The sequence below is a fragment of the Burkholderia sp. SIMBA_062 genome, assembly GCF_046534765.1.
Classification (GTDB): Bacteria; Pseudomonadota; Gammaproteobacteria; order Burkholderiales; family Burkholderiaceae; genus Burkholderia; species Burkholderia ambifaria.
Window position 1 is genome coordinate 1 of sequence record NZ_JAWRYD010000024.1, and the last position, 56631, is coordinate 56631.

Annotated in this window: 52 protein-coding genes and 1 pseudogene (1 of these 53 only partly in view); 31 read left to right on the forward strand and 22 right to left on the reverse strand. The window is 67.2% G+C overall.

The window, feature by feature from the left end; translation table 11 throughout:
• Nucleotides 1–81: 81 nt before the first annotated feature.
• Nucleotides 82–447 (reverse strand): annotated as a pseudogene (locus SB786_RS24050) (transposase); the annotation flags it as partial.
• 518 nt (nt 448–965) lie between these two features.
• Here SB786_RS24050 and SB786_RS24055 point away from each other — a divergent pair.
• Entirely contained in the window at nt 966–2444 is a 1479-nt protein-coding gene (locus SB786_RS24055; RefSeq protein WP_410729663.1) for a diguanylate cyclase, read from the forward strand.
• Nucleotides 2445–2807: 363 nt separating this feature from the next.
• Here SB786_RS24055 and SB786_RS24060 read toward each other — a convergent pair whose 3' ends face one another.
• The 4 genes from SB786_RS24060 to SB786_RS24075 form a co-directional block, all read right to left on the reverse strand.
• Nucleotides 2808–3125 carry a hypothetical protein gene (locus tag SB786_RS24060; protein WP_006757518.1) on the reverse strand — a complete coding sequence of 106 codons (318 nt, stop codon included), beginning with the start codon at nt 3123–3125 and terminating at the stop codon, nt 2808–2810.
• 340 nt (nt 3126–3465) lie between these two features.
• Nucleotides 3466–3954: a hypothetical protein gene (locus tag SB786_RS24065; protein ID WP_410729664.1), complete on the reverse strand. Its 489-nt coding sequence runs from the start codon at nt 3952–3954 to the stop codon at nt 3466–3468.
• Between the two features lie 278 nt (nt 3955–4232).
• Nucleotides 4233–4781, reverse strand: a complete 549-nt coding sequence (locus SB786_RS24070; protein ID WP_410729665.1) for a GNAT family N-acetyltransferase — start codon at nt 4779–4781, stop codon at nt 4233–4235.
• On the reverse strand, nt 4778–5437 hold the full coding sequence (locus tag SB786_RS24075; RefSeq protein WP_410729666.1) for a helix-turn-helix domain-containing protein: 660 nt from the start codon (nt 5435–5437) through the stop codon (nt 4778–4780). Before SB786_RS24075 ends, SB786_RS24070 begins: the two co-directional genes overlap by 4 nt.
• Before the next feature lie 159 nt (nt 5438–5596).
• Here SB786_RS24075 and SB786_RS24080 point away from each other — a divergent pair, with 159 nt between their 5' ends.
• Nucleotides 5597–5833 (forward strand): ParD-like family protein, encoded by a 237-nt coding sequence (locus SB786_RS24080; RefSeq protein WP_410729667.1) that lies wholly within the window; start codon nt 5597–5599, stop codon nt 5831–5833.
• The gene (gene map, locus SB786_RS24085) at nt 5833–6648 is read left to right on the forward strand and encodes a type I methionyl aminopeptidase (protein ID WP_410729668.1); all 816 of its coding nucleotides are present in this window, start codon (nt 5833–5835) and stop codon (nt 6646–6648) included. The genes SB786_RS24080 and map overlap by 1 nt, the downstream gene beginning before the upstream one ends.
• Before the next feature lie 148 nt (nt 6649–6796).
• On the opposite strand, the gene SB786_RS24090 is transcribed toward map, so the two are convergent.
• Together SB786_RS24090 and SB786_RS24095 are read right to left on the reverse strand one after the other, a co-directional pair.
• On the reverse strand, nt 6797–7300 hold the full coding sequence (locus SB786_RS24090) for a GAF domain-containing protein (protein ID WP_410729669.1): 504 nt from the start codon (nt 7298–7300) through the stop codon (nt 6797–6799).
• Between the two features lie 146 nt (nt 7301–7446).
• Entirely contained in the window at nt 7447–8364 is a 918-nt protein-coding gene (locus SB786_RS24095) for a LysR family transcriptional regulator (protein WP_410729670.1), read from the reverse strand.
• Nucleotides 8365–8474: 110 nt separating this feature from the next.
• Here SB786_RS24095 and SB786_RS24100 point away from each other — a divergent pair, with 110 nt between their 5' ends.
• Nucleotides 8475–9341, forward strand: coding sequence for a pirin family protein (locus SB786_RS24100; protein ID WP_410729671.1), 867 nt, complete (start codon nt 8475–8477; stop codon nt 9339–9341).
• A 127-nt stretch (nt 9342–9468) separates the two neighbouring features.
• Nucleotides 9469–9960, forward strand: a complete 492-nt coding sequence (locus SB786_RS24105; protein WP_410729672.1) for a GNAT family N-acetyltransferase — start codon at nt 9469–9471, stop codon at nt 9958–9960.
• A 19-nt stretch (nt 9961–9979) separates the two neighbouring features.
• Here SB786_RS24105 and SB786_RS24110 read toward each other — a convergent pair whose 3' ends face one another.
• From SB786_RS24110 to SB786_RS24120, 3 genes are read right to left on the reverse strand one after another with little or no spacing between them, the layout of a single operon-like run.
• On the reverse strand, nt 9980–10852 hold the full coding sequence (locus tag SB786_RS24110) for a cytochrome c oxidase assembly protein (RefSeq protein WP_410729673.1): 873 nt from the start codon (nt 10850–10852) through the stop codon (nt 9980–9982).
• Between the two features lie 10 nt (nt 10853–10862).
• Nucleotides 10863–11303 (reverse strand): copper chaperone PCu(A)C, encoded by a 441-nt coding sequence (locus SB786_RS24115; RefSeq protein WP_410729674.1) that lies wholly within the window; start codon nt 11301–11303, stop codon nt 10863–10865.
• Nucleotides 11300–11953, reverse strand: a complete 654-nt coding sequence (locus SB786_RS24120; protein ID WP_410729675.1) for an SCO family protein — start codon at nt 11951–11953, stop codon at nt 11300–11302. The genes SB786_RS24115 and SB786_RS24120 overlap by 4 nt, the downstream gene beginning before the upstream one ends.
• Before the next feature lie 283 nt (nt 11954–12236).
• Between SB786_RS24120 and otsB the strand changes: the two genes are divergently transcribed.
• Nucleotides 12237–12989 (forward strand): trehalose-phosphatase, encoded by a 753-nt coding sequence (gene otsB / locus SB786_RS24125; protein ID WP_410729676.1) that lies wholly within the window; start codon nt 12237–12239, stop codon nt 12987–12989.
• Nucleotides 12986–14365 (forward strand): alpha,alpha-trehalose-phosphate synthase (UDP-forming), encoded by a 1380-nt coding sequence (gene otsA / locus SB786_RS24130; protein ID WP_006751851.1) that lies wholly within the window; start codon nt 12986–12988, stop codon nt 14363–14365. The genes otsB and otsA overlap by 4 nt, the downstream gene beginning before the upstream one ends.
• 93 nt (nt 14366–14458) lie before the next feature.
• Here the strand turns inward: otsA and SB786_RS24135 are convergent, their stop codons facing one another.
• On the reverse strand, nt 14459–16288 hold the full coding sequence (locus SB786_RS24135) for an ABC transporter ATP-binding protein (protein WP_410729677.1): 1830 nt from the start codon (nt 16286–16288) through the stop codon (nt 14459–14461).
• A 559-nt stretch (nt 16289–16847) separates the two neighbouring features.
• On the opposite strand from SB786_RS24135, the gene SB786_RS24140 reads away from it, so the two are divergent.
• The 3 genes from SB786_RS24140 (at nt 16848) to SB786_RS24150 (ending at nt 19457) form a co-directional block, all read left to right on the forward strand.
• A complete protein-coding gene (locus tag SB786_RS24140; protein ID WP_006751849.1) occupies nt 16848–17912 on the forward strand; it encodes a glycosyltransferase family 4 protein in 1065 nt (354 codons plus the stop codon).
• Between the two features lie 236 nt (nt 17913–18148).
• Nucleotides 18149–18949 (forward strand): hypothetical protein, encoded by an 801-nt coding sequence (locus SB786_RS24145; RefSeq protein ID WP_410729678.1) that lies wholly within the window; start codon nt 18149–18151, stop codon nt 18947–18949.
• 37 nt (nt 18950–18986) lie between these two features.
• Complete coding sequence (locus SB786_RS24150; protein ID WP_410729679.1) at nt 18987–19457, forward strand: DUF2214 family protein; 471 nt, start codon at nt 18987–18989, stop codon at nt 19455–19457.
• A 264-nt stretch (nt 19458–19721) separates the two neighbouring features.
• Here the strand turns inward: SB786_RS24150 and gudD are convergent, their stop codons facing one another.
• Nucleotides 19722–21074 carry a glucarate dehydratase gene (gudD, locus tag SB786_RS24155; protein WP_410729680.1) on the reverse strand — a complete coding sequence of 451 codons (1353 nt, stop codon included), beginning with the start codon at nt 21072–21074 and terminating at the stop codon, nt 19722–19724.
• Nucleotides 21075–21435: 361 nt separating this feature from the next.
• Between gudD and SB786_RS24160 the strand changes: the two genes are divergently transcribed.
• Nucleotides 21436–22197, forward strand: coding sequence for a FadR/GntR family transcriptional regulator (locus SB786_RS24160; protein ID WP_006751845.1), 762 nt, complete (start codon nt 21436–21438; stop codon nt 22195–22197).
• A 206-nt stretch (nt 22198–22403) separates the two neighbouring features.
• Here SB786_RS24160 and SB786_RS24165 read toward each other — a convergent pair whose 3' ends face one another.
• From SB786_RS24165 to pdxY, 3 genes are all read right to left on the reverse strand, one after another.
• Nucleotides 22404–23552 (reverse strand): branched-chain amino acid ABC transporter substrate-binding protein, encoded by a 1149-nt coding sequence (locus SB786_RS24165; RefSeq protein WP_410729681.1) that lies wholly within the window; start codon nt 23550–23552, stop codon nt 22404–22406.
• A gap of 348 nt (nt 23553–23900) precedes the next feature.
• A complete protein-coding gene (locus tag SB786_RS24170; RefSeq protein WP_410729682.1) occupies nt 23901–26045 on the reverse strand; it encodes a phosphocholine-specific phospholipase C in 2145 nt (714 codons plus the stop codon).
• A 304-nt stretch (nt 26046–26349) separates the two neighbouring features.
• Nucleotides 26350–27210 carry a pyridoxal kinase PdxY gene (pdxY, locus tag SB786_RS24175; RefSeq protein ID WP_006755531.1) on the reverse strand — a complete coding sequence of 287 codons (861 nt, stop codon included), beginning with the start codon at nt 27208–27210 and terminating at the stop codon, nt 26350–26352.
• A gap of 174 nt (nt 27211–27384) precedes the next feature.
• On the opposite strand from pdxY, the gene SB786_RS24180 reads away from it, so the two are divergent.
• Nucleotides 27385–28443 (forward strand): alpha/beta fold hydrolase, encoded by a 1059-nt coding sequence (locus SB786_RS24180; protein WP_410729683.1) that lies wholly within the window; start codon nt 27385–27387, stop codon nt 28441–28443.
• A gap of 33 nt (nt 28444–28476) precedes the next feature.
• Here SB786_RS24180 and SB786_RS24185 read toward each other — a convergent pair whose 3' ends face one another.
• The gene (locus SB786_RS24185) at nt 28477–29475 is read right to left on the reverse strand and encodes an LLM class flavin-dependent oxidoreductase (protein WP_410729685.1); all 999 of its coding nucleotides are present in this window, start codon (nt 29473–29475) and stop codon (nt 28477–28479) included.
• A gap of 652 nt (nt 29476–30127) precedes the next feature.
• Between SB786_RS24185 and hpnI the strand changes: the two genes are divergently transcribed.
• From hpnI to SB786_RS24210, 5 genes are all read left to right on the forward strand, one after another.
• A complete protein-coding gene (gene hpnI / locus SB786_RS24190; protein WP_410729686.1) occupies nt 30128–31303 on the forward strand; it encodes a bacteriohopanetetrol glucosamine biosynthesis glycosyltransferase HpnI in 1176 nt (391 codons plus the stop codon).
• A gap of 165 nt (nt 31304–31468) precedes the next feature.
• On the forward strand, nt 31469–32911 hold the full coding sequence (gene hpnJ / locus SB786_RS24195; protein WP_410729687.1) for a hopanoid biosynthesis associated radical SAM protein HpnJ: 1443 nt from the start codon (nt 31469–31471) through the stop codon (nt 32909–32911).
• Between the two features lie 3 nt (nt 32912–32914).
• Nucleotides 32915–33799 (forward strand): hopanoid biosynthesis-associated protein HpnK, encoded by an 885-nt coding sequence (gene hpnK, locus SB786_RS24200; RefSeq protein WP_410729688.1) that lies wholly within the window; start codon nt 32915–32917, stop codon nt 33797–33799.
• A complete protein-coding gene (locus SB786_RS24205) occupies nt 33796–34839 on the forward strand; it encodes a lysylphosphatidylglycerol synthase domain-containing protein (RefSeq protein WP_410729689.1) in 1044 nt (347 codons plus the stop codon). Before hpnK ends, SB786_RS24205 begins: the two co-directional genes overlap by 4 nt.
• Nucleotides 34840–34927: 88 nt before the next feature.
• Nucleotides 34928–35485, forward strand: a complete 558-nt coding sequence (locus SB786_RS24210; RefSeq protein WP_410729690.1) for a hypothetical protein — start codon at nt 34928–34930, stop codon at nt 35483–35485.
• A 3-nt stretch (nt 35486–35488) separates the two neighbouring features.
• On the opposite strand, the gene SB786_RS24215 is transcribed toward SB786_RS24210, so the two are convergent.
• Complete coding sequence (locus SB786_RS24215) at nt 35489–35785, reverse strand: BrnA antitoxin family protein (RefSeq protein WP_410729691.1); 297 nt, start codon at nt 35783–35785, stop codon at nt 35489–35491.
• On the reverse strand, nt 35769–36065 hold the full coding sequence (locus SB786_RS24220; protein WP_410729693.1) for a BrnT family toxin: 297 nt from the start codon (nt 36063–36065) through the stop codon (nt 35769–35771). The genes SB786_RS24215 and SB786_RS24220 overlap by 17 nt, the downstream gene beginning before the upstream one ends.
• 397 nt (nt 36066–36462) lie before the next feature.
• Here SB786_RS24220 and SB786_RS24225 point away from each other — a divergent pair, with 397 nt between their 5' ends.
• The 11 genes from SB786_RS24225 to SB786_RS24275 all read left to right on the forward strand — a co-directional run bounded on the left by SB786_RS24225 (nt 36463) and on the right by SB786_RS24275 (nt 49127).
• Nucleotides 36463–37152, forward strand: a complete 690-nt coding sequence (locus SB786_RS24225) for an ABC transporter permease (protein ID WP_006755250.1) — start codon at nt 36463–36465, stop codon at nt 37150–37152.
• Nucleotides 37149–37862 (forward strand): ABC transporter permease, encoded by a 714-nt coding sequence (locus SB786_RS24230; protein ID WP_410729694.1) that lies wholly within the window; start codon nt 37149–37151, stop codon nt 37860–37862. The genes SB786_RS24225 and SB786_RS24230 overlap by 4 nt, the downstream gene beginning before the upstream one ends.
• Before the next feature lie 21 nt (nt 37863–37883).
• Nucleotides 37884–38684 carry an ABC transporter ATP-binding protein gene (locus tag SB786_RS24235; RefSeq protein ID WP_011656393.1) on the forward strand — a complete coding sequence of 267 codons (801 nt, stop codon included), beginning with the start codon at nt 37884–37886 and terminating at the stop codon, nt 38682–38684.
• A gap of 22 nt (nt 38685–38706) precedes the next feature.
• Complete coding sequence (locus SB786_RS24240) at nt 38707–39747, forward strand: GlxA family transcriptional regulator (RefSeq protein WP_410729695.1); 1041 nt, start codon at nt 38707–38709, stop codon at nt 39745–39747.
• Between the two features lie 951 nt (nt 39748–40698).
• A complete protein-coding gene (locus tag SB786_RS24245) occupies nt 40699–41931 on the forward strand; it encodes an aspartate aminotransferase family protein (protein WP_410729696.1) in 1233 nt (410 codons plus the stop codon).
• 30 nt (nt 41932–41961) lie between these two features.
• Entirely contained in the window at nt 41962–43023 is a 1062-nt protein-coding gene (gene aruF / locus SB786_RS24250; protein WP_006758300.1) for an arginine/ornithine succinyltransferase subunit alpha, read from the forward strand.
• The gene (astA, locus tag SB786_RS24255) at nt 43020–44066 is read left to right on the forward strand and encodes an arginine N-succinyltransferase (protein WP_410729697.1); all 1047 of its coding nucleotides are present in this window, start codon (nt 43020–43022) and stop codon (nt 44064–44066) included. The genes aruF and astA overlap by 4 nt, the downstream gene beginning before the upstream one ends.
• 7 nt (nt 44067–44073) lie before the next feature.
• Nucleotides 44074–45537, forward strand: a complete 1464-nt coding sequence (gene astD, locus SB786_RS24260; RefSeq protein ID WP_410729698.1) for a succinylglutamate-semialdehyde dehydrogenase — start codon at nt 44074–44076, stop codon at nt 45535–45537.
• Between the two features lie 14 nt (nt 45538–45551).
• Entirely contained in the window at nt 45552–46892 is a 1341-nt protein-coding gene (astB, locus tag SB786_RS24265; protein WP_410729699.1) for an N-succinylarginine dihydrolase, read from the forward strand.
• A gap of 7 nt (nt 46893–46899) precedes the next feature.
• Nucleotides 46900–47976: a succinylglutamate desuccinylase gene (astE, locus tag SB786_RS24270; protein ID WP_410729738.1), complete on the forward strand. Its 1077-nt coding sequence runs from the start codon at nt 46900–46902 to the stop codon at nt 47974–47976.
• Between the two features lie 356 nt (nt 47977–48332).
• Nucleotides 48333–49127 carry an ABC transporter substrate-binding protein gene (locus SB786_RS24275; RefSeq protein WP_175656017.1) on the forward strand — a complete coding sequence of 265 codons (795 nt, stop codon included), beginning with the start codon at nt 48333–48335 and terminating at the stop codon, nt 49125–49127.
• Between the two features lie 115 nt (nt 49128–49242).
• Here the strand turns inward: SB786_RS24275 and SB786_RS24280 are convergent, their stop codons facing one another.
• A complete protein-coding gene (locus tag SB786_RS24280; protein WP_410729700.1) occupies nt 49243–50766 on the reverse strand; it encodes an HDOD domain-containing protein in 1524 nt (507 codons plus the stop codon).
• A 27-nt stretch (nt 50767–50793) separates the two neighbouring features.
• Nucleotides 50794–52533 carry a cyclic di-GMP phosphodiesterase CdpA gene (cdpA, locus tag SB786_RS24285; RefSeq protein WP_198404846.1) on the reverse strand — a complete coding sequence of 580 codons (1740 nt, stop codon included), beginning with the start codon at nt 52531–52533 and terminating at the stop codon, nt 50794–50796.
• Between the two features lie 281 nt (nt 52534–52814).
• On the opposite strand from cdpA, the gene SB786_RS24290 reads away from it, so the two are divergent.
• The gene (locus SB786_RS24290) at nt 52815–53366 is read left to right on the forward strand and encodes a peroxiredoxin (RefSeq protein WP_006758308.1); all 552 of its coding nucleotides are present in this window, start codon (nt 52815–52817) and stop codon (nt 53364–53366) included.
• 108 nt (nt 53367–53474) lie between these two features.
• Here the strand turns inward: SB786_RS24290 and SB786_RS24295 are convergent, their stop codons facing one another.
• Nucleotides 53475–54104: an SDR family oxidoreductase gene (locus tag SB786_RS24295; protein ID WP_410729701.1), complete on the reverse strand. Its 630-nt coding sequence runs from the start codon at nt 54102–54104 to the stop codon at nt 53475–53477.
• A gap of 261 nt (nt 54105–54365) precedes the next feature.
• Between SB786_RS24295 and SB786_RS24300 the strand changes: the two genes are divergently transcribed.
• Complete coding sequence (locus SB786_RS24300) at nt 54366–55877, forward strand: NYN domain-containing protein (RefSeq protein WP_410729702.1); 1512 nt, start codon at nt 54366–54368, stop codon at nt 55875–55877.
• A gap of 94 nt (nt 55878–55971) precedes the next feature.
• Here SB786_RS24300 and SB786_RS24305 read toward each other — a convergent pair whose 3' ends face one another.
• Nucleotides 55972–56355, reverse strand: a complete 384-nt coding sequence (locus SB786_RS24305; protein ID WP_410729703.1) for a VOC family protein — start codon at nt 56353–56355, stop codon at nt 55972–55974.
• Nucleotides 56356–56617: 262 nt separating this feature from the next.
• On the opposite strand from SB786_RS24305, the gene SB786_RS24310 reads away from it, so the two are divergent.
• Nucleotides 56618–56631, forward strand: the 5' end (the start) of a protein-coding gene (locus SB786_RS24310) for a (2Fe-2S)-binding protein (RefSeq protein ID WP_410729704.1). Its footprint extends 427 nt past the window's final position; the window shows 14 of its 441 coding nt (coding positions 1–14); it begins with the start codon at nt 56618–56620; its stop codon lies beyond the right edge, outside the window.

A 56631-nucleotide genomic window follows, 5' to 3' on the forward strand; every position in this document is an offset into this window, starting at 1 on the left:
GGATCAACGCTCAGCAGACCAAGGACGCCGCGGCATAACTCGGGACCGTTGGAAGGCGAAAAACCGAGGGAACCTCAGAAGTGAAGTGGCCATCTTTCGGGGGCGCCCTCGCCGGCGAGGGGACAGTGCATCGATACCGCCCTCATGATACAGGCGCTCCCAGGTCGACACATGCCCGGCGCTTCGAATGTCGAACAACGCAGCCACTTGACCATACGACAGCCCGTCACGCCGCATGCGCCGCAACACCGACAACTTGAACTGCGCGTCGTAGTGGCCGACCTTACGGCGCAGTCCGGCTATGCCATGTTCCCGGTAGCTCGCGATCCAGCGCCGGATGACCGTACGCCCGATCCCATGACGGGTCGCCAGCGTGCGTGTGCTCCCATCTCCCTCCAGATACTCCTGAACTACCTGCAGTCGAAACCGCTCGTCGTACTTCGCCATGAAAAACACCCCAAAGGTTGGATCGGTGTCCAACTTTTGGGGTGCAGTTCAAATCAGGGCTTTTTCTTTTTCCGGTGCCGTTTTCATCCTTGTAGGAAAGTCGCCTGGAGTAGTGGAGCGCTGCTTGGTCACACGGCTGAATGTCCGCGTTTTCTGGAATAGCGTTCATTGCTCGTTGTGCCGACGACGATCGTGCCGGTCCGAGTCTCGCCGGCCTCGGAGGCAGGGGGCAATCTCACGTCCTTCCGGAACCTGTTGGTGTGTGATCGTGGTTGGCAAGTCGATCATTCAGCCTACGCCCGGTTTGTCCGGCAGAATGGTCGATCGCAGCGGACGAACCGATCCGTCAAATTGCGTCAATCGAGGACACTGACAATTCGTCATCGGTCGGACACAAAGTTGCTTTTTGCTGTTCGAGTTCCGTTCGGCTGCGCGCCGAGTTTTCAAATAGACCTGCCCGATTTAGTATGCGGAAACCACGCCCGCACGGGCGCGGCTCATTTTGCGCCGAGGAGACCATGCATCGTCGTACGGCGGCCCCCTACGTCATCGTGACGGTTGGCATTGTGATCGCCTGCGCCCTGATGGGCCTGTGCGTGCTGCAGCTATTTCAGAGCCGGAACGACGCACTGGAGCGCGCAAGCGAAACCTCGCGTAATCTCGGCCTGATAGCCGAGCGCGACATCGAGCGCAACTTCGAACTCTACGACCTGTCCTTGCAGGCGGTGATCCAGGGTCTGCAACGGCCTGATGTGATGTCGGCAGCGCCGACGCTGCGGCGCGGCGTGCTGTTCGATCATGCGATGAGTGCACCCTTCATCGGTTCGCAACTGGTACTCGACGCGAACGGCGATATCGTTCTGGATTCGGCCAATGACGTGCCCCGAAAGGGCAATTTCGCCGATCGCAAATACTTCACTGTGCATCGCGATAATCCCGACGTCGGCCTCTATGTGAGCGATCCGTTCGTGTCGCGCTTGCGCCGTGGCATGCACACTATTGCGTTGTCTCGGCGCGTGTCGAACCCGGACGGATCGTTCGGCGGCGTCGCGCTGATCGCGATCAATCTCGAGTACTTCCACCACCTGTTTGCGGGCCTGTCGCTGGGGCAGCACGGTTCGATGTCGCTGATCGGCAAGGACGGCATCATGGTGATGCGTCAACCGTACAACGTCAGCTTCGTCGGTCGCGATATCAGCAAGGCTGCGACCTTTCAACGATTTCAGCGTGCGCCGGAGGGCGTATTCTCGGAAACGGCTTCAATCGACGGAGTACGTCGCCTCTACTATTTCAAGCACCTGCCGAAGTTGCCGCTGATCATCATGGTTGCAGAAGGCGAGCAGGACGTTTATGCCGCATGGCAGCACCGCGCAGTGACGATCGGCGCACTGGTGGCGACGTTCGGCGCCGCGTTCATCGCGCTGTCCTTCATGCTCAGTGGGCAACTGCGCCGCCGAATGCGGGCCGAGTCCGAGCTGGTGCTGCTGGCACGTACCGACGGGCTCACCGGCCTGAACAATCGCCGCAGTTTCGGGGAGGTTCTGGATCGGGAATGGCGTCGCGCCAGGCGGACGCATTCCGTCTTCTCGCTGCTGTTCGTCGACGTCGATCGCTTCAAGGCGTACAACGACACCTACGGGCATCAGGCCGGGGACGACGCGCTGGCGGCGGTCGCCCGCTGTATCGGCGAAAACATCCGCCGGCCGGTCGATACCGCGGCTCGCTACGGCGGGGAGGAATTCGTGGTGCTGCTTCCCGATACGCCGGCGGCCGGCGCTGCGCAGATCGCCGAGCGGATTCGGGCGGCAATCGACGAACTGGCACTCGAACATGCTGGCAGCGAGTATGGGCGTGTCACGGCCAGTATTGGCCTCGCCAGCTGGACGCCGGAGCAGGACAATGAGCCCGGCGCGGTGATCAAAGCTGCCGACGAGGCGCTGTACTATGCGAAAACAATCGGCCGCAACCGGGTGGCCGCGTTGCAGCCCCTGGACTGACGGGCCATTGCCTGTTTGCCGCTCCAAAAACGCGAAAGCTCGCTCGAAGGGCAGGCCCTTTTGCGTGCTACAAATTGCTACAGCAAGGGGCGGGAGTCTTGCAGGATAAGCCTCGCGCTTACCACGCCTACAAACCAACCAAAAACCGAGGCCAGCCACCGGTGGATCTGGTTGGCAATCGACGCGCATTGACCAGGGCATGGCCTTGGTGTCCGTTCGGACATCATGCCGAATGTCTCTACGTCCAGACCGGACTATTTCTTGCCTCAGGGTCGGGGACAGTGGCCGCGCAGGGTTTTGTATCCGCGCGTCATCCGATAACGCACGCAGGTGCTGCTCCATCCTGGGGGTGACGTCTGCAGGTTATCGTCGGGGCCCTTTCATGGCTTCCGACTCCATGGCCGCATTCCACTCCTCATTCGCCTCGATGGGATCCATCTCATCGTCAATCGATGCCGTTGCTCGTTCGGCGGCGGCTCGAGCTTCGTCTGCCGCGGACGCGACATCGCCGTCCCCGTCCCCCGGGGGATGCAGCATGTCGTTGAGCATCGCGCTCAATTCCGGCGTGTCCCAGGGCAGGCCGCGCCGAGTTCGATCGGTTATGTAGTGCTTCACTTCCGCGTCCTGCTCCACCGTAAGCGGCAGGCCTCGGAAAGTGCTTTGAGGGCCAGCGTCAATCATCACATTCTCCTGCTGCGATTGAATTTTCAGTGTACTCGCCAATTGCGGACGCGCGAACCGTGATCGCGACGCTTTCGCGTCGGATCGAACGTGTAGTCTCGGCAGGCGCCAGGCGGGCATGAACCGCCGTCTGGAACAGCGGAAGCCCTGCCATTGGAGCGACAGCTTTGCATCCGGAGCGCGACAGGCGAGCTGTACCGTGCGAAGCATCAAGGCCGCGATCGGGTTGTTGCCGCGTAGTCGATCGTCGCGTCAGGGCTGTCCGGCTCGCGGCTCCCAGCCAGAAAGGAAAAGCCGCGCTTCGGCGCGGCTTTCCTTTTTCGGCACTTCATTCACGCATCTATTGCGCCGGATACGTCAACGTCACCAGCTCGCACTTCGACGAACTTTTGCCGTCGTAGTCGTAAATCGCGAGCAGATGCTGGCCCTTGCTGTTCAAGATCGGCAGCGTGATCGCCCGGCGATTCGGGTTGTTGCCACCGGCCGGCTCGTCGGAACTCTGCTTGCGGATCTCGGACTCGAGGTCAGACGGCGTGTTGATGCCGTTCTCCGGACCGCGGCTGCGCACCCGGCTGTAGAAGTGAAAACCGTTGTCGGTCCAGCCGCGCGGCAGCATGTTGCGCCACTGGTTGTTGGTGACTTCCTTCCACAGCAGATCGGTGTTGCCGCTCAACACGAACGGCGTCGGACACGCGCCGGCCGCGAACGCTTGTCCGCAGAAAAGCGGAAGGGCGGCAAGCGAGCACGCAACGCAGCGGACCGCGCGCCGCGCGAGGCCGGTGTTGTGTCGCAATCCGGGATGGTACGGCAGGGCATGGTGCGTTTTCATACGGCATCCTCCGAGTGATGGATCGGTATGCGACCGCGTTGCGGCCGCTGGGGAATACCGTATCGCGGCCGTTCCCGCACAAGAATGCGGCGAACGTCACACTCGTCGTCACGGGGCGAAGGTGCGGGGCCGAGGCCCGGGATGCGTATGGAAAGCCTGGAGCCGTGGGACAACGCGGACTTGATCGCGTTGTCGCTGCGAGGGCGGCGGTCGTCGTGGCGCGGGCCGTCTGCCTCGCCCGCGTCGGCGGGAAACCGCCGAACGTTCAGCGATGCCGATCAGCCATCCACGGGCTGCGCGGGGGTGTCGAGCTTCAACTGATAGAACGCCGCATCGAGCCAGCGGCCGAACTTGAAGCCCGCTTCGGCGATCGTGCCCGCGTGCACGAAGCCGAGGCGCGTATGCAGCGCGACGCTGCCGCCGTTGGCTGCGTCGACGCAACCGACCAGCACGTGCACGTCGGCTGCGCGCGCACGCCGGATCAATTCGCGCAGCAGCAGCTCCCCGAGCCCGCGTCCGCGATGGTCGCGGTGCACGTAGACGCTGTGTTCGACCGTGTACTTGAACGCCGGAAACGCGCGGAACGTGCCCCAGCTCGCGAAGCCCACCAGCGTGCCCGATTCATCGACCGCGCCGAGGACCGGAAAACCGTTGGCGCGCTTCGTCGCGAACCACGTGACCATCGCTTCGGGCGGTCGCGGCCGGTAGTCGTACAGCGCGGTCGAGTTCACGATCGCGTCGTTCAGGATCTCGAGGATGGCCGCGGCATGCTCGGCCTCGCTGCAATCGATCAGGCGCACGTCGTCGCGCTGTTTCGGGGAATTCATACGGGCTCCTGCGCCTGGCGGCTTTGAACGGATGACACACTCCGCGCGCCGGCGGCGGCGGGAACATCGCAGATCGCGACGACATAGCGCGCGACCTGCGACGACGGGTTGCTGAAAATCAGCGGCTGATCGAGACGCATGGCCAGACAGTCGCCGGCGTGAAGTTCGTGAAGCTGGTCGCCCAACGTGACGTCGACGCGCCCATGGACGACCCACACCTGTTGATGCAGTGCGCTTTCGCGCCCGCCGGAGTCGTACGCGACGTGCGCGCCGGGCGGGAAATCGACCTCGACGAGCTGGATCGGCGACGGCCAGCCGGGCGGCGACAGATTGCGGCGCACGTAACCGGACGCCGGATCGCGCCATTCCGCCTGTTGCGCACGCCGCACCAGCGGGTGCGCGGGCGCGTCGTCGCGATCGCCGCCGAACAGCCCGGCCAGCGACACGCCGAGACCCGCCGCGAGCTTGTCGAGCACGACGGCCGTCGGGCTCGCCGACGCACGCTCGATGAGCGAGATCATCGAGCGGCTGACGCCGGAACGCGCGGCGAGCGCATCGAGCGTGTAGCCTCGTAGCGAGCGCAAGTCGCGCACGCGCCGGGCGATGCGTTCGTTGATGCCGGTGGCGTCGACGGGAGAGCGGGGGGATTCCTGCATGATGGATTTATTGTCCAGCAAGCTGGAATTCGATGTCAACGGGGTTTCGACGGAATTCTGCTGTCCCGAACAGGCGTTTCGCCAGCGACCGAATGCTTGCTCGTCGGCCGGGGCGAGCGTAATATACGAAACGACTACATTTCGTTTAATTGGGGGCATATGGGAATCATCAAGATATCCGAGCACATGCACGAACGGCTGCGCTCGACCAGTACCGCGCTGAGCCGGTCGATCAATGCGCAGGCGGAACACTGGCTGCGCGTCGGGATGCTGTCGGAACTCAATCCGTCGCTGTCCTACGGCGATATCTGCCGAATGCTGATCGAGATCGAAGCGCGCGGCGGGGATGCGGGCCCGACCGAGTCGGTGGCGCGCGACGTCGAGCAGGTGGCGTAATGGCGAAGCGAGAAATTCCGATCCGCGGCGCCGCGGAAATCGACAAGTCGCGCGAGGCCGCGAAGCTCGCGTCCCGGGTGCTGACGATGATCACCGAGCACGTGAAGCCCGGCGTCACCACGGACGAACTGGACGCGCGCTGCCGCGAATACATCGTCGACGAACTCGGCGCGATCCCGGCGAACATCGGTTATCACGGTTACCCGAAAACCCTGTGCACGTCGGTCAACCACGTGGTCTGTCACGGTATTCCGTCGTCGCGGCCGATGCGCGACGGCGACATCGTGAATCTCGACATCGCGGTGATCAAGGACGGCTGGTTCGGCGACACGAGCCGCATGTACTTCGTCGGCGAGCCGGGTGAACTGGCGCGGCGCCTCGTCGCGACGACCTACGAGGCGATGCATGCGGGCATCCGCGCGGTGCGTCCGGGCGCGACGCTCGGCGACGTCGGCTATGCGATCCAGCAGGTCGCGCATCGCGAAGGGTTCAGCGTGGTTCGCGAGTACTGCGGGCACGGGATCGGCGACGTGTACCACGACGAGCCGCAAGTGCTGCACTATGGCCGCCCGGGCACCGGCGTGCCGCTGCGGCCGGGGATGATCTTCACGATCGAGCCGATGCTGAATGCGGGCAAGCGCGACACGCGCATGCTGGCGGACGGCTGGACGGTCGTCACGAAAGACCATTCGCTGTCCGCGCAATGGGAGCACATGGTCGTGGTGACGGAGCAGGGCTTCGAGATCCTGTCGGACGACGTGAAGCCGCAGGCGCTCGCGGCGCTCACGGCGCTCTCGGGCACGCACGCGGCCTGACGCGCGGCAACCCGCACGCGGGGCGCAAAGGAAACGGGCCCCGTCGTGGGGCCCGTGTCATCGGCAGTCGCGCGGGACGGTCGGCAAGGCCGCCGTTTCCACCGCCGCGGCCGGCAGCGGTGGGCTGCGGAACGCGGCTTAACGCGGTTTAACCGCGCGCCTTCTGCCACGCGTGTTCGACGAACACGCGGCACAGCGCTTCCATCCCGTCGCGGTCCTCGTCGTCGAAACGTGCGGCAACGGGGCTGTCCACGTCCCACACGCCGATCAGCGTGCCGTCGGCGGCCACCAGCGGTACGACGATTTCCGATTCCGACGCGGCATCGCAGGCGATATGGCCCGGGAATTCATGCACGTCGCGCACGACCTGCGTCTGGCGCGTCTGCGCGGCCGTGCCGCACACGCCCTTGCCGAGTGCGATCCGCACGCACGCGGGCTTGCCCTGGAACGGGCCGACCACGAGTTCCGATCCGTCGAAGAAATAGAAGCCGGCCCAGTTCAGGCGGTCGAGCGAGTGATAGACGAGCGCGGAGAAATTCGCGGCGTTCGCAGTGAGGTCGCGTTCCGATTCGACGAGCGCGCGTGCCTGCTCGACGAGCGTCGCATAGAGTTCGGCCTTGGAGGCGTGAGGGTCGTTGGACAGCGTGAACATGGCTGAAATGCGATAAGGGTGGTGAACGGCAGGGTTGTGAAAAGCGCGATGCGCGTCCCGCAGTCTACGGTACGGGCGGCCCGTCTGCAGCGTCCGGCTCACGCAGCGCGATGCCGAACGCGCCGCGCAGGTGCACGCGAGCCCGCTCAATCGGGTGCGAGTTCGGCGAACCGTTCGGTCAGGAAGTCGAGCAGTGCGCGCACCGCCGGCAACAGCCCGCGCCGCGACGCGAACACCGCGTGCACGATCTCGCGCCGCGGCGCCCAGTTCGGCAGCACGGTCACCAGTTCGCCGCGGGCGACTTCGTCGCGCACCATCATCGTCGGCAACTGCACGACGCCGACACCCGCGACGGCTGCCGCGCGCAGCGCGAGCATGCCGCCGGTCACGAGGCGCGGCTGGTGGTGGATTTCCGCCTGCGCGCCGTCGGGGCCGCGCAGTCGCCATACGTGCGCGGCCTGCGGTACGCCGTGATCGAGGCTCGGCAGGCGGGTCAGGTCGGCAGGGACGGCCGGCGTACCGAGCTCGCGCAGCAACGCGGGGCTCGCGACGAGGCACTGGCCGCGCTCGGCCAGCACGCGCAGCGCGAGGTCGCTGTCCTCGAGCGGCGGCGGGCGCACGCGGATCGCAACGTCGATCCCTTCGCCGACCACGTCGACGCGCCGGTTGGTCGCCTCCAGGTGAATCTCGACGCGCGGGCACGCGGCCAGGAACGCGGCGATCATCGTGCCGACCAGCGAATCGAGCAGCACGACCGGGCAGCTCACGCGCACGATGCCGCGCGGCTCCTCGTGCAACAGCGCGATCGCTTCGTCGGCGGCGTCCGCTTCGACGAGCATCGCGCGACAGTGCGCGTAGTAGGTCTGGCCGACGTCGGTGACGGTGAAACGGCGCGTCGAGCGCTGGATCAGCCGCATCCCGAGCCGCGCCTCGAGCAGCGCGATGCGGCGGCTCAGCTTCGATTTCGGCAGGTTGAGCGCGCGCCCGGCCGGCGCGAAGCCGCCGTGCTCGACCACCTGCACGAAGTAATAGAGATCGTTCAGATCCCGTTCTTGATCGTTCATCAAATAGAACGCTGAGTGCGATTTTCGCAGTCTACCGGATCGATCGTTCTATCTCTATATTCATACCCAGGATGCGAAACACGTGTTTCGCCGCAATTCGGAGAAGGCAAATGAAGAAGATCCAGGGTGTGTACAGTGCGCCGCGCGGCCATTGGGTCGGCGACGGTTTCCCGGTGCGTTCGATGTTCAGCTATCAGTCGCACGGGGCGCACCTGAGCCCGTTTCTGCTGCTCGACTACGCGGGTCCCGCGAACTTCGAGCCGGCTTCGGCGCCGCGCGGGGTGGGTCAGCATCCGCACCGCGGGTTCGAAACCGTGACGATCGTCTATGACGGCGAAGTCGCTCACCGCGACTCGACCGGCGCGGGCGGTGTGATCGGCCCGGGCGACGTGCAGTGGATGACGGCCGCGAGCGGGATCCTCCATGAGGAATTCCACTCGGAGGCATTCGCGAAGCGCGGCGGTCCGCTCGAGATGGTGCAGCTGTGGGTGAACCTGCCCGCCGCCGACAAGATGGGCGCGCCGGGCTACCAGACGCTGCTGAACGCGGACATCCCGGTGGTCGAGCTGCCGGACGGTGCGGGGCGTGCGCGGATCATCGCGGGCGAACTCGATGGACGGCGCGGCCCGGCCCGCACGCACACGCCGATCGACGTGTGGGACGTGCGGCTCGCAGCCGGCGGCCGCGCGCGGTTCCCGGTCGCCGAGGGGCGGACGCTCGCGGTGGTCGTGCTCAACGGTACGCTGCTGGTGAACGGCGAGACGGTCGCCCGCGAAGCGCAGTTCGTGCAACTGAGCCGCGACGGCCGCGACGTCGAGATCGAAGCGAACGGCGACGCCAAGCTGTTGATTTTGAGCGGCGAGCCGATCGATGAGCCGGTGGTCGGTTACGGGCCGTTCGTGATGAACTCGCAAGAGGAAATCCGGACCGCGATCGACGATTTCAACAACGGCCGCTTCGGCCGGATGCCGGCATGACGGACAGGCCCCGCGCACATTGCGGGGCCTTTTTTCATGCGCGGAAGGGCGCGCGCGTGCCGTGTGCGCTTCGAGGCATAATCGACGGTTGCCGCGCGCCGGCCGGCGCGCCCGAATCAGGACGACCATGAACGCTTCCGCACCCGCCGCATCCCCGCGCGCCGACGATCTCGACTGGCGCTGGAAATCCTTCGACGCGCTGACGGCGCGTGAAGTCTATGCGATCCTCGACGCGCGCAGCGCCGTGTTCGTCGTCGAGCAGAACTGCGTGTATCGCGACATCGACGATGCGGACCAGGCGGCGTGGCATCTGGCCGCGTACGATCGGGCAGGCCGCCTCGCGGGCTACCTGCGCGTGCTGCTGCCGGATGCGCAGAACACCGACGTGCGCATCGGCCGCGTGCTGACGACCGCGCCGTTTCGCGGCGCGGGCCTTGGCAACGCGCTGATCTCGCGCGCGCTCGAGCACATCCGCGCGCAGTGGCCGGATACGCAGGTGAGCCTGCATGCGCAGGCCCACCTGCAGCGCTTCTACGGGGCATTCGGCTTCACGCCGAACTCGGACGTGCACGACGAGGACGGCATCCCGCACGTGTGGATGACCAGCGCGCACGGCTGAAGCGCAGTGCGCCGTGCCGTCATTGGGCGGCGCGCGTCACCGACGGGCGCTCCGCGCCCCGGGCGGCAGCGCGCTCGTCGATCAGCCGGCCGCGCGCGGACAGCCGCAGCCAGTGCCGCAGCGCGATCAGCGCGCCGATCACGCTCATCATCGAACCCGGAATCCACAGCAGCAAGCCGCCGATCTGCTGGTCACGCAGCGGGCTGAGCCACGTGAACGCGCGTCCGCAGATCGAGTAGATCGGATACAGCTCGTGCGGCGTGAAGAAGATCAGCGCGCCGAGCGCGATCTGCGGCGGGATCGCCGCGACGACGATCAGGATCCGGCGGCCCGGCGACAGCCGCGCGGGCGGCGCGGGACGCGGATCGACGACGAGCCACCAGAACAGCAGCCCGTCGATCACCATGCTCCAGTTCATCACGCGATACAGGCGCCAGTCGAGCATCGCGACGAAGTGGATCGGCGACAGCAGCCAGAAATAGATCAACCCGACGAACAGCACGACGGCGACGACCGGATGGAACACCACGTCGAGCGTCGCGCGCACGGGCGCCCACGCGAGCGCGGGGCGCACGAAGCGCTGCCGCCAGCGAAACGGAATGCCCGCGCGGATCGCCGCGCCCGGGTACGCCAGTGCGATGAAGAACGGCCCGAGGTGATGCAGCACGAGGTGCTGCGCGCGGTGCATGAAGAATTCATGCTCGAAGAAGTAGTCGAGCCGCGTATGCAGCGCGATGTAGAGCGCCGTCAGCCCGAACCAGAACGAGAACTGCCGCAGCGGCGACACCTTCGCCTTCTTCACGCCGCGCGCAAACAGCACGGCGGCCGCCAGCACCGCGATGACCACGGTCGGCGACGGTTCCCACGGATCGAGCCAGTACAGGACGTTCATCGCGCGCGCATCACTTCGCCTGGGCCGGCGACTTCACGGCGAACGGCGTGTCGACCGTTTCGCCGTCGGAGAACTTCAGGCGCAGGCGCACGGTGTCGCCGGGCTTGATCGCGTGCTTCGGTTCCTCGAGCATGAAGTGATAGCCGCCCGGCGCGATGTCGACCTTGCCGCGCGCGGGGATCGTCAGCTTGTCGACCATTTCCATCTTCTGCGTCGAGCCGTTCGACACGGTCTGGTGCAGCATCGCCATCCCGTAGTCGGGGCTGTCGACGTCGACGAGATCGACCGGCTTGTCGCCCGTGTTGACGAGCGTCACGTAGCCGCCCGCGGGCAGCTGGTTCGGCAGCCAGCGCACCCACGCGTTGTGCGCGGTGATCGCGCCGGCGGCGTAGGCGTGCGCGCCGGTGCACAGTGCGGCGAGGAGGGCGAACGTCTTGAGGGTCGTCTTCATGTCGGAGTTCGGGAGGGGGAGGCAGTGTCGATGATCCGGCGCACATCGGCGGCGATGGCGTCGGGCGAATCGCGGTCGGTCGCGAGCAAACGCGCGCGACCGTTCGCGTCGAAGATGTAGACGGCCGAGCTGTGCGTGACTTCGTAGCCGCCGGACGGATCGCGTTTTTCCATCTGGTACGCGACGCGATAGCGTTTCGCGAGCGATTCGATCTGGCCGTCGGTGCCGGTCAGGCCACGCGCGTGCGCGGCATCGAATGCGGCGACGTACGACTGCATCGCCTGCGGCGTGTCGCGCGCGGGATCGACCGAGACGAACAGGATGCGCACGTCGTTCGCCTGCGGGCCGAGTTTCGCGAGCACTTCCATCAGCCGCGCCATCGTTTCGGGGCAGACGTCCGGACAGTGCGTATAGCCGAAGTAGACGAGCGCGATGCGGCCGCGGAATGCGTTCGCGTCGACCGAATGGCCGTCGCCGCCGGTCAGCGTGAAGGACAGGTCGGGCAGGTGGCCCGTAACGTTGGTCAGGTGCCAGTTCGGCTCGTCGTGCGTGCATGCGGCGAGCGCGACGGCGGCGGTCAGCGCCGCGGCCGTGCGGACGAAGCGGGTGATGAGGCGGCGCCGGTGCGGCGCGGGACGGGCAGACGACATCCTGGGGCTCGATCGGACGGAACGGTCGTCGGCCGGCGCGGCGCCATGCGTCGCGCGGCCGGCGGTTGCCGACTGTAGCGCAATTCCCGCGCCCGCGTCCTTTCGAAACCCGTACGGCACGCGCGAGCGGGGCAATATGTCGCAGTTGGCGCGGACGGTGGCGCGAAGTCCGCCATGCGCCGGTTTCGCCCATCTCGGTACGCAGGCGCGGTAAGATGCGCACAATTCCATTCTCGCAGCGGCGGCCGCGCGTTTGCAGGCCGCTCCTCAGACCATCGAATCGATGCAATCCGTTCCGGCTTCCCTGTCCCTGACCGATACCGCGTTCTTTTTCGACTTCGACGGTACGCTCGTCGAATTGGCGCCCACGCCCGACAGCATTCACGTGCCGCCGTCGCTGCTGACGCTGCTCGATGAACTGCGGCGCCGCTCGCATGGCGCGCTCGCCGTCGTGTCGGGTCGCGGCATCGCCAACCTCGACACGTTCCTGAATATGCCGGACCTGCCGATCGCCGGCCTGCACGGCGCCGAGCGTCGCGACGCGAACGGCGACACGCAGCGCATCGGCTTCAACGACGACCGGCTGCTGCGCATCGAGCGCGAGCTCGCGTCCGTCGTCGACCGTCATCCGGGCATGCTGCTCGAAATCAAGGGCGCGGCCGTCGCGCTGCATTACCGAAATGCACCCGAGCGCGAGCCGGCCGCGCGCGAAGCGGCCGAGCGTCTCGTCGCCGAATATGCGGACGCGTACGTGCTGCAGCCGGGCAAGATGGTGTTCGAGATCAAGCCGAAGGGTGTCGACAAGGGGCGCGCGCTGGCCGCGTTCCTCGACGAGCCGCCGTTCGCGGGCCGCGTGCCGCTGTTCGCGGGCGACGACCTGACCGACGAGAAGGGCTTTGCGGTGGTCAACGCGCGGGGCGGTCTGTCGATCAAGGTCGGTGCGGGCGAGACGTCGGCCCGCATGCGGCTCGACTCGGTCGACGCGCTGCACGCGCAGATTGCCCGCTGGCTTGGCGCGGAGCAGCCGGGCGCATGAGTCGACTCATCATCGTTTCAAACCGTGTCGCCCCGATTTCGGAAGGCGAACCGGCGGCGGGGGGCCTCGCGATCGGCGTCTACGACGCGCTGAAGGAGACGGGCGGCATGTGGTTCGGCTGGAGCGGCGAAGTGGTCGCATCCGGTGCGCCGCAGATCCGCATCGAGGAGCGCGGCCCCGTGACGTTCGCGACCGTCGGGCTGTCGCGCCGCGATTACGACCAGTACTACCGCGGTTTCTCGAACGCGACGCTGTGGCCCGCGTTCCATTACCGCGCCGACCTGATCCAGTACGACCGCCATGAGTTCGACGGCTACCGCCGCGTGAACGTGTGGCTCGCGCAGCAGCTCGTGCCGCTGCTGCAGGACGACGACGTGATCTGGGTGCACGACTATCACCTGATCCCGTTCGCGCGTGCGCTGCGTGAGGCCGGCGTGAAGAACCGCATCGGCTTTTTCCTGCACATCCCGTTTCCGGCCGCGCAGGTGCTCGTCAACGTGCCGCCGCATCGCGAGCTCGTCGAGTCGCTGTGCGCGTTCGATCTGCTCGGCTTCCAGACCGAGCCCGACCTGCGCGCGTTCTGCGACTACATCGAGTTCGAGGCCGGCGGCGAAGTCGCGCGCGAAGGGCACACGGTGCGCGTGAGCGCGTTCGGCAACACGCTGCGGGCGGCCGCCTATCCGATCGGCGTGTATCCGGACGAGATCGCGTCGCTCGCGCAGGCGGCCGAGAACGGCAAGGCCGTGCGCACGCTGGCGACGTCGCTGCGCGGGCGCCAGTTGATCATGAGCGTCGACCGGCTCGATTATTCGAAGGGGCTCGTCGAGCGGTTCCGCGCGTTCGAGAAACTGCTGGAGCACCAGACGTCGATTCGCAATCGCGTGTCGTTCCTGCAGATCGCGCCGTCGACGCGCGCCGACCTGCGCGCGTACCAGGACATCCGCCTGCAGCTCGAAGCGGAGTCGGGGCGCATCAACGGCCGCTACGCTGAACTCGACTGGGCGCCGATCCTCTACATTCACCGCCAGTACGACCGGCAGGTGCTGGCCGCGCTGTACCGGCTGGCGCGCGTGGGTTTCGTCACGCCGTTGCGCGACGGCATGAACCTCGTCGCGAAGGAGTACGTGTCCGCGCAGAATCCGGACGATCCGGGCGTGCTGGTGCTGTCGCGCTTCGCGGGGGCCGCGCGCGAGCTGACGGGCGCGCTGATCGTCAATCCGATCGACATCGACGGGATGGCCGATGCGCTGTCGCAGGCGCTGACGATGCCGCTCGCCGAGCGGCGCGCGCGTTATGCGGACATGATCGCGCAACTGCGCGAGAACAACGTGTCGGTGTGGCGCGACAACTTCCTGCGCGACCTGCAGCGCGTGTAGCGGGCGCGCTGCGCGGCGGACGCCGCACGATGCCATGAAAAAAGCCGCCGTGCTTCGCACAGGCGGCTTTTTTGTCGGTTGCGTGCGGCGGCGTCAGGCCACGCGTTCGCCGGTCGGCGCGGTGCCGTCGGGTGCGTGATGGCGGCCGTGCTGTTTCGCGAGCAGGTCGCGGTACAGACCGGGGCGGTTGCGCAGCACGTCGGGGGTGCCGTCGTCGATCACCTTGCCGTTGCTCATCACGATGATCCGGTCGAAGTTGCGCAGCGTCGACAGCCGGTGCGCGATCGCGATCACCGTGCGGCCGACCATCAGGCGGTCGAGCGCGCTCTGGATCGCTTCCTCGGACGAGCTGTCGAGTGCGGACGTCGCTTCGTCGAGCAGCAGGATCGGCGCGTTCTTCAGGATCGCCCGCGCGATCGCGATGCGCTGGCGCTGGCCGCCCGACAGCTTGACGCCGCGGTCGCCGACGATCGTGTCATAGCCTTCCGGCATCGCCTCGATGAACTCCGCGCAGCGCGCGTCGCGCGCGGCGGCGAGCACTTCGTCGCGGGTCGCGTCGGGGCGGCCATAGGCGATGTTGTCGTAGACCGTCCGGTGCAGCAGCGAGATGTCCTGCGGGACGAGCGCGATCGCGTGGCGCAGGCTGTCCTGCGTGATCACCTTCACGTCCTGGCCGTCGACCTTCACGACGCCATCCTGCGTGTCGTAGAAGCGCTGCAGCAGCGCGAGCACGGTCGACTTGCCGGCGCCCGACTTGCCGATCAGGCCGACGCGCTGGCCCGGCTCGATATGGAGGTCGAAGTGGTCGAGGATCGCGCGGCGGTGCGGATACGCGAACGTCACGCGCTCGAAGTCGACGCGCCCGCCGGTGGCCGCCAGCGGCTTCGCGTCGGAGTGGTCCGGCATCCCGTGCGGTTCGAGCAGCGTCTTCACGGCTTCGGACAGGCGCGCGATGTGCTGCGTGACGTCGACGAGCGCGACCGCGAGGTCGCGCGTGCCGTGCAGGATCGTGAAGCCGAGCGAGCTGACGAGCACGATGTCGCCCGACGTCGCGCGGCCCTGGTCCCACAGCCACAGCGCCCAGCCGAGCAGGCCGGCCGACAGCATCGCGGTGATCACCGCATGCAGCAGCCGCAGCTTCTCGAGATAGAACAGGCTCTGCTGGCGCGCGTCCATCTCCGCCTTGATCGTTGCGCTGAAGCGCTTCTGTTCGCGCACCGTCATCCCGAACGCACGCACGAGCCCCATGTTGCCGATCACGTCGACGAGCTCGCCGTCGACCGCCGCGGCCTTGGCCGCGAATGCGTGGTGACGCGCCGAGCCGCGCCCGGCCAGCTTGAACAGGATGATGGACAGCACGGCCGAGCAGCCGAGCAGGCCGGCGGCCATCAGCGGATTGACGACGATGATCATCAGGATCGCGCCCATCACCGCGATACACGGCGGCAGCACGTTCCACGCCATCGTGTTCTCCGACGTATAGACCGCGTTCGACGTGGCCGTGATGCGGCTCGCGAGCGTGCCCGGCTGCTTTTCCGAGTAGTAGGTCGGCGAATGGCCGATCAGGTACTGGAACAGGTCGCGCCGCAGGTCGCCGGTGACCGCGACGAACGTGTGCGCGGCGGCCCAGCCGCCGACCCGCCACAGCAGGTTGTCGGCCGCGATCAGCCCGACGAGCAGCGCGAACGCGCTCCACAGCGGGCCCGGATGATGGCGCCCGGTCGCCAGCACGTCGATCAGGTGCTTGATCGCGTATTGCGAGCCGAGCGCGCAGCCGACGGCAGCCAGCACGCTGCAGAGCACGACGAGGTGGGCAACGGGATGCAGGCGGATGTAGCGGAACAGGAACGCGAGCGGTCGGTGCGCGTAGCTCGAGAGCTTCGCGTTGTGGGCGTTGCGCTGGGCGGGGGTAAGAGATTCCAAAATATGCGTGCGGTGATTCGGTGATTGAGCGTTGCGGCTGGATCGCATGCCGGCGTGCGCCCGGACTGAATAATCCGGCATTGTAAACAAGGCCTGCGTCGCGCTGCGCGAATCTTGCCTAGGCCAGAGGCTCGCGATCGATTTTGAGATAAAATCTGGCATCCCGTCCTGTTTCATGTGCCGGAATCACGCCGCCGACACGAGCGACAAGGATCGCCAAAAGGGCCTTCCACTCTAGAACGGACACCCGAGTCCGCGGGTTGCAAAGTGTTGCGGCTTTGTAACAAAGTAAAGTGTTTGAAATGTCCTGCGCCGTCTCGGGATTAACCCTAGATAATCGGCTCCGGGGTCGATTCCAGGTTTTTTTACGAACCCCTGTCAACGGGTCTTCGTTTCGAACGTTCTATGCCTGTCGCATCGCCGACGCTCCTCGAGCAGCGCGGGTTCGACGCCCCGCCAGGCTGATTCGTCCGACCATCGGACGAAATGCATCCAGCCCGGATCGCCGGCAGGTTGCCGACTCATACCTGGTTTTTAGCCGATTTTTTAGGAGTTACGCATGCGAATCGCCCAAATCGCTCCGTTGCATGAAGCGGTCCCCCCGAAGCTTTACGGTGGTACCGAGCGAGTGGTGTCCTATCTGACCGAAGCACTTGTCGAGATGGGGCATGACGTCACGCTCTTCGCGAGCGGCGATTCGCAAACCTCCGCGAAGCTCGAAGCGTGCTGGCCGCAGGCGCTGCGCCTCGACCCGACGATCCGCGACGTGATGGCCCCGCACATGCTGCTCCTCGAGCAGGTGCGCCGCCGCGCGGAAGAGTTCGACGTCCTGCACTGCCACATCGACTACTACCCGTTCTCGCTGTTCTCGCGCCAGCCGGTCCCGCATCTGACGACGATGCACGGCCGTCTCGACCTGCCGGAACTGCAGCCGATCTTCAACGCGTTCAGCGACGTGCCGGTCGTGTCGATCTCCGACAACCAGCGCATCCCGCTGCCGCAGGCGAACTGGCTGTCGACCGTGTACCACGGCCTGCCGGAAAACCTGCTGACGCCGATCCCGAACGTGAAGCCGAGCTATCTCGCGTTCCTCGGCCGCATCTCGCCGGAAAAGCGCGTCGACACCGCGATCCGCATCGCCGAGCAGGCCGGCCTGCCGATCAAGATTGCCGCGAAGCTCGACAAGGCTGACCGCGCGTACTACGAAGAGAAAATCAAGCCGCTGTTCGCGCTGCCGCACGTCGAGTACATCGGCGAAATCAGCGAGTCGGAAAAGACCGAATTCCTGGGCAACGCGCACGCGCTGCTGTTCCCGATCGACTGGCCGGAGCCGTTCGGCTTGGTGATGATCGAGGCGATGGCCTGCGGCACGCCGGTGATCGCGTTCAAGCGTGGCTCGGTGCCGGAAGTGATCGACAACGGCGTGTCGGGCTTCGTCGTCGAGGACGAGCTGTCGGCCGTCGCGGCGCTCAAGCGCCTCGATACGCTGCCGCGCGAGAAGGTGCGGGCCGCGTTCGAAGCGCGCTTCTCGTCGAAGGTGATGGCGCAGAACTACGTGAAGGGCTACGAGGAACTGCTGCGCCAGAAGCGCCGCACGGTGCTGCGCGAAGTCAACGCAAACTGATGCCGGGCCGCGGGCCGCACCGCGGTTGAGGCCCTCATCGACGCCCCGTCCGGGACCCCGGCGGGGCGTTGTCACATCTGCGGCGCGGATCTGTTGTATTCTCGCCGCGCCCGACCCCGCGAACGGCCCCCGAACGGGGCCGGCACGCCATCCGGCCATCTGTCCAGACGGTAATGTCCCTATAATGGCCGTGCCGTGAAATCCGGCCCCGTACGAACCTCGAGAGGAGAGCAGTCTTGGCGAGAACGAAAACGACGCGCGCAGCGCCGGCCCCCGGCGCCGGCGTGATCTTCGCATTGCGCGCGATCGGTCTCGTGCTGTTCGCGCGCTGGCTGTTCTCGATGTCCCAGATGGGCTATCGCGCGTCGCTGTCGGCGATGGTGTCGTCGCCCTGGGCGTTCGTCTATCTCGTGCTGATCTTCCTGCTGCTCGCGCTGCCGGGGGCCGCCGCGCGCGCCGAGCGGCCGTTCCATCCGCTGCCGCAGTGGCTGCGCCAGGCGCTGCGGGTGTTCGCGCTGATCGGTTTCCTGTTTGCCGCCTGGTCGATCGGCGCGTTCGCGTGGGCGGCCGGCTGGCGTCCTGCGCTGCACGCGGTGACGGCGACCAACGGCTGGCTCGTCGCCGCGCCGGCGCTGTATGCGGCGATCGTGTGGATGTGCCGGCCACGGCCGCTGTGGCGTACCAACGTGGCCGCGCGCCGTTTCGCGGTCGGCCGCTACGCGATCTCGCTCGATACGCTCACCCGTACCGCGATCGTCTGGATGGAGAGCCGCAAGGTCGGCCAGTACGATGCGCGCGAACTCTCCGTGCGCTGGCCCGGCCAGGCGACGACGGCCGCGGGCGAGCAGGGTGCGCAGCCGGCCGCCGTGCCGCCGCGTCGCGGCAGCCTGTTCCGGCGGCCGAAGGTCGAGCTGCTGTGGGATTCGCCGGCGGCCGTCGGCCATAACCGGCAGATCGTGATGCGCGCGCCGCTCGTGACCGAGGGCGACCGCGTCGCGGTGCTCGCGCTCGACGCGGCGCTCAAGCAGATCGTCTGACAAGGCCTGCGCGGCGCGCGGGCGACAAGGAGGCGCAATGATCGTCCGCTGGTTGCTGGCCGCTGTTCACCTGATGGCGTTCGGCGTCGCGTTCGCCGCGATCGCGGGGCGCAACCGCGCGCTGCGCCGGGTCATCGCGTCGGCGCAGGCCGCCGACCTGCCCGGTGTGTTCAAGGCCGATGCGGCCTGGGGATTGTCCGCGCTGGTGCTGATCGCGACGGGGCTCACGCGCGCCTTCGGCGGCTTCGAGAAAGGCGCCGCGTATTACCTGCACGAGCCGCTCTTTCACCTCAAGATGACCGCGCTGGTGCTGATCCTGCTGCTCGAGGTCGTGCCGATGCTCGGGCTGATCCGCTGGCGCATCGCCGCGCGGCGGCAGCAGATGCCGGATCTCGGCCGCGCACGGATCTATGTGCGGATCGGCCACTGGCAGGCCGCGCTCGTGATGGTGATCGTGTTTGCCGCGTCGGGGATGGCGCGGGGAATCTGGGCGGCCGGGCAGCTTTGACCGGCTGATAGCGCCGGTTGCCGTTCCCGGGCGGGCTCATTCTGGACCGACGGGCCGACCGACCGACGGGCCGACCGACCGACGGGCCGACGGGCCGACGGGCCGACGGGCCGACGGGTCGAGGGGTCGACGGGCCGTAGCCGCGCGAATTCCGTTTTCGTCCGATGCCGGCAGGCTTTTCCCCGCCCGGCACGCGCCGATTCCCGGGCGAGCCGGCGCATTTCGTTCCGGCCGGGCGGACCCGCCACCCGGCTCGTTCCGCGCTCAGCGCACGAGGCAGGGGCGCTTGTTGTTGAACGTCCACCCCGGAATCAGATACTGCATCGCCGCCGCATCGTCGCGCGCGCCGAGCCCGTGCTGCTTGTACAACTCGTGCGCGAGCGCGACCGCATCCATGTCGATGTCGATGCCGAGGCCCGGCCGCTTCGGCACTTCCACGAGCCCGTTCTCGATCTTCAGCGGCTCGCGCGTGAGCCGTTCACCGTCCTGCCAGATCCAGTGCGTGTCGATCGCGGTGACCTGGCCGGGCGCCGCAGCCGCGACGTGCGTGAACATCGCGAGCGACACGTCGAAGTGGTTGTTCGAATGCGAACCCCACGTGAGGCCCCAGTCGCGGCACATCTGTGCGACGCGCACCGAGCCCTGCATGGTCCAGAAGTGCGGGTCGGCGAGCGGGATGTCGACGGCGTGCAATTGCACCGCGTGGCCCATCTGGCGCCAGTCGGTCGCGATCATGTTGGTGGCCGTCGGCAGCCCGGTCGAGCGGCGGAATTCGGCCATCACCTCGCGGCCCGAGTAGCCGTTCTCCGCGCCGCACGGATCTTCCGCATAGGCGAGCACGTGGTGCAGGTCGCGGCACAGCCGCACCGCCTCGTCGAGCGACCACGCGCCGTTCGGATCGAGCGTCACGCGCGCTTCGGGGAAACGCTCGGCCAGCGCCGTCACGGCGTCGACCTCTCGCGCGCCTTCGAACACGCCGCCCTTCAGCTTGAAGTCGTTGAAACCGTAGCGCGCATGCGCGGCTTCGGCGAGGCGCACGACCGCCTCGGGCGTCAGCGCGGCCTCGTCGCGCACGCGGGTCCAGTCGTCGGTCGCGCCGCGGCCATCGCGATAGGGCAGCGCGGTCTTGCTCCGATCACCGACGTAGAACAGGTAGCCGAGCATCTCGACGCGCTCGCGCTGCTGCCCTTCGCCGAGCAGCGCGGCCACGGGCACGCCGAGATGCTGGCCGAGCAGGTCGAGCAGCGCGGCCTCGAGCGCGGTGACCGCGTGGATCGTGGTGCGCAGGTCGAACGTCTGCAGGCCGCGGCCGCTCACGTCGCGATCGGCAAAGGTACGCCGCACGTCGTTGAGCACCGCGTGGTAGTTGCCGACCGGCTGGCCGACGACGAGCGCGCGCGCATCCTCGAGCGTGCGGCGGATGCTTTCGCCGCCCGGCACTTCGCCGACGCCGGTCCGGCCCGCGCTGTCCTTCAGGATCACGAGGTTGCGGGTGAAGAACGGACCGTGCGCGCCGCTCAGGTTGAGCAGCATGCTGTCGTGGCCGGCGACCGGAATGGCTTGCAGCTCGACGATGCGTGGCGTGTCGTGGGAAGGCGAGGCAGTGACGGCGTTCATGGCGGCGATGGCAAAAGAGTGGGCAATGCCGTGCGGCAAAATCTTTGCCGCGCGCGGCGGGAGGTGCGATCATTCGACAACCGACGTGCGCGGCGCGCAAGCCCCCGCATGTCGACGGCAACCCGAATGGGCGGGAGCGACCAGCTCGATGCCGATATCGCGCAGAAGCGCGAAGGTCGGCCAATCGCGAACCACGGGACCGGCAGGCGCCGATGCGCGTGCCTCGGTCAACAGGAGATTCGTGTCGCGATCATCAGTCGTCGGATGACTTGTGACGCAGTATAATGAATCATCGGCGTTCGCTCAAACCCCGCGTAAACCCTCGGCTCACATTACGATCATTCAAAAAGGAACCGGCCTCATGTCCGTGCCCACGCTTCCCGCAGCGCCGCGCCGTCGCGCACGCAGCCTCGCACAAGATGTCGTCGACGCGCTGACCGCGCAGATCGAAAACGGCACGCTGCGTCCCGGCGACAAGCTGCCGACCGAAACCGAAGTCATGGCGGCGCAGGGCGTCAGCCGCACGGTCGTGCGCGAAGCGATCTCGCGGATGCAGGCGAGCCACCTCATCGAGACGCGCCACGGCATCGGCAGCTTCGTGCTCGAACCGTCGCGCCGCCAGGCGCTCGGCATCGATCCCGCGACCATCATGACGCTGCGCGACGTGCTCGCGGTGCTCGAGCTGCGCATCAGCCTTGAAAGCGAATGCGCGAGCCTCGCCGCGCAGCGCGCGAACGACACCGACCTCGCCGCGCTGCGGCGTGCGCTCGACGCGATCGCGTCGGGGGCGGGCGGCGGCCGCGACACGGCGCAGCTCGACTTCAACTTCCACCTGCAGATCGCGCAATCCACCGGCAACCGCTACTTCGTCGACATCATGACGCAGCTCGGTGCGTCGATCATCCCGCGCACGCGCGTGAATTCGGCGCGCTTCGCCGGCGACGACCTGGAGCGCTATGTCGGCCGGCTCAATCACGAGCACGAGGACATCTACGAGGCGATCGCGCGTCACGACCCGGAAGCCGCGCGCGCCGCGATGCGCACGCACCTGACCAACAGTCGCGAGCGGCTGCGCCGCGCGCACGAGGCGGCCGAGGCGGAACGCGACACGCAGGCCAGCTGACGCGAGGCGGCCTGCACGGCCCGCGCGTCGCGCTGGGCCGCGGCCCCAACATCAGACATCGTATGAATTCAGCGTAGGTGCGTCGATCGTTTCGCAGTCGCGGCATCTTTGCCTGTCGCCGCATCGTGTGACGGGCGGCCGGGCGGCGTTCCCACCGCCCGTCACGCCCCGGCGGCCTGGCTACCCAGGTCGCCATCTGGTTCCGATCAGCCTCCCTTCGTGACGATCGTCTTCCACGCGCCGTTCTTCACCTGGTACAGCGTCGACATCCCGCTCTTCAGCGAACCGTCGTTCGCGAACGAGATCCGGCCGGTGATGCCCTCGAAGTCGATCTTCTTCAGCGCCGGGCGGTAGACCTTCGGATCGGTCGAGTTGGCTGCCTGCATCGCCTTGATCGCGGCCCAGGTCGCGTCGTAGCCGAACTGCGCGTACGACAGCACCTCGACGCCGAAGCGCTTCTTGAACCGCTGTTCGAAATCCTTGCCCTGCGGCAGCTCGTCGAGCGGACGCCCGTATTCCCACGCCATCGCGCCTTCCGCGGCCGGGCCGGCGATCTTGATGAACTCGTTGTCCTTCACGCCGCCGCCGCCGACGAACTTCGCGTTCAGCCCGAGCTGGCGCATCTGCTTGACGAAGTTCGCGGCGAGCGAATCGAGGCCGCCGAAGAAGATCAGGTCGGGGTTCTTGCCTTTCAGGCTCGTGATCTGCGCACGGAAATCGACTGCCTGGTTGCTGGTGAACTCGCGGCCGATGATGTTGCCGCCGGCCGCCTTCACGGCCTTCTCGAACTCGTCCGCCTCGCCCTGGCCGAACGCGGTGCGGTCGTCGATGATCGCGATGCGCTTCGCCTTGGTCACGTCGACCGCGTACTTGCCCGCGTTGCCGGCGTTCTGGCCGTCGGTCGCGATCACCATGAACATGTTCGCGAGCCCGCGCGACGTGAGCGTCGGGTTGGTCGCGGCCGGATCGATCACCGGAATGCCGGCCTTGTCGTAGACGACCGACGCCGGAATCGTCGTCCCGGAGTTGAAGTGGCCGACCACCACCGACACGTTCTGGTCGATGAGCGCCTGGGCGGCCTGCACGCCGATGCGCGGGTCGGCCTGGTCGTCCTGCACGACGAGGTTGAAGTGCGCGAGCTTGCCGGCGATCTGTATCTTCTGCGCGGCGGCATCGTCGAGCGCGAGCTGCACGCCGTTCTGAAGGTCCTTGCCGTAGCCGGCGTTCACGCCTGTGAGCGGCGCGGCGAAGCCGACCTTCACGTCGGCCGCGTCGGCGGCCCGGGCGGCCTGTTGCGAGAGGAGGGCAAAGGTGGATACGACCGATACCGACAACAGGGAATGACGAAATTTCATGTTCGTTCCTCTTGTTCTACACCAGCGGGTGGATACCGCACGCAGCCGGCGGCCGGACGCGTGCGACGGGTGGGCGGTTCGACCGCTTCTCGGAATCGGGCGGGGAGGTCGGCATGTTCACGATTCCCGGAAGAATCTCCCGTCAGGCTCGGCGAGGAGCCCCGATCGTATCGATATATAGGTCGCCGATATGCACGGGTCTTGGCAATTTGCCGCGCATTCGATGCGGATTTGCGCATAGCTTCCGCGCGTATGCGGGCGTCCGGTATCGGGAGTTTCCCGTCACGAACGGACGGGAGGCAGGATGGGCGGCGCGGCCCCGGCGGGGCCGCGCCGCGTTCGCCGTCGTCAGTCGGACAGGGCGTCCGATGCGGCTTCGGCGTCGTCGTGCGACGCGTTCGTGCGGATGGCCGGGTCGCTCGTGCTCGGGCGGCCGGTCTCGACGTGGCCCGCGAAGCGGCGCAGGAAGCCGAGCGGACGGCCGTCGCTGACGGTCAGGTCGTACCAGCCGTGACTGCCGCGCAGATCCCAGTAGTCGTCGACGTGCGCGCCCGGCGCGAGGTCGAACGTGCGCGCGCGGCCGTGGCCGTATGCGTTCGTCACCTTGAGCTGCACGGCCTTGTGGCCGCGGTTCATCAGGCGCAGGGTGATGTTGCCGTTCGCGACGTCGTAGCCGTAGATCACCTCGGGGTTCACGCTCGCGCTGCCGACGCCGGTCGCGAACGGGCCGCGGAAATGGCAGTAGAAGCCGTTCGGGCCGTACACGTCGAGGTCGTACAGGCCGAGCGACGCCGCGGCGCTCCACGTATCGGCGATCCGCTTGCCGGCTTCGACCGTGTACGCCCACGGGCCGTCGAGGCGGTTGCGCGACTGCACCTGGAATGCCGCGCCCGCGCGGCCGGTGTTCGCGAAGGTCAGCCGGAACTGGCCGTTCGCGGCTTCGACGCGGCCGTGCACGAACAGCTCGTACGGCAGCGCGCGCGCCGGACGCAGCCCGGCCTCCTGTTTCGGCAGCTTCTGCAGCACCGGCGGCACCGGGATGTAGTCGGGGTGGCGCACGCGGTCGGGCGGCGCATAGCCGCTCGTGTCGGGCAGCGTCGGCCAGACGGCGTCGGCGGTGGCGAATTCGAAGGCCGACGTCAGGTCGCCGCACACCGCACGGCGCCACGGCGACACGTTGGCGGCCGTCACCGGATACTGCGCGCCGAAACGCGCTTCGATGAATTGCAGCAGCGACGTGTGATCGAAGGTCTGCGAGCAGACCCAGCCGCCCTTGGTCCACGGCGACACGACCAGCATCGGCACGCGCGGCCCGAGCCCGTACGGGCCGGCCATGTGCGACGCGTCGCCGGCGAACACCTCGTTGGTCGTTGCGACCGTCGACAGCCCGTTGTCGCGCGACTGCGGTGCGAACGGCGGCGGCACGTGGTCGAAGAAGCCGTCGTTCTCGTCGTAGGTGATGAAGAGTGCGGTCTTGCTCCACACGTCCGGATTCGACACGAGCGCCTTCAACACCTGCTCGATGTACCACGCGCCGTAGTTGGCCGGCCAGTTCGGGTGTTCCGAGTACGCTTCCGGCGCGCAGATCCACGACACCTGCGGCAGCGTGCCGTTCTTCACGTCCTGCTGCAGCACGTCGAACAGCGTACCGCCGGCGCTGATGTTGGTGCCGGTGCGCGCCTTGTCGTACAGCGGCGTGCCGGGCCGCGCGTTGCGGTACTGGTTGAAGTAGAGCAGCGAGTTGTCGCCGTAGTTGCCGATGTACGGGTTCTGCGTCCAGCCCCACGAGCCGTTCGCGTCGAGCCCGGTACCGACGTCCTGGTAGATCTTCCACGACACGCCGGCCTGCTCGAGCACTTCCGGATAGGTCGTCCAGCCGTAGCCCGTTTCCTCGTTGCCGAGCACCGGGCCGCCGCCCGTGCCGTCGTTGCCGACGTAGCCGGTCCACATGTAGTAGCGGTTCGGGTCGGTCGAACTCGGGATCGCGCAGTGGTACGCGTCGCAGATCGTGAATGCGTCGGCGAGCTGGTAGTGGAACGGGATGTCGTCGCGCTTCAGGTACGCCATCGTCGTGGTGCCCTTGTTCGGCACCCACTGGTCGTAGCGGCCCTTGTTCCACGCGGCGTGCATGTCCTGCCAGCCGTGCGGCAGGTCCTGCAGGAACTGCAGGCCGAGCTTGTCCGCGCCCGGGTGGAACGGCAGCAGCTCGGCCGGGCCGACCGGCTGATGGAACACCGACTTGCCGTTCGCGAGGCGCAGCGGGCGAGGATCGCCGAAGCCGCGCACGCCGCGCATCGTGCCGAAGTAGTGGTCGAACGAACGGTTCTCCTGCATCAGGATCACGATGTGTTCGATATCGCGGATGGTGCCGGTACGGCGGTTCGCCGGAATCGCAAGCGCATCGCGGATCACGGGCGGGAACAGGTTCAGCGCGGCGGCGCCGGCGGTGCCGGCGGCGACGCGCAGGAAGTCACGACGGTTCGATCGGGTCATGGTCGTTATCGTGGGTCAAGGAAGGGAGCCGATTGGCGGGACATGCGGGAAAAATTCGGCGCGTCCGGGCGCAGGATGCGGCTGCGCCAGTCGTGCCGTCGCGAGCATAGCGAGGAATCGGTGTCATTCATGTGAAGTCCGGAACCGTTTGCACGCGCGGACCGGACGGGACGCGCACGGCATTGCGCCGGCGATCGAACTGCGGGGGAGAGGCGAGGGCGGCAGCGCGCGCGGCACGCCGGAGAAGCGGGGGATACCGGGGGATTCGACGAGATTCGGAGGATTCGCGGCCGATGCGGGCGCATCACGCGTCGGTCACCCACGCGCCGAACCATTCGCTCGGGCGCGCGATTTCGTCCTGCGCGGCGACGAGTTCGAGTTCGTAGCGGCGCGCGTCGTAGGTCGCCTTCACGACCGCGTGCACGGCCGCGAGCGTGTGCTCGAACGCGGCGCGCACCGAGTCGCCGCGCAGCCGGCGCGCGACGAAAATGGCGCTGGTGAGATCGCCGACGCCGACCGGATGGCGCGGAAACGCATACAGCGGGCGCTGGCCGATCCACGCTTCGGTTTCGGTGACGGCGAGCATGTTGAAGCGGTCGGCCGGGCTGTTGCGGTCGTGCAGGTGCTTGACGAGCACGATCTTCGGGCCACGGCGGATCAGCGCGCGGCACGCGTCCACGGCTTCGGCGACGGTCTCGATGCGCCGCCCCGCGAGCTTCTGCAACTCGGTGTGGTTCGGCGACATGCCGTCCGCGAGCGCAGGCATCTCCTGGACGATGAATTCCTCGACGCCGGGTTCGGGCCGGACGCCGCCCGTCTGGCCCATCGCCGGATCGCAGAAGTACCACGCGTTCGGGTTCATCGCCTTCACCGTGCGCACGATCTCGACCGTCGCACGCGCCTGCGGCGGCGAGCCGACGAAGCCGGACAGCACCGCGTCGCAGCGCTTGAGCGCGCCGATCGCGGCGACGCCGTCGACGAGCTGCTCCATTTTCGCGGCGTCGATCGCGCTGCCGGCCCAGTGGCCGTACTGCATGTGATTCGACAGCTGGACGGTGTTGAGCGGCCAGACGTTGACACCGAGGCGCTGCATCGGGAACACGGCCGCGCTGTTGCCGGCGTGTCCGTAGATCACGTGCGACTGAATGCTGAGGACGTTTTTCATGAGTGTTCGCCTGCAGGCGTGTCAGGGTCACGACACACGATACCCGAGTTCGTCGCGCGCGCGGAAGTCGCACGGCCATCGAGTGTTGCGCGCCGTCGTCAGCCCGACCGCGTAGAATCGCGGGGCGCGAAGCCGCCCGGTTGCGCGCGTGCATTACCCCTTACCGTGATCGCCATGCTCTCGATTTGCAAGATGTTGTCCCTCGCGCGCGCCGCCGTGCTCGGCGCCGGCGTCGCCGCGGCATGCGCGACCTCGGCCGTGGCCGCCGCGCCGGCGCCGGCCGGCAACGACGGGCCCGCGTACGGCCCCCGCCTGGAAGGTTTCGCCTATCCGGAGCCGGTGCATCGCTACGCGTTCGTGTCGCAGCGCGAAACCCTCGAGATGATGTACATGGACGTGCAGCCGGCGCACCCGAACGGCCGCACCGTCGTGCTGCTGCATGGGAAGAACTTCTGCGCGGCGACCTGGGAGGACACGATCGGCGTGCTGAGCCGCGCCGGCTATCGCGTGGTCGCGCCGGACCAGATCGGCTTCTGCAAGTCGTCGAAGCCTGAGCGCTACCAGTACAGCTTCCAGCAGCTCGCGCGCAATACGCATGCGCTGCTCGAGTCGATCGGCGTGAAATCGGCGACGATCGTCGGCCATTCGACGGGCGGGATGCTCGCGATGCGCTATGCGCTGATGTATCCGAAGGCGACCGACCAGCTCGTGCTGGTGAACCCGATCGGCCTCGAGGACTGGAAGGCGCTCGGCGTGCCGCCGCTGCCGGTCGACTACTGGTATGCGCGCGAACAGAAGACGAACGCCGACGGAATCCGCCGCTACGAACAGGCGACCTACTACGCGGGCAAGTGGTCGCCCGCCTACGAGCGCTGGGTGCAGATGCTCGCCGGCATGTATCGCGGCCCGGGCCGCGACGTGGTTGCGTGGAACTCGGCGCTGATCTACGACATGATCCTCACCCAGCCGGTGGTCTACGAACTCGGCGCGATCCGCGTGCCGACGCTGCTGCTGATTGGCGACAAGGACACGACCGCGATCGGCAAGGAGGTGGCGCCGCCCGACGTGCACGCGAAGCTCGGCCACTACCCGGAACTCGCGAAGCGTACGCAGGCGGCGATCCCCGGCGCGCAGCTCGTCGAATTCCCGGCGCTCGGCCACGCGCCGCAGATCCAGGATCCGGATGCGTTCCACAAGGCGCTGCTCGACGGGCTGGACGCGGTGCACCCGTAGTGACGTGACGGCGGGGCGCCCGCGCCCGTGCGGTCAGCGGGTTTCGTTCGCGAGTTCGTCGCGGATCTGCGCCGCCAGTTCGAACGAGCGCACCCGTGCGGCGTGATCGTAGATCTGCGCGGTGATGATCACCTCGTCCGCGCCCGTCTGTGCAATCCGGTCGCGCAGCTTGTCGCGCACCGTGTCGCGCGAGCCGACGGCCGCGAACGACAGCGCGTGCGCGACGTTCGCGAGTTCGAATTCACTCGCCTCGAGCGCGTCGACGGGCGGCGGCAGCTTGCCCGGCGTGCCGCGGCGCAGGTTGATGAACTGCTGCTGCAGCGACGTGAAGAGGCGCCGCGCCTCGTCGTCGGTATCGGCCGCGAACACGTTGATGCCGACCATCGCATGCGGCTTCGGCCACGCGGCCGACGGCCGGTACTGCGCGCGATAGAGTTCGAGCGCACGCATCAGGTAGTCCGGCGCGAAGTGCGACGCGAACGCGAACGGCAGCCCGAGCATCGCGGCGAGCTGCGCGCTGAACAGACTCGATCCCAGCAGCCACACGGGCACGTCCAGCCCCGCACCGGGCACCGCGCGCACGCGCTGGCCGGGCACCGGTTCCGCGAAGTAGCGCTGCAGCTCGGCGACGTCGTCCGGAAACGAGTCGGCGCTGCCGATCAGGTCGCGGCGCAGCGCGCGCGACGTGGTCTGGTCGGTGCCGGGCGCACGGCCGAGCCCGAGGTCGATGCGCCCCGGATACAGCGACGCGAGCGTGCCGAACTGCTCGGCGATCACGAGCGGCGCATGGTTCGGCAGCATGATCCCGCCCGAGCCGACGCGGATCGTCTTCGTCGCGCCCGCGACATGGCCGATGACGACGGCGGTCGCCGCGCTCGCGATGCCGGGCATGTTGTGATGTTCGGCGAGCCAGTAGCGCCGGTAACCCAGGCGCTCCGCGTGCCGTGCGAGATCGACGGTATTGCGGAAAGCCTGCGCGGCGTCCGCGCCGGCGGGAATGGGGGCGAGGTCGAGTACGGAAAACGGAATCATCGGTGGCCTTCTAAAGGGAGGGGCGCGGTGATGCGCATGCGCAACAGATGTCGACGATTTTGCCAAAGGGTTCCGGAACGCGCTGGCGACGCGCGGATACCCATGCGCCTTTCAGGGGTGCAAGGTGGTGTCTGGCGGGATGCCGTGATCGTTGCAGAAATCCATCCAATCCCCAAATAATGACTAATCTTTACGGCGATTGGACATGTCTTCGCATCGACATACAAATTTCCACGAAATGTTTGATTTTGAAGACTGCAATACGCCTGCAAAGTGCTTACGCTAGCGTGAACGTAGTGGCACCAGAATGGTTTGCCGGCCGCGCAGCTTTGCCGAAATCGCACTAGTCCCTTGCTTGCGCCGTCCGCACGCGGCCGACTTGGGCTGCTAAAATCCGGCGCCTGTTCATGTTGTGCCGACGTTCGCCATTCGAATCTTCCCGCATCCCGTCCGGGCATCGTGCGGAGATGTGCCACGCGAAGCCGGGGCGGGTCGCATTCGGGGAATGGGCCGAGCCTCGCCATTACACACACGCTGCTGCTGGAACAAGGAGTCGGGTCGTGCCCGCGTTCGTTGCTCTCGGAATACCCAATCGCCTTCAACCAGGTTCGATCGATCGGCAGGGCGCCCGCATCGCCGGGGGGGCTCGCGCATGACGCCGACCGTCACGCTGCTCGACTGGCTCCTGCTCGCGTTCACGCTCGCTGCGTCCGGCTACGCGCTCGCCGCGGCCTTCGCGCCGCGCCCACGCACGCCGCGCACCGCCGCGCGCGACGGCTTCGCGCCCGTCAGCGTGCTCAAGCCGCTGTGCGGCGCGGAGCCGCACCTGTATGAAAACCTCGCGACGTTCTGCGAGCAGCGGCACCCGCGCCACGAAGTGCTGTTCGGGGTCGCGTCCGCGGCCGATCCGGCCGTCGCCGTGGTCGAGCGGTTGCGCGCCGACTATCCGGAGTGCGACATCACGCTCGTGATCGACGCGCGCGTGCATGGCAAGAACCTGAAGGTCAGCAACCTGATCAATCTGGCCGAACGCGCGAAGTACGGCCGCATCGTGATCGCGGACAGCGACATCGCGGTGAAGCCGGACTATCTGGAGCGCGTGACGGCGCCGCTCGCCGACGCGTCGGTCGGTGTCGTCACGTGTCTGTATCATGCGCGCAGCGTCGGCGGGTTCTGGACGCGGATCGGCGCGCAGTTCGTCGATGCGTGGTTTGCGCCGTCGGTGCGGATCGCGCACCTCGGCTGCTCGAGCCACTTCGGCTTCGGCGCGACGCTCGCGCTGACGCGCGACACGCTCGAGCGGATCGGCGGCTTGCTCGCGCTGAAGGACGAGCTGGCCGACGATTTCTGGCTCGCCGAACTGCCGCGCCGCCTCGGGCGACGCACCGTGCTGTCCGAGGTCGAGGTCGCGACCGACGTGATCGAGCCGTCGTTCGGGCCGCTCTGGCACCGCGAGACGCGCTGGCTGCGCACGATCCGTTCGCTGAACCCGGCCGGCTTCACGTTCCTGTTCATCACGTTTACCGCGCCGTGGCTCGCGATCGGCGCAGCGCTCGCGCTGCGTCTCGACGGCACCTTCGCCGGCACGCTGGCGGGTGGCGCGGCCGTCGTGGGTATGTTCGGGCGGCTGGTGCTGCATGCGCGCGGCGCGGATGGCTGGCGCGCGTTCTGGCGCGATCTGCCGCTCGTCGCGGTGCGCGACACGCTGCTGGCGCTCGAATGGCTCGCCGCCGCGTTCGGCACGCACGTCGTGTGGCGCGGCGCTCGGATGGCGGTGGTTGGCGGCGAGCGCGCGACGGCGGTGGTGGAAGGCGGGGACGGCCGCTAACGCACGTTGCCCGACGGAGCGGCCGTGCGCGCGTTCCCGATCGAATCCGGCCGCAGGGCCGAGACGCGCCGCGCGGCCATGCCGCGCGATGCGACATGACAAAGCGGCGGGCGCCGGCAGGGCGGCCCGCGGGTTATTGACTGAATCGTTGAAACGAATCGAACTATGCAGGCTACCGGAGCATTCATGAAAACGCTGTTCTTGCAGGCCCCTTCGTATGACGGCTTCGACGGCGGAGCCGGCTCGCGCTATCAGGCGAAGCGCGAAATCCGTTCCTTCTGGTACCCGACGTGGCTCGCGCAGCCGGCCGCGCTCGTGCCGGGCAGCCGTGTGGTCGACGCACCGGCCGACGGCCTGTCGGTCGAGGAAACGCTGAAGATCGCCAACGACTACGACCTCGTGATCATCCACACGAGCACGCCGTCGTTCCCCACCGACGCGATGTTCGCGCAGGACCTGAAGAAGATGAAGCCGTCGATGCTGGTCGGCATGGTCGGCGCGAAGGTGATGGTCGATCCGCACAACTCGCTCACGGCGAGCGAGGCGATCGACTTCGTGTGCCGCGAGGAATTCGACTACACCTGCAAGGAAATCGCCGAAGGCAAGCCGTTCCCCGAGATCAAGGGCTTGAGCTGGCGCGCGAAGGACGGCTCGATCGAGCACAACGAAGCGCGTCCGATCCTCGAGAACATGGACGAACTGCCGTTCGTCGCGCCCGTCTACAAGCGCGACCTGAAGATCGACAACTACTTCATCGGCTACCTCAACTATCCGTACGTATCGATCTACACGGGCCGCGGCTGCAAGTCGCGCTGCACGTTCTGCCTGTGGCCGCAGACGGTCAGCGGCCATCGCTACCGCACGCGCTCGGTCGAGAACGTGCTCGCGGAAGCGAAGTGGATCCGCGACAACATGCCGGAAGTGAAGGAACTGATGTTCGACGACGACACCTTCACCGACGATCTGCCGCGCGCCGAAGCCATCGCCATCGGCCTGGGCAAGCTCGGCATGACGTGGTCGTGCAACGCGAAGGCGAACGTGCCGTACAAGTCGCTGAAGGTGATGAAGGAGAACGGCCTGCGCCTGCTGCTGGTCGGCTTCGAATCGGGCGACGACCAGATCCTCGTGAACATCAAGAAGGGCGTGCGCACCGATTTCGCGCGCCGCTTCAGCGCGGACTGCAAGAAGCTCGGCATCAAGATCCACGGCACCTTCATCCTCGGCCTGCCGGGCGAGACGCAGGAGACCATCAGGAAGACGATCGAGTACGCGAAGGAAATCAATCCGCACACGATCCAGGTGTCGCTCGCCGCGCCGTATCCGGGCACGACGCTGTACAAGCAGGCCGTCGAGAACGGCTGGATGGAAGAGAACAAGACCATCAACCTGGTCAGCAAGGAAGGCGTGCAGCTCGCGGCGATCGGTTATCCGCACCTGTCGCGCGACGAGATCTATCACCAACTGGAGCAGTTCTATCGCCAGTTCTACTTCCGTCCGTCGAAGATCTGGGAGATCGTCCGCGAGATGCTGACGAGCTGGGACATGATGAAGCGCCGTCTGCGCGAAGGCGTCGAGTTCTTCCGCTTCCTGCGCGCGCACGAGGCCTGATTCGTGACGACGCAGCGGGCGGCGCGGGCGCTGATCTTCACCGCGGACGACTTCGGGCTGCATCCGCGCGTCAACGCGGCGGTCGAGCGTGCGCATCGCGACGGCGTGCTGAACGCCGCGAGCCTGATGGTCGGCGCGCCCGCGGCGCAGGATGCGATCGAACGCGCGCGGCGGCTGCCGTCGCTCGCGGTCGGCCTGCATCTCGTCCTCGCGGACGGGCCGGCCATGCTGCCCGCGCATCAGATTCCCGCGCTCGTCGGCCCCGACGGGCGGTTCGGCGACGCGATGGCGAAGGACGGCTGCCGCTTCTTCTTCCTGCCGCACGTGCGTGCGCAACTGCGCCGCGAGATCCGCGCGCAGTTCGACGCGTTCGCGGCGAGCGGCCTGCCGCTCGATCACGTGAACGCGCACAAGCATTTCCACCTGCATCCGACCGTGCTGTCGCTGATCATCGAGATCGGCCGCGACTACGGGCTGCGCGCGGTGCGGCTGCCGTATGAAACGAGCGCGCCCGCGCTGCTCAAGCCGTGGATCGCGCTCGTGCGCGCCCGGCTGGATCGCGCGGGGCTCGCGCACAACGACTACGTGGTCGGGATCGAGCATACGGGCGCGATGGACGAGGGCGTGCTGCTCGACGCGCTCGCGGCGCTGCCGCCCGGGGTCGGCGAGATCTACTGTCATCCGGCCGAGGCCGGCGACGGCCCGATCACGCCGACGATGGCCGATTACCGTCCGGTCGACGAACTGGATGCGCTGCTGTCGCCGCGCGTCGCGGCCGCGCTGAAGGCGGCCGGTGTCGCGACCGGCGGGTTTGCGGACGTGTTCGGCCAGCGCGCGGTGCGCAGCGGTACGCGTGCGTCGCGCGACGCGGGGACGCAGCCGTCATGACCCGGTGGATCAAATGGCTCGGCTGGCCGATCGGCATCGGGATCCTGCTCGCGCTGGGGCTGCACGAAGGCATCGGCGACGTGTCGCGGATGCTCGAGCGCGCCGGCTTCGCGCTGCTGTGGCTCGTGCCGTTCCACGCGCTGCCGCTGCTGCTCGACGCGTATGCGTGGCACCAGCTGCTCGACCGGCGCGCGTCGCTGGCGTTCTTGTGGTGGATCGCGACCGTGCGCGAAGCCGTGAACCGGCTGCTGCCCGTGGTCGGGATCGGTGGCGAGCTGGTCGGGATACGGATGGCGCGCTGGCAGGTGCCCGACGCGAGCCGCGTGACCGCGTCGGTGATCGTCGAGGTGCTGGTGACGATCGTCGTCCAGTATGCGTTCGCGGCGCTCGGCCTCGTGCTGCTGCTCGCGACCACGCACGACATGGGCGGCGGCACGATCGGCGTTGCGCTGCTGCTGACGCTGCCGCTGCCGGTGCTCGGCGTCGTGCTGATGCGGCGCGGCGGCATCTTCCACGCGATCGAGCGGTTCGCGGGGCGTCTGCTCGGCGATTCGCACCGGTTGCTGCAGGGCGTCGACGGCCGCCGGCTCGATGGCGACATCGACGCGCTGATGTCGCGCACGGCGCTGCTGTTCAGTGCGTTCTTCTGGCAACTGTCGGGTTACGTGCTCGGTGCGCTCGAAATTTACTGGGCGCTCGCGCTGCTCGGGCATCCGGTATCGATCGGCGGCGCGATCGCGATCGAGGCGATGACGCAGGCCGTGCGGCATGCAGCGTTCATGGTGCCGGGCGGCCTCGGCGTGCAGGAGGCGACCGTCGTGCTGCTCGCGCAGATGTTCGGCGTCGATCGCGAGACGGCGCTGTCGCTCGCGCTGGTCAAGCGCGGCCGCGAGGTGCTGTTCGGCTGCCTGGCGCTCGGTTCGTGGCAGCTTGCCGAACTCGTGCGCACGCGCCGCAGCCTCCGTGCGGCGCCGGCCGTGTCGGATGATGCGCCGCCCGCGCGCCGCGCGGCCGCCGCGCACACCGAAACGACGCATTGAACCTGCGACGGGCCGCGCGCGCCGTCTCGCGCTTTTGGCGTTGCGCGGGTATCCTTGGCGCGTGTTTTCTCGACGCGCAATTCTTCAGATGATTTTCCGTTTCCGGCTGCTCCCCGTCACGATGCTGGCCGCCGCGTTGGCATTGACCGGCTGCGACGACAAGCAAGGCAATCTCGACGTGCAACGCATCAGGGACTTCTTCAACGCGATCAAGCCGGCGCCGCTGCTGCTCAAGGGGCTGAAGGTCGGCGTATCGACCGAGGCCGACGTGCGCGGCACGATGGGCAAGCCCGAGACCGAGCGCACCTTCACCGACGGCTCCAAGCGTCTCGAATATCCGCGCGGCCCGATGGGCAATCAGACCTGGTTCGTCGACCTCGACGCGAGCGGGCACTACACGGGCGCGACGCAGGTGCTGACCGCCGAGAACTTCGCGAAGGTGCGCCCGGGGATGGACGAGGACGAGGTGCGGCGCCTGCTCGGCAAGCCGGGCGACATCGCGCAGTACCCGCTCAAGCCCGAGACGGTCTGGAGCTGGCGCTGGCTCGAGGATGGCGTGAACACCGACGCGTTCTTCAACGTCCATTTCGGCCCGGACGGGCTTGTCTATACGACTTCGCGCTCCGACATCCTGAAGGGGCGGTGACGTTCATGCGCGGCGCTTCTTCAGCCAGTCGCGCAGCGCGTCGTTCATGCGCGTCTGCCAGCCGGGGCCGTCGGCCCGAAACGCGGCGAGGATGTCCGCGTCGTAGCGGATGCTCACCTGTTCCTTCGGGTGCTCGAGCTTCGGGCGCCCGAATTTCTTCGCGACGACCTCGACGAATGGCTCCATCGCATCGATTTCTTCGTCGCTGAGTTCATGGGCGTCCGGATCGGACGCGATGCCGCGCGCGATCGCCGCTTCTTCGTCGGGCGTGTTGCGTATGAATTTAACCGCCTTGTTCATATCGAATCATCTCTCGGTTGTTGGCTTTTCGCAGGCTGACGACACGCAGCGTGCGGCCGCGCGGGACGACGATCGCCGTGTAGAGGCGCGCGCCGATCGGCACCAGACAGATCCAGCGCGCCTCGCCGTAGTCTCGGCGGGTATCCGGCCACGTGCGCACTGCTTCCCACTCGGCGAATTCGGCCATTCGCAACGAGATGCCGTGTTTCAGTCGGTTCGACAGATCCTTGGCCTCGTCGAAAACGAATGGAATTTCGACTAATTGTGGATGCGAAAACATGAAGTGGCAAGAGATTTTTGTGGATGCAAAAAGTAGAGGCCGCCACGGGTGACATTGGATCGGCGCGCATCGCGTCGCGGACATGAGCGAGCGATTGTGTGGCGTGTGTCCCGACCTGCCCATTCGGCCCGATGGCCAGTCCGGCGCTATATCGAAAAAGCGACCGGAAAATTGCAAAAAGCCCGCTTCCCTGCGTGTCATCCGACTGTCAGGGAGCGGGTTTTTTCCTTTGGAAACAGGGGCGTACGCCGGGCCTGCAAATGATCGAGCGAATTGTTGCAATGCAACAGTCGCGCGCACGGTGATTTGAGGCAATCATTTTCGCTTGCGACTATCCGCGTCAGCCCGGCGCGACAGAGGTTTGCGTGCCGGTGTTCATTCAACACTGGAGACGCGCGTGTTCCTTTACGGCTTTGGTCCCGTCCTCTGGGCCGGCACCGTGCAGACCATCGAGCTGTCGGTGCTGTCGCTTGCCGCCGCGGTGGCGCTGGGACTGATCGGCGCGGTGGCGAAGCTGTCGCACAACCGGGTGCTGCGAGCGATCGCGACCGGTTATACGACGCTGATCCGCTCGGTGCCCGATCTCGTCCTGATGCTGCTGTTGTTCTACAGCATCCAGATCTGGCTGAACCAGTTCACCGACCTGGTCGGCTGGGAGCAGATCGATATCGATCCGTTCGTCGCCGGCGTGCTGACGCTCGGCTTCATCTACGGTGCGTACTTCACCGAGACGTTTCGCGGCGCGTTCCTGTCGGTGCCGCGCGGCCAGCTCGAGGCCGGCGCGGCGTACGGGATGAGCGGGATGCGCGTGTTCGTGCGGATCATGTTTCCGCAGATGATGCGCTTCGCGCTGCCGGGCATCGGCAACAACTGGCAGGTGCTCGTGAAGGCGACCGCGCTGGTGTCGATCATCGGCCTCGCGGACGTCGTGAAGGCCGCGCAGGACGCCGGCAAGAGCACGTTCAACATGTTCTTCTTCATCCTCATTGCGGCGCTGATCTACCTCGCGATCACGACCGTCTCCAACCTCGTGCTGATCCAGCTCGAGAAGCGTTATTCCATGGGCGTGCGCCACGCAGAACTATGATCGAGATCCTCCAGGAATTCGGCCGGGCGTTCCTTTACTGGGACGGCCAGCGCCTCTCCGGCCTTGCGGTGACGCTGTGGCTGCTCGTCGCGTCGATTTCGCTCGGCTTCGTGTGCGCGGTGCCGCTGGCGGTCGCGCGCGTGTCGAAGAACAAGTGGCTGTCGATGCCGGTGCGGTTCTACACGTACGTGTTCCGCGGCACGCCGCTCTACGTGCAGTTGCTGCTGATGTACACGGGCATGTACAGCCTCGAGTTCGTGCGTTCGCACTCGCTGCTCGACGCGTTCTTCAGGAGCGGCTTCAACTGCGCGATTCTCGCGTTCGCACTGAACACCTGTGCATACACGACCGAGATCTTCGCGGGTGCGATTCGTGCCATTCCGCACGGCGAGGTCGAGGCGGCGCGTGCGTACGGGATGTCGCCGTTCACGATGTACCGCCGGGTGATCCTGCCGTCGGCGCTGCGCCGCGCGCTGCCGTTGTACAGCAACGAGGTGATCCTGATGCTGCACGCGACCACCGTGGCGTTCACGGCGACCGTGCCCGACATCCTGAAGGTCGCGCGCGACGCCAATTCCGCGACCTACATGGCGTTCCAGTCGTTCGGGATCGCCGCGCTGATCTATCTTGCGGTATCGTTCGCACTCGTCGCGGCATTTCGCCGGGCGGAGCGCCAGTGGCTCGAGTATCTCGCGGCCGGCCGTCATTGATTTCACTTCGAGGAGAGCCAGTTGGCCGAGATCACTCAAACGAGCGCGTCCGCTTCCACCAAGCTTGCCGCGGTCGACATTCACAAGCGCTACGGCGATAACGAGGTGCTCAAGGGCGTGTCGCTGAACGCGAAGGCCGGTGACGTCATCAGCATCATCGGCGCGAGCGGTTCGGGCAAGAGCACGTTCCTGCGCTGCATCAACTTTCTCGAGCGGCCGAATGCGGGGCAGATCGTCGTCGACGGCGAGACCGTGCGCACGAAGCCCGACCGCGCCGGCGCGCTCGAGGTCGCCGATCACAAGCAGTTGCAGCGCATCCGCACGAAGCTCGCGATGGTGTTCCAGCACTTCAATCTGTGGGCGCACATGAACGTGCTCGAGAACGTGATGGAAGCGCCGGTGCACGTGCTCGGCATTTCGAAGCGCGAAGCCGAGGAGCGCGCACGTGCGTACCTGGAGAAGGTCGGGCTGGCGCCGCGTGTCGAGAAGCAGTATCCGTCGCATCTGTCGGGCGGCCAGCAGCAGCGTGTCGCGATCGCGCGTGCGCTCGCGATGCATCCGGACGTGATGCTGTTCGACGAGCCTACTTCGGCGCTCGATCCGGAGCTCGTCGGAGAAGTGCTGAAGGTAATGCAGAAGCTGGCCGAGGAAGGCCGCACGATGATCGTCGTCACGCACGAGATGGGGTTTGCGCGCAACGTGTCGAACCACGTGATGTTCCTGCATCAGGGGCGGACCGAGGAAGAGGGCGATCCGAAGGAGGTGCTGGTGCGTCCGCAGAGCGAGCGTCTGAAGCAGTTCCTGTCGGGCAGCCTCAAGTAACGCGACGGGCGGGTTTTCATACGTGGTACCGGTGACTCGTCCCGCAGGCGCCACCCGCACGACGCAGGTGGCGATCGTTGCATTGCCGCCCGTGTCGATGTCGGGTGTGGGGCCGATCGTCGATGCGTTGAATCTCGCGAACGAGATCGACGGGCGCTTGCTGTATCGCTGGCAGGTGTGTTCGTGGGACGGGCGGCCCGTGCCGCTCGCCGGCGGCGCGCAGTGGCATGCCGATGCGGCGTTCAACGATGCGATCGCGTGTGACTGGCTGATCGTCGTGTCGGAGCGGTTTCAGCAGTTTGCCGACTATCGGTTGTTTCTCGCGAGTCTCGCGCGGATCGGGCAGCGGACGCCGGTCGTCACGGGTATTCATCACGGCGTGTGGTGGCTCGCGATGGCCGGGCAGCTTTCCGGGTATCGGGTGAGCGTGAACTGGGAGACGTATCAGCAGTTCGCCGAGCAGTTCGAGCGGTCGATCGTCACGCAGCAGATCTTCGAGATCGATCGCGATCGGGCGACCTGTGCGGGCGGGCAGGCTACCGTCGATTTCATGCTGGCGATGATCGGGCGCGAACATGGGGCGGATCTCGCGGAGCGGATTGCCGATGCGCTCGGCGCCGGGACCTTGCGGAGTGGCGAGGAACGGCAGCGGATTCCTTTTGTGACTGCGCCTGGTGAGCGGCATCCTCAGTTGAACGATGCGTTGCTGCTCATGGAAGCCAATGTCGAGGATCCTTTGACGACCGATGAGATTGCCGGGCTTGTCGGCGTGTCGCGGCGGCAACTCGAGCGGCTCTTTCGACAGTATCTCGGGGCTATGCCGTCCAAGTATTACCTCAATCTTCGATTGCTCAAGGCGCGCACTCAATTGCAGCGGACCAGCAAGTCGGTCGTTCAAGTCAGTCTCGCCTGTGGGTTCTCTTCTGCGGCGCATTTTTCTAATGCCTATCGGGAACGGTTCGGCGTTACGCCTCGGGAAGATCGACGGGCATGGCTCGAGAAACAAACCGGTGGGGGGAGTGAGCCTCGTGGGGGCGCGCTTGTCGAGCGCGGGAAGGATTGAGGTTCGGTTTTTTTGGGGTTTGTTGTTTTGGTGGTGCGCCTGGGTTTTCGTGAAGCACCTGCCATCGTGTCGGTCTATTAGCGTCGCCCCTGCGCGGGGCGGCGGTTACTTTTCTTTGTCTTGCCAAAGAAAAGTAACCAAAAGAAAGGCGCTCGGATAACGCATGACTTTCCGGTGCCATGGCCATGGGAGTGGCCCTCGCCTAAGTGTCGGCGCAAGTTGGGAACCCGGAGTGGTCCGAGCAATCGGTCTGACACCTCTCACCACCCCGCAGAGCGGTATACCGCCCGCTAGCTCCATCCTCGCTTCGCTCGGCCGATAGGTCCACTTTCCTCCTTCTCAGCGCAATCTGGATTGGTTCACGCAATCGTCGCGAAGAGCACATGCATGCAATTAATGAAATCCCCGTTGCTCTAGGGCGGACATGGACTGATTGGGGGACCTAATTAGTGGGGCGGGTACGGAATGCGCAGGCGTGTGAATTGGGTGAAGTACCTTGCAGCCGAGCGAAGCGAGGATGGAGCTAGCGGGCGGTATACCGCTCCGCGGGGTGATGAGGGGTGTCAGATCGATTGCTCGAACCACTCCGGGTTCTTTACTGGCGCGGACACTTAGGCGAGTGCCACTCTGGTGGCCATGGCACCGGGAGGTCTTGCGTTGTCCGAACGCCTTTCTTTTGGTTACTTTTCTTTGGCAAGACAAAGAAAAGTAACCGCCGCCCCGCGCAGGGGCGACGCTAATAGACCGACACGATTGCAGGTGCTTCACGAAAACGCGGGCGCACCACCAAACATAGATGCACCGAACGAAGGCACCCCCACCGTAGAAGAGTCAAAATAAAGCGAGCTATCCGCTTCCGATAGAACCCGTCGCAAATCCGCAAGACGCTTGCGTCACCCTTACCTAAACTTGATCCTGTTGAACCCTCTTACGAAACCGAAAGGAACGACCATGACGACCTCGACCGTGACCCGCCAGACATTCGACGAAGTGATGGTGCCGGTATTCTCTCCCGCGCCGTTCGTGCCGGACCGTGCAGAGGGCTCCCGCGTGTGGGACACGGCCGGCCGCGAATACGTGGATTTCGCGTGCGGCATCGCGGTGACGTCGCTGGGCCACGGCCACCCGGAACTGCTGAAAGTCCTCGACGAACAAGGCCGCAAGCTCTGGCACATCGGCAACGGCTACACGAACGAACCGGTGCTGCGCCTCGCGAAGCGCCTCGAATCGCTGACGTTCGCCGACCGCGCATTCTTCGCGAACTCGGGCGCGGAAGCGAACGAAGCCGCGCTGAAGCTCGCGCGCCGCGTCGCATTCGACCGCCACGGCGCCGACAAGTACGAAATCGTGTCGTTCGTCCAGTCGTTCCACGGCCGCACGTTCTTCACGGTCAGCGTCGGCGGCCAGCCGAAATACTCGGAAGGCTTCGGCCCGGTGCCGGCCGGCATCAAGCACCTGCCGTTCAACGACATCGAAGCCGCCAAGGCCGCGATCGGCCCGCAAACCTGCGCGGTGATCGTCGAGCCGGTGCAGGGCGAAGGCGGCGTGATCCCGGCCGATCCGGCCTTCCTGAAGGCACTGCGCGAAGCCTGCGACGCGCACGGCGCACTGCTGATCTTCGACGAAGTGCAAACGGGTGTCGGCCGCACGGGCCAGTTCTACGCCTACATGGACACGGGCATCACGCCGGACATCCTCACGACCGCGAAAGCGCTCGGTAACGGCTTCCCGATCGGCGCGATGCTGACGACGAACGAGCTGGCCGCGCACTTCAAGGTCGGCGTGCACGGCACGACGTACGGCGGCAACCCGCTCGCGTCGGCGATCGCCGACAAGGTCGTCGAACTGATCGGCGACCCGGCACTGCTCGAAGGCGTGCGCGAACGCAGCGTGCGACTGAAAGGCGCGCTCGAACGCATCAACGCACGCTTCGGCATCTTCAAGGACATCCGCGGCAAAGGCCTGCTGGTCGGCGCGGAACTGACCGCCGCCTTCGACGGCCGCGCGAAGGACTTCGTCACCGCCGCCGCCGAGAACGGCCTGATCATGCTGATCGCAGGCCCGAACGTGCTGCGTTTCGTGCCGTCGCTCGTGATTCCGTTCGACCTGCTCGACGAAGGCATGAAGCGCTTCGAGAAGGCGGTCGAGCAGGTGCTCGCGGCCCAGGAAGCCACCGCGCGCTGATCGGCGCACCCATCGCAGACAGGAACGACGATGCTATTTGTTCGCCCCGGCAAACTCACGGATCTGGACGCGCTCGCGCACATGGCGCGCACCGCGCAACCGGTCTTGCACTCGCTGCCGCATGACCGCGCGGCGCTCGAAGCGCGCGTGGCGCTCTCCGAGGATTCGTTTCGCGCGGACGTCGACTTCGCCGGCGAAGAGTTCTACCTCTTCGTGCTGGAAGACTCGTCGACGGGCAAGCTGCTCGGCACGGCGAGCATCGTGGCCGCGGCCGGCTACTCGGAACCGTTCTACGCGTTCCGCAACGACGCCCTGATCCACGCGTCGCGCGAGCTGCACGTGAACCGCAAGATCCACGCGCTCACGATGTCGCACGAACTGACCGGCAAGAGCCGGCTGGCAGGCTTCTACGTCGATCCGTCGCTGCGCGGCGACGCGGCCGCGCACCTGATCTCGCGTGCGCGGATGATGTACATCGCCGCGAACCGCCGCCGCTTCACGCCGGAAGTGTTCACGCTGCTGCTCGGCGTGAGCGACAACACGGGCGCATCGCCGTTCTGGGAAGCGGTGGGCCGCAAGTTCTTCGGCCGCGACTTCACCGACGTCGACATCGCGTCGGGCGGCCGCAGCCGCACGTTCATCGCGGAAGTGATGCCGGCCTATCCGCTCTACGTGCCGCTGCTGCCGGAAGCCGCGCAGCGCGTGCTCGGCGAGCCGAACGAAACGGCGCTGCTCGCGTACGACATCCATCTCGAGGAAGGCTTCGAGCCGGACCGCTTCGTCGACATCTTCGACGCGGGCCCGGTGCTGACCGCGCAGGTCGACCGCACCGCATGCGTGAAGCACGCGGCCGAGCGCACCGTGCGCGAAGCCGCGCGGCAGCAGGGCGATGCCGCATACATGGTGTCGACGGGCAGCGGCGAATCGTTCCGCTGCGTGCTGGCCGACCTGCCGGACGACGATGCGCACGGCGCGCTTGCGCCGCTGTCAGGCGACGTGCGCGCGGCGCTCGACGTGAAGGATGGCGATGTCGTGCGCTGCGTGCCGCTGCACCGCCGCGACGATGAAGAAACGAAGGGAGGCGCAGCATGATCGTCGTTCGAGTCGTACAAACGGGCGACGTCGACGCGCTCGTGTCGCTCGCGAAGGAAACCGGGCCGGGCCTGACCACGTTCAAGCCCGACCGCGACGCGCTCGCCGCGCGGGTCGAACGCTCGCGCCGCACGCTCGAGGGCAACGCCGCGCCAGGCGAAGCCGGCTACTTCTTCGTGATGGAAGAATCGAAGACGGGCGACATCGCGGGCGTGTGCGGGATCGAGACGCAGGTCGGCCTCGAACAGCCGTTCTACAACTATCGCGTGAGCACGGTCGTGCACGCGAGCCAGGAGCTCGGCGTGTGGACCCGGATGTCCGCGCTCAACATCTCGCACGACCTGACGGGCTACGCGGAAGTGTGCTCGCTGTTCCTGAGCCCGCGCTATCGCACGGGCGGTGTCGGCGGCTTGCTGTCGCGCTCGCGCTTCATGTTCATCGCGCAGTTCCGCGACCGTTTTCCGGAACGCATCTGCGCGGAACTGCGCGGCCACTTCGACGAAGACGGCACGTCGCCGTTCTGGCGCGCGGTCGGTTCGCACTTCTACCAGATCGATTTCAATGCGGCGGACTACCTGAGCTCGCACGGCCGCAAGTCGTTCCTCGCGGAACTGATGCCGCGCTATCCGGTGTACGTCGACCTGCTGCCGCAGGACGCGCAGGACGCGGTCGGCCTCACGCATCGCGACACGCTGCCGGCGCGCAAGATGCTCGAGGCCGAAGGGCTGCGCTACCAGAACCACGTCGACATCTTCGACGCGGGCCCGGTGCTCGAATGCCACATCAACGACCTGCGCACGGTGCGCGAGAGCGTGGTCGTGCCGGTCGCGATCGGCGAGCCGGACACCGGTGACGACGCGCGGGGCGACCGTTCGCCGAAGTCGCTCGTGTCGAACACGTCGCTGAACGATTTCCGCGTCGGCGTCGCGCCGGGCGTGGTCGCGAACGGATCGTTCGTGCTGTCGGCCGACGATGCCGTCGCGCTCGACGTGAAGGCCGGCGATCCGGTGCGCGTGCTGCCGCTCAAAGTCAAACAGGGATAAACGAATCATGACGGAACTCTTCATCGACGGCGCCTGGATCGCAGGCTCGGGCCCCGCCTTCGCTTCGCGCAACCCCGGTACCGACGCGATCGCGTGGCAGGGCGACAGCGCGTCGGCAGCCGACGTCGATCGCGCGGTCGCGAGCGCGCGCCGCGCCTTCGCGGGCTGGTCGGCGCTCGACTTCGACGCGCGCTGCGCGATCGTCAAGCGCTTCGCGGCGCTGCTCACCGAGCGCAAGGAAGCGATCGCGGCGGCGATCGGCCGCGAGACGGGCAAGCCGCTGTGGGAAGCGCGCACCGAAGTCGCCGCGATGGCCGCGAAGGTCGGCATCTCGATCCAGGCGTACCAGGAACGCACCGGCGAGAAGCGCCAGGACATGGCCGACGGCGTCGCGGTGCTGCGCCATCGTCCGCACGGTGTCGTCGCGGTGTTCGGCCCGTACAACTTCCCCGGCCACTTGCCGAACGGCCATATCGTGCCGGCGCTGATCGCGGGCAACACGGTGGTGTTCAAGCCGTCGGAGCTCGCACCGGGCGTTGCGCGCGCGACGGTCGAGGTGTGGCGGGAAGCCGGGTTGCCGGCCGGCGTGCTGAACCTCGTGCAGGGCGAGAAGGACACGGGTATCGCGCTCGCGAATCACCGGCAGATCGACGGCCTGTTCTTCACCGGCAGCTCGGACACCGGCACGCTGCTGCACAGGCAGTTCGGCGGCCGTCCGGAAATCGTGCTCGCGCTCGAGATGGGCGGCAACAACCCGCTCGTGATCGGCGAAGTCGAGGACCTCGACGCGGCCGTGCACCATACGATCCAGTCGGCGTTCCTGTCGGCCGGCCAGCGCTGCACGTGCGCACGCCGCATCTTCGTGCCGCAGGGCGCGTTCGGCGAGCGCTTCCTCGCCCGCTTCGCCGACGTCACGTCGAAGATCACGGCCGACGTGTTCGACGCCGATCCGCAGCCGTTCATGGGCGCGGTGATCTCGGCGCGCGCGGCCGCGAAGCTCGTCGATGCGCAGTCGCGCCTGCTCGAGCAGGGCGCGAAGCCGATCATCGAGATGACGCAGCGCGATCCGCGCCTGGGTTTCGTGAACGCGTCGATCATCGACGTGACGGGCGTCGCGAACCTGCCCGACGAGGAGCACTTCGGCCCGCTCGCGCAGATCGTCCGCTACGCGACGTTCGACGAAGCGATCGAGCGCGCGAACGACACGGCGTTCGGCCTGTCGGCCGGCCTGCTGGCCGACGACGCGCACGCCTGGGATCACTTCCGCCGCACGATCCGTGCGGGGATCGTCAACTGGAACCGTCCGACCAACGGCGCATCGTCCGCCGCGCCGTTCGGCGGCACCGGCCGCTCGGGCAACCATCGTCCGAGCGCGTACTACGCGGCCGACTATTGCGCGTATCCGATGGCGTCGGTGGAAAGCACGCAACTGACCTTGCCCGCGAGCCTGTCGCCGGGCCTGCACTTCTGATCGAGGGAACGACGATGAACGCACAAGAAGCCAATTTCGACGGGCTCGTCGGCCCGACCCACAACTACGCCGGGCTGTCGTTCGGCAACGTGGCGTCGCTCAACAACGAGAAGTCGGCCGCGAACCCGAAGGCGGCCGCGAAGCAGGGGCTGCGCAAGATGAAGCAGCTCGCGGATCTCGGCTTCGCGCAAGGCGTGCTGCCGCCGCAGGAGCGGCCGTCGCTGCGCCTGTTGCGCGAGCTCGGCTTCTCCGGCAAGGACGCGGACGTGATCGCGAAGGCCGCGAAGCAGGCGCCCGAACTGCTCGCCGCGGCGAGCTCGGCATCGGCGATGTGGACCGCGAACGCGGCGACCGTCAGCCCGTCGGCCGACACCGGCGACGGCCGTGTGCACTTCACGCCGGCCAACCTGTGCAGCAAGCTGCATCGCGCGATCGAGCACGACGCGACGCGCCGCACGCTGTCGACGCTGTTCGCCGATCCCGCCCATTTCGCGGTGCACGAGGCGCTGACGGGCACGCCGGCGCTCGGCGACGAGGGGGCCGCGAACCATACGCGCTTTTGCGCCGAATACGGCAAGCCGGGCGTCGAATTCTTCGTGTACGGTCGTGCGGAATATCGCCGCGGCCCGGAGCCGAAGCGCTTCCCGGCGCGCCAGACCTTCGAGGCGAGCCGCGCGGTCGCGCATCGCCACGGCCTTGACGAAACGGCGACGGTCTATGCGCAGCAGGATCCGGACGTGATCGATGCGGGCGTGTTCCACAACGACGTGATTTCGGTCGGCAACCGCGACACGCTGTTCACGCACGAGCGCGCATTCGTCAACAAGCAGGCGATCTACGACACGCTGACGGCCACGCTCGACGCGCGCGGCGCGCGGCTGAACGTGATCGAGGTGCCCGATGCGGCCGTGAGCGTGAACGATGCGGTCACGTCGTACCTGTTCAACAGCCAGCTGCTGTCGCGCGCCGACGGCTCGCAGGTGCTCGTCGTGCCGCAGGAGTGTCGCGAGAACGCGAACGTCGCGGCCTATCTCGACCAGCTCGCGGCCGGCAACGGCCCGATCCGCGACGTGCTCGTGTTCGACCTGCGCGAAAGCATGAAGAACGGCGGCGGTCCTGCCTGCCTGCGCCTGCGCGTCGTGCTGAACGATGCCGAGCGGGCGGCCGTCACGTCGAACGTGTGGATCAACGACACGCTGTTCGCGTCGCTCGACGCGTGGATCGACAAGCACTACCGCGACCGTCTCGCACCGGAAGACCTCGCCGATCCGACGCTGCTCGACGAATCGCGCACGGCGCTCGACGAGCTCACGCAGATCCTGCGTGTCGGGTCGCTGTATGACTTCCAGCGCTGAGTCCCGCATGCCGGCCGCCACGCTGCTCGACGACTTCCTCGCGTTCACTCTCGCGGGCGACACGCCGGCCGCGAGGGACGGCACCTGCGCGGACGGCGCGGTGCGCTGGCGCTGGCTCGGCGACGGGCTGCTCGCGCTCGAGCCGGCCGCACGCGACGCAGCCGGCGATGCCGATGCGTCGCCGCGCGCGAGCGTGCTCGTGTCGGCCGGCGTGCATGGCGACGAGACCGCGCCGATCGAGCTGCTGTCGATGCTCGTGCATGATCTCGCGGCGGGCACGCTGCCGCTCGCGTGCCGGCTGCTCGTCGTGCTCGGCAACGTGCCGGCGATGCGCGCGGGCCAACGCTATCTCGACGACGACCTGAACCGCCTGTTCAGCGGACGTCACGCGCACGTGCCGACGAGCCGCGAAGCGCCGCGCGCGGTGCAGCTCGAAGCCGCGGCCGCCGCGTTCTTCGCGGCCGCGCCGGCGGGCGCTGCGCGCTGGCACGTCGACATGCACACGGCGATTCGCGCATCGGTGTTCGAGCAGTTCGCGCTGCTGCCGCACACGGGCACGCCGCCGACCCGCGCGATGGTCGAATGGCTCGGCGAAGCGCGCATCGCGGCCGTGCTGCTGCATACCGCGAAGGGCAACACGTATTCGCACTTCACGGCCGAGCAGTGCGGCGCGCTCGCGTGCACGCTGGAACTCGGCAAGGTGCGGCCGTTCGGCCAGAACGACCTGTCGCGCTTCGCGCCGGCCGACCGTGCGGTGCGCAAGCTCGTGTCGGGCGCGCCCCGTGATGTCGATGCGCGGGGCGGCCATCCGCGGGGCGGCCATCCGCCGTTGCCGCGCGTGTTCACCGTGATCGACCAGATCACGAAGCAGAGCGACGCGCTCGAGCTGTTCGTCGCGGCCGACGTCGCGAATTTCACCGCGTTCGCGCGCGGCACCGTGCTCGCGCAGGACGGCGACTACCGCTATACGGTGAAGCACGACGAGGAGCGCATCGTGTTCCCGAATCCGGCCGTGAAGCCGGGCTTGCGCGCGGGCCTGCTCGTCGTCGACACGACGCGCGAAACGCTCGCCGCGCTCGTCTGAGCGATGCCCGGTTGCGCGCGGCTGCGGTGATAGGCAGCCCGCGCATCGTCGTGCCGCATTCGCCGTTTGGGCTGACGCCCGCCTGCCGCGCAGTGGGCCCCGGCATCGGCCCTTGCGTATTTGCGACATCGTCTTGCGAGTTCGATGGACGGCCCGGCCGACGCCGGCGCACGCAGCGCAGCATCGCGTGCTGGCGGCCGCTTTGCCGTATCGGGCCGTGCGGATTGGTACAATCGCGGCCTTGCGGCTATTGCGCCGCATCAAGGCGCGGCATCGGGATTGTCGGTTGCATACGACCCTGCAATGATGCATGCGCCCGTAGTTCCGGAACATTCGAGTATCGAGGAGAACACCTGATGAAGTTGGATTGGCGTAAAGTGGCCGCGCACGCGGTAGTGGCGGCAACGGCCGTGGCGGCAGGCAGCGCGATGGCTGCGGATCTGAAGGAGATCCGGTTCGGCGTCGAGGCCTCGTACGCGCCGTTCGAATACAAGACGCCCGACGGCAAGCTGACCGGCTTCGACATCGACATCGGCAACGCGGTGTGCGCGAAGCTGAAGGTGAAGTGCGTGTGGGTCGAGAACGACTTCGACGGCCTGATCCCCGCGCTGCAGGCGCGCAAGTTCGATGCGATCAACTCGGACATGACGATCACCGACCAGCGCAAGCACGCGATCGCGTTCACCGATCCGATCTACACGATCCCGAACCAGCTGATCGCGAAGCAGGGCAGCGGCCTCCAGCCGACCCCGCAAGCGCTGAAGGGCAAGCGGGTCGGCGTGCTGCAGGGCACGATCCAGGAAGCGTACGCGAAGAAGAAGTGGGCGCCCGCCGGTGTCGAAGTCGTGCCGTACCAGACGCAGGACCTGGCCTACGCCGACCTGAAGTCGGGCCGTCTCGACGCGACGTTCCAGGATTCGGAAGCGGGCTCGAAGGGCTTCCTGTCGAAGCCGCAAGGCCAGGGCTTCGGCTTCGCCGGCGGCACGGTCAGCGATGCCGAGATCCTCGGCTCGGGCGTCGGTTTCGGCCTGCGCAAGAACGACGCGGCGCTGAAGACCGCGCTCGATCAGGCGCTCAAGGGGCTGAAGGCCGACGGCACGATCGACAACCTCGCGAAGAAGTACTTCAGCGTGCCGGTCACGCTCAAGTAAGCGTTTCGATCCGTCGCACGATGCAGCCGGCCGCTTTCGCGGCCGGTTTGCTTTTCGGGCGCCGCTTGTCGCACACATGCCGGCGGTGCGGCACGCCGCCGGCATGCCGCGTGCGTCACGCGGGGAAGAACCGCCCCAACTCGCGCGCGAGCTCGTTGAGCACGCTCATCTCCTGCTGCGTGATCTTGCGCGCGGGCTGCGCACCGGCCCAGTCGCCGTACAGCAGGCCGACGGTCGTCGTGCCGACGCGCACCGGCAGCAACACGAACGCGCGCGTGTCGGGGAGCGCATCGAGGTACCACGCGGGCAGGCGCTTCACCATCTTCGGCTCCTGCGCCTGCTCGATGAAGATGCCGACCGAGTTCGCGATCGCGAGATGGAACACGTCCGGCTCGAAGCGCTCGTCGAAGCACAGCCGGTCGAGCGCCGCATCGACGTCCGGGCCGAAGCCGAGGCGCGCGGCGAACGTGCCGTCGTCGCGGCGCACGAACATCACGGTGCGCGTGAACGCGAGCCCCGCGAGCAGGCTTTCCGACGCAAGCGCGAGCACCGGCGTCAGCACGTGCTCGGACGGCAGCGCGCGCAAGTCCGCGAGGCCGGCTTCGAGGCATGCCTCGGGTTCGGGCTGCGCCCGCGCGATCGCGTCGGCGTTCGCACGCAGCTCGACGATCTCGCGCATCACGGTGTCGCTCGCTTCCTCGCGCGCAAGCCGCTCGGCGATCTCCACCAGCGCGTCGGGATCGATCTCCAGTTCCTGCCCGTAGCGCTGCGCGAGCACCGCGATGTGTGCGTCGCGCTGCGGGCCCGCGGGCATCGCGAGCGCATCGGCGACATCGGTCGAGCAGCGGCTCACCGAGCGCAGCCAGCGCACGCGGTCGGCGCCTTCGTCGGCACAGGCCGGGGGGCGCCGGCAGTCGTCGCGATCGTCTTCGTCGTCTTCTTCGCCTTCGTCGCGGTGGGCGGCGTGCGCGGCGCGACCGTCGCCGTCGGCCATTCCGGCGCGGATCACGTCAGGCAAGCGCCAGCTCGCGGCGGCCTCCAGACCGATTTCGTCGAAGCCGACGCCGAGCACGTCGACGCACGCGGCCGCGTCATCGCCGTTCAGCTCGGCGGCGCGGCGGCGGATCCGGTCCCATTCGCTGTCGAGATAGCAGACCACGAGCAGCTTGCCGACCTGGCGCATCAGCGTGCAGACGACGGCTTCCTCGCCGCCGCGCAGTTCCGCATGCTCGGTCAGCTTGCGGGCGACGCAGCCGGACAGCAGCGCGCGGTTCAGCTCGAGCTTCGCGTCGATGCGGCGCGGCGTGCTGTGGTGGAAATGGTCGACGAGCTTCAGCCCGACGACGAGATGGCCGACCGTGTCCATGCCGAGCACCATCAGTGCTCGCGTGACGGTCGTGATGTTGCCGCCGAACGCCATGTACATCGCGGAATTGGCGAGCCGCAGGACTTTCTGCGTGAGCGCGAAATCCGACAGTACGACGCGTACGAGCGCGGTGAAGTCGAGGTCGTCGTTCTTCATCGCGGCCATCGTCGCGCGCAGCGATTCCGACAGCAGCGGGAAGTCGCCCCGTTCGTTCATCCGGGCCCACAGCTTGTCGAGCAGCGCCGTGCGGGGCAGGTGTGCGGTGATTGACATTCGAATCTGTCCGGTTCGCTGCGCGCGTCAGGCGGCGTGCAGGCGCAGCTGCTGCGCCTCGAAGCGCCGCGCGAGCTCCTCGGACGGCAGCGCCTGGCACACGAGCCAGCCCTGGATGTGGTTGCAGCCCATTTCGGTCAGCAGTTCGCGCTGTGCCTCGGTCTCGACGCCTTCCGCGACGAGCTCGAGATCGAGCGTCTGCGCGAGGCCGACCACCGCCGACACGATCGCGCGATCGTTGCGCGACGTCAGCAGGTTCTCGACGAAGCTGCGGTCGATCTTCAGCTTCGCGAGCGGGAAGCGCTGCAGGTACGCGAGGCTCGAATAGCCGGTGCCGAAATCGTCGATCGCGAAGCGGATGCCGAGCTCGGTCAGTTCCTCGAGCAGCACCTTCGCCTGCGCGGGATCGTGCATCAGCAGGCTTTCGGTGATTTCGAGCACGATGCGGCGCGGGTCGATGCCCGTCAGCGCGATCGCCTCGCGCACGCTCTGCGTGAAGCGCGGGTCGCGGAACTGCTGCGGCGACACGTTGACCGCCACATACTGCAGCGCGAGCCCCTGGCGGTCCCACGCGACGAGCTGCATGCACGCGGCCTTGAGCACCCAGTTGCCGAGATAGTTGATCAGGCCGATCGACTCGGCGAGCGGAATGAAGGTGGCCGGCGGCACGAGGCCGTGCACCGGATGTCGCCAGCGGATCAGCGCCTCGACGCCGTCCACCGCGCCCGACTGGCTGCGCGTGATCGGCTGGAAGTGGAGCGAGAACTCGCCGTTGCGCACGCCGTCGTACAGGTCGGCCTCGAGCTTGAGCCGCTCCGCGTCGGCCGGATCGTCGACCGGCTCATGAAACGCGAGCGCATTGCCGCCCGACGCCTTCGCCTGCGCGAGCGCATGGTCGGCGCGGCGCAGCAGCGGGCTGTGGTGCTGCGCGCGGTGGGGCGCCGCGCGTTCGTCCGGGTACAGCGCGATGCCGATGCTCGCGGACAAGTGCACGGTCTGCCCCTGGAATACGTAAGGTTCGCGCACCGCGGCCTGCAGCCGGCGCGCGAGCGCGTCCGCGGCGTCGCTCGCGCGCGAGCGGTTCGATGCGGTCAACACCACCGCGAACTTGTCGCTGGCCACGCGCGCGAGCTGCTCATCGGGCGCGACGAGCGCCTGCAGCCGCTGCGCGGTGTCGCGCAGCAGCGTGTCGCCGGCGTCGTAGCCGAGTGCGCGGTTGATGCGCTGGTAGTCGTCGAGGTCGAGCAGCAGCAGCGCCGCGCACGTGCCGCTCTCGTCGGCCGCCTGCTGCGCGCGCATCAGCGCGGGCACGAGCGCGGACAGGTTGTCGAGCCCCGTCATCGGATCGTGGTGCATCTCGTACGTTAGGCGGGCCTCGAGCGCACGCCAGGCCGACACGTCGAACGCCGCGATCGCGAAGCCGTCGACGCCGTGGTGACGGCTCTTGAACGCGCGGATCTCGACGTCGAGCGGGTAGGTGAGCGACTTGACGATGCAGATCGTCGCCTTCTCGACCTGGCCGGAACGCGCGGCACGCGCGAGCAGGCCTTCGAGCGTCGCGGTATCCTGTTCCGCGATCAGGTCGCGCAGCGTCAGCGTGTGCAGGTAGTCGCGGTGATAACCGATGAAGCGCAGGCTCGCGTCGGATACATACAGAAAGCGCAGCTCGCGGTCGACATGGGCGAGGAAATCCACCGTGCCGACCGTCTGTTCCAGCCAGTTGCGCACGGTGTCGTCGCGGCGCGGCGCGCCGGCGCGCGCAGGCATCAGCGCGCCGCCCGACCAGGCGAAGCGGCGCAGCGTATGCAAGGCATTGCGCCAGGAGCCCTTGCGTGGCGTCTGTTTGCTGTTGGCTTCCATGTTTCTCGCTGACGTGAAGGGCTGGAACCGGTTGTCCGGAAGGAATAACGGCAGGTTGCGCGGAATCTTTAACCGGCCGGCCGGCAGCGGCTGGCGCTGCCGCCGGACCGGGTCGTGCATGCGGCGTTGGACAGTCGACCGCCGCATGGACCACATCGAGGCTGACTTTATAAGAAATGAGGACACAGATGAAGCGAAAACTATTGGTGGGCGCCGCGGCGGCGTTGCTAGTGGCCGGTCATGCGCTGGTCGCGCAGGCGCAACTGAAGCCGGGCGCCACGGCGCCGGACTTCACGACGCAGGCGTCGCTGGGCGGCAAGACTTACACGTACTCGCTCGCCGATGCACTGAAGCACGGGCCGGTCGTGCTGTACTTCTACCCGGCCGCGTTTACGAAGGGTTGCACCATCGAGGCGCATGCGTTCGCGGATGCGGTCGATCGTTACAAAGCTTACGGCGCAACGGTGATCGGTGTCTCCGCCGACAACATCGACACGCTGACCAAGTTCTCGGTGAGCGAGTGCCGCAGCAAGTTCCCGGTCGCGGCCGATCCGGACGCGAAGATCATCCGCGAATATGACGCGAAGCTGCCGGCGCTCGATCGCGCGAACCGCGTGTCCTACGTGATTTCGCCGGAAGGGAAGGTGCTGTACGAGTACACGAGCCTGTCACCCGACAAGCACGTGGAGAACACGCTCGGCGCGGTCAAGGCGTGGGCCGACGCGCATCCGAAGCAGTAAGCCGCAGGCGGTGAGCGCGCGGCAAAGCGGCCCGCGGCGCGGGTTCCAAGCACGAGGAAACGGGCCGCCGGGTGGCGGCGCGGGCGTGCCGGGCGTACCCGGCGTACGTTAAGCGCGCAATGCCTGTTCGATCGGCACGCCGCCGCCGACGAAGCCGATCACCTTGCGCGAAATGCCCAGCTTGATCGCCTCGATCGCGGCCCACGCGACATCCTGGCGCGATACCGGCGGCGCCGCGTTGAGCGGCTGCTCGGTCAGTGCGATCTTGCCGACGCCCGGGCCGTCCGCGAGCGGGCCGGGGCGCAGGATCACGTAGTCGATGCCCGACGCGATCACGCGGTCGTCGCCTTCGCGCTTCATCTGCGAGTAGTGGCGCAGCGCGTCGCCGCTGCGCTCCGGCCAGTACGCGGTCAGCGAGCTGATCACGACCAGCTTCTGCACGTTGTAGGTGAGCGCATGCTCGGCCGCGCGCGCGACCGCATCACGGTCGATCTGCTCTTCTTCGGCGGCGCCTTCCGATTCGGCCGAGCCGGCCGCGTAGATCACGTGCGTGATGCCCTGGAATGCGTGCGAGAAATCGCCCGTCAGATCGGCCTCGACGACCTTCGCGCCCGGCAGCGCGTAGCCGTGCCGGCGCACCAGCGCTGTCACCTCGAATTCCGGCTGCTTGAGCAGCAAATCCGCGCAGGCCTGACCCGTGCGGCCGGTCGCGCCAATCAGCAGTACCTTCGTCGTCATGAAACCGCTCCTTGCACGATGCGTCATCCTCCCAGATAGGGACGGACGACCGATACTCAAGTGTATGTCGATTTGGGCCGGCGGCGTGCAGGTAATGAGGGACGCACCGCTCGAGGCCGGCCGGCGCGGCCGGCGGAAGGTCCGTCGGCGTGCCGTCGTGCGCATCGATTGCGGACTCGACCCGCTGACCGGCTATCATGTGCGCGATGCATTTTTCGCCGCTTCGCATTGCAACGCGGCGACCAACCGGTTGGAGTACACATGGCATTACCCCTGGACAACGTCAGCATGGCCGTGTTTTGCGACTTCGAGAACGTCGCGCTCGGCGTGCGCGACGCGAAGTACGAGAAATTCGACATCCAGCCCGTGCTGGAGCGGCTGCTGCTGAAGGGCAGCATCGTCGTGAAGAAGGCGTATTGCGACTGGGAGCGCTACAAGGGCTTCAAGGCGTCGATGCACGAGGCGAGCTTCGAGCTGATCGAGATTCCGCACGTGCGCCAGTCGGGCAAGAATTCGGCCGACATCCGGCTCGTCGTGGACGCGCTCGATCTCTGCTATACGAAGTCGCACGTCGATACGTTCGTGATCATCAGCGGCGACTCGGATTTTTCGCCGCTCGTGTCGAAGCTGCGCGAGAACGCGAAGAAGGTGATCGGGGTCGGCGTGAAGAAGTCGACGTCGGACCTGCTGGTCGCGAACTGCGACGAATTCATTTTCTACGACGACCTGGTGCGCGAGCAGCAGCGCGCGCTGGCGAAGCGCGAACAGCAGCACGCGGGTAACGGCGGCGCGAAGCGGCCGGACGAACCGTCGCGCAAGCCGGAGCTGGAAGCGCGCCGCAGCGAGGCGATCGCGCTCGCGGTCGAGACCTTCGATGCGCTGGCATCGGAGCGCGACGACGTCGGCAAGATCTGGGCGTCGGTGCTCAAGAGCGCGATCAAGCGCCGCAAGCCGGATTTCAACGAGTCGTATTACGGCTTCCGCGCGTTCGGCAACCTGCTCGACGAAGCGCAGGCGCGCGGGCTGCTCGAAGTGGGGCGCGACGACAAGTCGGGCGCGTTCGTGTCGCGGCCGCGCCAGTCGTCCGCGGTGGAGCAGACGGCGGCACGCGATACGGGCGGCGCGCACCATGGTCACGGCGCGCATCACGGCCACGGCGCGCGCCACGCGGAAGCGGCACCGGCCGAGCGCCAGCCGCGGCGTCGCGGGCAGCGGGCGGAAGCGGCGGTGCACGAACGCGTGCAGGCCGACGTGCAAGAGGCGGCCGTCGTCGACGTCATGGACGAAGCGGTGCTCGTGCCGGCAGCGACGGCCGAAGCGACTGAAGTGGCCGAGGCGGCCGACACGCACGGCGACGCGAAGGACGGCCGCAAGCGCGCGCGCAAGAGCGCGGCGAAGAAGACTGCCGCCAAGAAGGGCGGCGAGGCAAAGGGCGGCGAGGCGAAGGGCGCCGGCCGTCAAGCCGCGGCGAAGCCGGACGAGGCCGCGCACGGCGGTGCGAAGCACGGTGGCGACAAGCACGTGCAAGGCCAGCCTGCCGAAGCGACGCATCGCGACGCGGAGCATCGTGACGAACGGCACGTCGCGGCGCCGACGGCCGGCGAGTACGGCGCTTCGGCGGCTGCCGCGCAGCCGGCGCACGAAGTGGCACCGGCTGCCGAATCGACCGGTGAGGCGGCTGACGAAGCCGCCGCCGCAAAGCCGAAAAAACCGGCCCGCAAGACGGCTCCCCGCGCGCGTCGTCCGCGCAAGACGGCCGCCGCGGCCGAGTAATGCCGACCGCGCCGACCGCGCGGGGGCGGCGTCCGACCGACGGCGCCCCCTGTGTCACCCCGTCGGCCGGTGCAACGCCGGCCGACGCGTCCCGTCATCCGTTCAGCACGTACGGCTGCGTCATCACTTCGAGGAAGTGACCGTCCGGATCGTCGAAATACACGCCGCGCCCGCCGTGATGGCGGTAGATGTCACCGGCCTGCCGCTTCGCCGGATCGGCCCAGTGCGGCAGTCCGCGCTCGAGAATGCGCGCGTACACGCGATCGAAGCCGGCCTCGTCGGTCAGGAATGCGTAGTGCTGAGCCGCAATCTCTCCCTTCTTTTCGTAAAAATCGAGCGACACGCCGTTCGCGAGCGGGACGACCAGCATCGGGCCGAACGGCGTCGGCGCCGGCAGCTCCAGAAGCTCGGTGAGGAAGCGGCTCGACGCGTGCTTGTCGCGACACCAGACGATCGTATGGTTCAGCTGGACGTTCATGGCAGGTCCCCAGGGAACGGGGGAGAGGATGGGCATGGACACACGATAGTCGATCGCGGCCGGCGTGCAAGCCGGAGCCCGCACGAATGCGCAGCCGCGGCGGCCCAGGTGTGAATCGTCGGCTGAAACGATCTGGACGATCGGCTACTTTTTCGGGAGCAAAGGTCATTGGCGCGGCTTTTTGCGCCGCCAAGAATCTCTGTCAAGCATCGCCGCCATCCGCCGGATGACGAGCCGGCGATGCGCGACAGGGAGACAGACCATGCGCTTCACGCT

Bases quoted from the DNA above. Each gene is read 5' to 3' on its own strand.
- SB786_RS24055 (WP_410729663.1), top strand. From the start codon at position 966: ATGCATCGTCGTACGGCGGCCCCCTACGTCATCGTGACGGTTGGCATT.
- SB786_RS24060 (WP_006757518.1), bottom strand. From the start codon at position 3,125: ATGATTGACGCTGGCCCTCAAAGCACTTTCCGAGGCCTGCCGCTTACG.
- SB786_RS24065 (WP_410729664.1), bottom strand. From the start codon at position 3,954: ATGAAAACGCACCATGCCCTGCCGTACCATCCCGGATTGCGACACAAC.
- SB786_RS24070 (WP_410729665.1), bottom strand. From the start codon at position 4,781: ATGAATTCCCCGAAACAGCGCGACGACGTGCGCCTGATCGATTGCAGC.
- SB786_RS24075 (WP_410729666.1), bottom strand. From the start codon at position 5,437: ATGCAGGAATCCCCCCGCTCTCCCGTCGACGCCACCGGCATCAACGAA.
- SB786_RS24080 (WP_410729667.1), top strand. From the start codon at position 5,597: ATGGGAATCATCAAGATATCCGAGCACATGCACGAACGGCTGCGCTCG.
- map (WP_410729668.1), top strand. From the start codon at position 5,833: ATGGCGAAGCGAGAAATTCCGATCCGCGGCGCCGCGGAAATCGACAAG.
- SB786_RS24090 (WP_410729669.1), bottom strand. From the start codon at position 7,300: ATGTTCACGCTGTCCAACGACCCTCACGCCTCCAAGGCCGAACTCTAT.
- SB786_RS24095 (WP_410729670.1), bottom strand. From the start codon at position 8,364: ATGAACGATCAAGAACGGGATCTGAACGATCTCTATTACTTCGTGCAG.
- SB786_RS24100 (WP_410729671.1), top strand. From the start codon at position 8,475: ATGAAGAAGATCCAGGGTGTGTACAGTGCGCCGCGCGGCCATTGGGTC.
- SB786_RS24105 (WP_410729672.1), top strand. From the start codon at position 9,469: ATGAACGCTTCCGCACCCGCCGCATCCCCGCGCGCCGACGATCTCGAC.
- SB786_RS24110 (WP_410729673.1), bottom strand. From the start codon at position 10,852: ATGAACGTCCTGTACTGGCTCGATCCGTGGGAACCGTCGCCGACCGTG.
- SB786_RS24115 (WP_410729674.1), bottom strand. From the start codon at position 11,303: ATGAAGACGACCCTCAAGACGTTCGCCCTCCTCGCCGCACTGTGCACC.
- SB786_RS24120 (WP_410729675.1), bottom strand. From the start codon at position 11,953: ATGTCGTCTGCCCGTCCCGCGCCGCACCGGCGCCGCCTCATCACCCGC.
- otsB (WP_410729676.1), top strand. From the start codon at position 12,237: ATGCAATCCGTTCCGGCTTCCCTGTCCCTGACCGATACCGCGTTCTTT.
- otsA (WP_006751851.1), top strand. From the start codon at position 12,986: ATGAGTCGACTCATCATCGTTTCAAACCGTGTCGCCCCGATTTCGGAA.
- SB786_RS24140 (WP_006751849.1), top strand. From the start codon at position 16,848: ATGCGAATCGCCCAAATCGCTCCGTTGCATGAAGCGGTCCCCCCGAAG.
- SB786_RS24150 (WP_410729679.1), top strand. From the start codon at position 18,987: ATGATCGTCCGCTGGTTGCTGGCCGCTGTTCACCTGATGGCGTTCGGC.
- gudD (WP_410729680.1), bottom strand. From the start codon at position 21,074: ATGAACGCCGTCACTGCCTCGCCTTCCCACGACACGCCACGCATCGTC.
- SB786_RS24160 (WP_006751845.1), top strand. From the start codon at position 21,436: ATGTCCGTGCCCACGCTTCCCGCAGCGCCGCGCCGTCGCGCACGCAGC.
- SB786_RS24165 (WP_410729681.1), bottom strand. From the start codon at position 23,552: ATGAAATTTCGTCATTCCCTGTTGTCGGTATCGGTCGTATCCACCTTT.
- SB786_RS24170 (WP_410729682.1), bottom strand. From the start codon at position 26,045: ATGACCCGATCGAACCGTCGTGACTTCCTGCGCGTCGCCGCCGGCACC.
- pdxY (WP_006755531.1), bottom strand. From the start codon at position 27,210: ATGAAAAACGTCCTCAGCATTCAGTCGCACGTGATCTACGGACACGCC.
- SB786_RS24180 (WP_410729683.1), top strand. From the start codon at position 27,385: ATGCTCTCGATTTGCAAGATGTTGTCCCTCGCGCGCGCCGCCGTGCTC.
- SB786_RS24185 (WP_410729685.1), bottom strand. From the start codon at position 29,475: ATGATTCCGTTTTCCGTACTCGACCTCGCCCCCATTCCCGCCGGCGCG.
- hpnI (WP_410729686.1), top strand. From the start codon at position 30,128: ATGACGCCGACCGTCACGCTGCTCGACTGGCTCCTGCTCGCGTTCACG.
- hpnJ (WP_410729687.1), top strand. From the start codon at position 31,469: ATGCAGGCTACCGGAGCATTCATGAAAACGCTGTTCTTGCAGGCCCCT.
- SB786_RS24205 (WP_410729689.1), top strand. From the start codon at position 33,796: ATGACCCGGTGGATCAAATGGCTCGGCTGGCCGATCGGCATCGGGATC.
- SB786_RS24210 (WP_410729690.1), top strand. From the start codon at position 34,928: ATGATTTTCCGTTTCCGGCTGCTCCCCGTCACGATGCTGGCCGCCGCG.
- SB786_RS24215 (WP_410729691.1), bottom strand. From the start codon at position 35,785: ATGAACAAGGCGGTTAAATTCATACGCAACACGCCCGACGAAGAAGCG.
- SB786_RS24220 (WP_410729693.1), bottom strand. From the start codon at position 36,065: ATGTTTTCGCATCCACAATTAGTCGAAATTCCATTCGTTTTCGACGAG.
- SB786_RS24230 (WP_410729694.1), top strand. From the start codon at position 37,149: ATGATCGAGATCCTCCAGGAATTCGGCCGGGCGTTCCTTTACTGGGAC.
- SB786_RS24245 (WP_410729696.1), top strand. From the start codon at position 40,699: ATGACGACCTCGACCGTGACCCGCCAGACATTCGACGAAGTGATGGTG.
- aruF (WP_006758300.1), top strand. From the start codon at position 41,962: ATGCTATTTGTTCGCCCCGGCAAACTCACGGATCTGGACGCGCTCGCG.
- astA (WP_410729697.1), top strand. From the start codon at position 43,020: ATGATCGTCGTTCGAGTCGTACAAACGGGCGACGTCGACGCGCTCGTG.
- astD (WP_410729698.1), top strand. From the start codon at position 44,074: ATGACGGAACTCTTCATCGACGGCGCCTGGATCGCAGGCTCGGGCCCC.
- astB (WP_410729699.1), top strand. From the start codon at position 45,552: ATGAACGCACAAGAAGCCAATTTCGACGGGCTCGTCGGCCCGACCCAC.
- astE (WP_410729738.1), top strand. From the start codon at position 46,900: ATGCCGGCCGCCACGCTGCTCGACGACTTCCTCGCGTTCACTCTCGCG.
- SB786_RS24275 (WP_175656017.1), top strand. From the start codon at position 48,333: ATGAAGTTGGATTGGCGTAAAGTGGCCGCGCACGCGGTAGTGGCGGCA.
- SB786_RS24280 (WP_410729700.1), bottom strand. From the start codon at position 50,766: ATGTCAATCACCGCACACCTGCCCCGCACGGCGCTGCTCGACAAGCTG.
- cdpA (WP_198404846.1), bottom strand. From the start codon at position 52,533: ATGCCTGCGCGCGCCGGCGCGCCGCGCCGCGACGACACCGTGCGCAAC.
- SB786_RS24290 (WP_006758308.1), top strand. From the start codon at position 52,815: ATGAAGCGAAAACTATTGGTGGGCGCCGCGGCGGCGTTGCTAGTGGCC.
- SB786_RS24295 (WP_410729701.1), bottom strand. From the start codon at position 54,104: ATGACGACGAAGGTACTGCTGATTGGCGCGACCGGCCGCACGGGTCAG.
- SB786_RS24300 (WP_410729702.1), top strand. From the start codon at position 54,366: ATGGCATTACCCCTGGACAACGTCAGCATGGCCGTGTTTTGCGACTTC.
- SB786_RS24305 (WP_410729703.1), bottom strand. From the start codon at position 56,355: ATGAACGTCCAGCTGAACCATACGATCGTCTGGTGTCGCGACAAGCAC.